This window comes from Microcosmobacter mediterraneus (assembly GCF_031846265.1).
Taxonomy (GTDB): Bacteria; Bacteroidota; Bacteroidia; order Flavobacteriales; family Flavobacteriaceae; genus Microcosmobacter; species Microcosmobacter mediterraneus.
In genome coordinates this window covers 230,685-288,355 of record NZ_JAVRIA010000004.1, presented here as the reverse complement: position 1 = coordinate 288,355, position 57,671 = coordinate 230,685, and the positions used below count along the sequence as shown (strand labels likewise).

Genomic DNA, 57,671 nt, shown 5'->3' with positions numbered 1-57,671 from the left:
GCATATTAATTTGACCAGATAAATTGATGTTTACTTCGTTAGGATCTAAACCTAACTGTTCCATGGTAAAAAGCACAAAATAAATGAAATCTTGAGGAGTATAAAATTCAAAAGAATTGTAGAGTAATAACTCTTTTTTTGAAATGGCTACAAAATCAAATGTTGTTCTATTAACATTTAAAAACACTAATGGATCTGTATCTATGCTAGATTGTAAAATGCTGTTTACTAGAGCTGTAGAAGCGTGTTTGTATGTAAACTCTCCAAAAGTCTCAAAAATATAGTTATTAATATTTATGTAAGGTACATAAACGTTTACAGAGTTGTTTACTACTATTTCATCATGAGTTATATAATCTGTTTTTAAAATTTTTGAATTAAACTTTAAATAGTCTGCACTATGCTTTTCATCAAATAATTCTTTAGGAACAAACGTAGAAAGATCATTATGATGAATGATTATAAGCTCAGAAAATTGTTTTGAAATTAAATTGTGAGTATTTAAAAACTCTTTTAAAATTTCTAAAATTTTAAAAGGAGTTACTTTAGAGTCTAATGGCAATTCTTCCAGTAGCTCAACTAAGTTATCCGTTCTATTTAAAATACAAAAAGAAAGTCCATTCAAATTAACTTGAATGGACAATTCTTTAATACTTTTAGTAGTCAAATCTTTATTCTTTATTAGTATAATTTTTTGGCCAGTTACCGTTGGTGTTAACTTCGTCTAACGAACCAACTTTTACAACAGGTCCATTAACACCATCAACAGATTGGACTTGTTCCTCGTTTCTTACTAGATTATTAGGTTGATCACTTAAAATAACCTTCTTATCAACTTTTGCTTCAAATACAGGAATACCTTCAATATCGCCAGTTTTCATTTGAAATTTGGCACCTACTTCACCTACAGGAACATTCATCATAGTTTTGTAGCGTGCATCAGAACCAAATAAAGAATCTTTAACAGAAGAAGTACCTAAAGTGTCAATAAGTATTAAAGTTTTCATAGTTTCAACACCACCATAACGTTTAGTTGCTTCAACATCTAAAACCGTTGTATCTCTACGTTGAGTAATAGTAAATTCTGCAGTGTCTATGAATCTAACTAAGTTTTCAAAATTATTAGCATATTTACCAGTAACCGTTTTGTGAGCAAGCTGCGCATCTCTAATGTCAACAAGTTTATCGATGACTACTTTATAACGGTCTTCTTTAATTTTATTAAATTCAATTTCTTCATAAACTGACATAAACGTTAAATAACCAAGAAGGATGATACCAATCCAAAGTAATATATTGATTACAGGTTTTAGTTTTCTTGGCACATATTTATCAATTAGCCAAACAATTGCAATGGTAAGCAGAATAACAACTACAATACCAATAATAATTTTTAACATAGTTAGTTTGTTTTATTAAGGTCTTTCGCAAATCTACAATTTTTTTTTGTTGGTAAAAATACCTAGCTGCAAAAATCATTTCTATATTTGAACAAATTATAAACATTTTTGTCATTTTATGACGGCTTCGGACTATTATTCACTTTTAAAACAACAATTTCCGTTTCAGCCTACCTCTAAACAAGATCGTGTTTTAATGCAATTATCAGAGTTTATTTTTAGTAATAACTCTAATTTACTTTATGTATTAAAAGGTTATGCTGGTACAGGTAAAACCACCATTATTGGTGCTTTAGTTACTAATCTTTGGAAAACCAAAAAAAAGGCTGTTTTATTGGCACCAACTGGTAGAGCTGCAAAAGTTATTTCTAATTATTCAGGGAAAGAAGCCTTTACAATTCATAAAAAAATATATACAGCACGTACAGATAAATCTGGTAAAATATCTTTTATCATTGCACCTAATAGACATAGAGATACTATTTTTATAGTAGATGAATCTTCTATGATCTCAGATGTACCAAGCCAAGCCAAGTTATTTGGAAGTGGATCTCTATTAGATGACCTTATGCAATTTGTATATGCTGGTCATAAATGCAAACTTATATTAGTTGGTGATACTGCGCAGTTGCCACCTGTTAAAATGGATATGTCGCCAGCTCTAGAAGCAGAAAAATTAGCTCTTAATTACAATAAAGACGTTAATAATATTGAACTCGATGAAGTTGTTAGACAAGAGGAAGATTCTGGCATACTATTTAACGCTACTTTGTTAAGAGAAACTTTGTCTAGTAAATTTTATGAAGGGTTTCAATTTCAATTAGCAGGTTTCAAAGACATTATTAGACTTATAGATGGTCATGACATTATGGATGCTATAAATGATTCTTATAGCGATTTAGGCCATGAGGAAACCTGTATTATTGTTAGAAGTAACAAACGCGCTAATCTCTATAATCAGCAAATTAGAAACCGAATAATGTTTAGGGAGAGTGAATTGAGCGCAGGTGATTTTTTAATGGTCGTTCGGAATAATTACCATTGGCTAAAACCAACTTCAGAAGCAAGTTTTATAGCCAATGGTGATATTATAGAGGTTTTAGAAATTTTTAAGTTAGAATCACTCTATGGTTTTAGATTTGCGCAAGTAAAAATTAGGATGGTAGATTATCCTAAAATGCGTCCTTTTGAAACCGTTCTTATACTAGACACACTTAGCTCTGAAACTCCAGCAATGACCTATGAAGATTCTAATAAACTCTATCAAGAGATACTTCAGGATCATAGTGACGAAACTTCTAATTACAAAAAGTTTTTAAAGGTTAAGAAAAGTAAGCATCTTAATGCTTTACAGGTTAAATTTTCTTATGCTATTACCTGTCATAAATCTCAAGGTGGTCAGTGGAATACTGTCTTTATTGAACAGCCTTATTTACCAAATGGTATAGATAAAGACTATGTTCGTTGGTTGTATACAGCTGTGACTAGGGCAAAAAGTAAATTATACCTCATAGGATTTAAAGATGATTTTTTCCTAGAATAGATCACGCTATACTGAATTAAAAAAGCCGTATTTTTGAAATCATAAAATGAGTAGATGAAAATAATTTCTATGATTCCGGCTCGCTATGCAGCATCTAGATTCCCTGGTAAACTCATGCAACATCTTGCTGGTAAAACTGTAATTCAAAGAACTTACGAAGCTACAGTAGCTACAAATTTATTTAGTGAGGTTTATGTTGTAACAGATAGCGATATTATTTATAACGAAATTGTAAATAATGGAGGCAAGGCCATAATGAGTATTAAAGAGCATGAGTCTGGAAGTGATAGGATAGCTGAGGCTGTTGCTACTATTGATTGCGATATTGTTGTCAATGTTCAAGGTGACGAACCATTTACAGAACGAGAAAGTTTAGAGAAAGTCTTAAAAGTATTTGAGAATGACCATGATAAGACTATAGATTTAGCGTCTCTGATGGTTGAGATAACAGATTGGGAAGAAATCTCAAACCCAAATACTGTAAAAGTTATAACGGACCAAAATGACTTTGCATTGTATTTTTCTAGAAGTCCAATTCCATTTCCACGAGATAAGCATGTCAATGCTAAATATTTTAAACATAAAGGTATTTATGCATTTAGAAGAGAAGCCTTGTTAGAGTTTACAGATTTAAAGATGCAATTTTTAGAAGCTTCAGAGAAAATAGAATGCATACGATATTTAGAATACGGAAAGCGTATAAAAATGGTTGAAACTTCCGTTCAAGGTGTAGAAATTGATACACCTGAAGATTTAGAACGTGCTAAAAAACTTTGGGAGTAGATGCGAGATTTTTCAGATATTAAAGTTATAGGCTTTGATGCAGATGATACCCTTTGGGTAAACGAAACTTATTTTAGAAATGCAGAGGTGGAGTTTGCTAAATTACTCACATCATATGAAACTCTAAATAAAATTGACCAAGAGTTATATAAAATGGAACTAAAAAACCTTCCACTTTATGGTTATGGAATTAAAGGTTTTATGTTGTCAATGATAGAAATGGCTATAGAACTCTCTGATGGAGAAGTTAAGAGTACAATTATTTCTGAAATACTAAATATTGGTAAGCGCATGCTTAATAAACCCCTAGAACTTTTAGATGGTATTGAAAATGTACTTAAAACATTATATTCTAAAAACTATAGACTCATATTAGCCACAAAAGGTGACCTTTTAGATCAAGAGCGCAAATTAGACCAATCTGGTTTAGCAAATTATTTTCATCATATTGAAGTTTTGAGTGATAAAAAAGAACAAAATTATAATACCCTTTTAGATCATTTAGACATTGACCCAAATGAATTTTTAATGATTGGCAACTCATTAAAAAGTGATATTTTGCCTTTAATAAACATTGGTGCTAAGGCCATACATGTACCTTTTCATACCACTTGGGCTCATGAAAAAGTTACAATTTCTGAAACTGAAGGAAAAGCGTACAGTACAGTTTCTTCAATTTCTGAAGTATTGAAATATTTTAATTAATTACTAATTGTTATTTAAAAACTTGAAAATAATCTCAATTCATTAGATTAAAAGAACTAAGTTTTTATTTTTGTTAAAGAAATATAATACATGGCATATAAAAATTATCCAATGGTGTCCAGAGTTATTTTTGGACGCGGAAGCTTTAATCAATTAGGCGATATCTTAGAGCCTATGCGTTTAAATGAAAAAGCTCCGTTTATCTTTTTAGTGGATGATGTGTTTAAAGGTAATTCGTGGCTTACATCTAGAATACCTTTAGCCTATAAGGATGAAATTATATATATTTCTGCTGATGAAGAACCTAAGACCTCCCAAGTAGATGAGTTGGTAGAGCAATTAATTCTATCACACAACGATAGACCTTCAGGAATAATAGGTATTGGAGGAGGTACAATCCTAGACTTAGCCAAAGCAGTTGCAATTATGCTAACCAATGAAGGTTTGGCAAAAGATTATCAAGGTTGGGATTTAGTAAAATTTCCTGCAATATATCATGTAGGCATTCCTACTATTTCTGGAACTGGCTCTGAGGTTTCTAGAACTACAGTATTAACAGGACCAGAAAAAAAATTAGGTATAAACTCAGATTTCACACCTTTTGATCAGGTTATTTTAGATCCAGAACTTACAAAAGATGTACCTACCAATCAATGGTTTTATACAGGCATGGATTGCTTTATACATTGTGTAGAATCTTTAAACGGAACATACCTTAATGCATTTAGTAAAACATATGGTGAAAAAGCCTATGAACTCTGTAAAGAAATATTCTTAGAGAATAATCTTTCTGAAAAAGAATCGCAAGACAAGTTAATGATGGCCTCTTGGCATGGTGGTATGAGTATTGCTTACTCTCAAGTTGGTGTGGCTCATGCCATGAGCTATGGTTTATCATACTTATTAGGAACCAAACATGGTATAGGAAATTGTATTGTTTTTGATCATCTTTCAGAATTTTATCCAGAAGATGTAAAGCTCTTCAAAGACATGAAAGCTAAGCATAAGATTGATCTTCCACAAAATATTTGTAGAGATCTAGACGATAATGAATTCAATATAATGATTGATATTGCTTTAAGTTTAGAACCATTGTGGGAAAATGCTCTAGGTAAGCAATGGAAACAAAAAATAAGCAGAGAAAAACTAATATCTTTATATAAAAAGATGTAAATGCGCTGGTTAGCCAAATTCATTTATTTTAAAATTCTAGGTTGGACTGTTACAGGTAACACTAATTTCTCAAAAGACACTATTAAAAAATGCGTTATTATTGCAGTGCCTCATACAAGCTGGCACGATTTTTTTATTGGTATATATCTCAGAAAAGTTACTGGAGTAAAAACAAATTTTATTGGTAAAAAAGAGCTGTTTACTTGGCCAATTGGTTGGTATTTTAAGGCTATAGGTGGAGCACCAATTGATAGAACATCTAGGCAAAATAAAGTTGAAGCTATTGCTAAGTTGTTTAATGATAAAGATGAGTTTAGATTAGCATTAGCTCCAGAAGGTACAAGAAAAAAAGTAGAGGAGTGGAGAACAGGATTTTACTACATTGCTAAAGCTGCAAAAGTGCCTATCATTATGTTTACTTTAGATTTTGAAAATAAACAAAATAAGGTTTCAGAACCTTTTTATCCAACAGATAATGTAGAAGCAGATTTTAAATTTATGAAAGCTTTCTATAAAGGTGTAAAAGGGAAAATTCCTGAGTATTCTTAGAAGAGATATTACTTCCTATCTTTAAGTCTATACATAAATTTTAAGCCACTCCAATGCTCATCTATTGCCGCTACTTTAACATCAACTACCAATACTTAAGAGGAAATCTCTTACTGGCTCTCGTTTTAAATCGGTTACTATCTTAGAACTTGCTTTTGGCCAACTCACCCAAAATGCACCACTATACTTTAAGGCTGTTTTGTAGAAGTTAGCTTTAGCTTCTAAGTCTTTAAAGTTTTTACAAAAAATATGTATAAAGTCTGCAGACTTATCGTTAATGTCTTCTAATTGTTCTATTCCATTAGGTATTTCATTAAATAAGCTGAAATAATATTTAGGCTGGTTATAGAGTAAGATTTTAAAATTGTCTTTTAAACCAAGTTTCTTTTCTAAGGGTGTTTTAGAGTATCCTGAAGCCATCTTTTAAGTTTTCGAAAATGTAGTTATTTATTCGCTATATAGACCATAGCGATTCTAATATGGCATGCATTTTGATTTACATTAAGTATCTATGATGAATGAAACATAAAGTAAACCATCAGGTCCCTAAAAAGAAACATTCAACATTTGCTATTAATCTAAAGCTACTTTTATTCTTATAGAAGTAGCTTTCGTTATAAGATAAAAAACGCCACAGTATTATAAACAATGGCGTTTTTAATATATCAATTATAGTAAATAATTATTTAATTTCTTTTAAAGCATTATCTATTCGAGTTCTCAAATGTTGTTTGTGTGCTTTAGAAGCAATATTCCCACTTGGTGCTGCCATTGCTCTAATAGTCTTTAAATTGTATAACATCATGGATTTAGCAGCATGAGTGTAACGTGAGCTTTGTCTTCCTGTAAGACCAGCGATTAATCCATTTACATACTCTAATTGTAAGTTCTGTCTAAACGAATTTACATTGCCATATATATCAGCTTTAAAAATGGCATTATTAAGGTCTGTCAGAAACATAGATATTGAGTACTTATTACCATACAATTCTGAGTCAGATATACGTTGTAATGTGTTTGGGTGTAAAATATGAGCTAGCACATTGCGTTGATACGATAATACTTGTGCGTGAATTTTTGGATCTTCTGGTCCACCAAAAAAGTTGTAACCACGTCTTTGTAATGCTAAATAATTGTATAAGTCATTTGGCGCATTATATGCATCTGGAGCAAATGTATATTTTGCTAATGCATTCATAGCACGTTTCTGATCTTCTAAACTTACAGGAGTGTAAGGTTGTGTAGCGCCTTGTTGTCCTGCCATAGCTCTATCTACATATACACCACCAATAAAACGAGAAATCACACCAGTAGCAATATTTCTTTGACCACTTAAAATATAATAAGCTCGTCTTAACTCTTGGTAAGATTGACCATCTTTAACAAATTTAGACTTTACATTTTGCATCAAATCATTAACCAATTCTATACGATCAATAGAATAACCAATCTGATCGTTAGAAAGATCACCAATCATTACTCTTGGATCTATTGCTTTACCTGGGGCACGCATATCGTCTGCATCATTTCCAAAGATAAGTTCAGGTTTTGTAGATTGATTTAATAACGTGTTACGCTCTGCATCATTTTTAAATGGTGTATATCCAAACTGAATTGCCCAAACATCGTAAGGTCCAACTGAGGTATCATAAAACTGACCTTGTTTAGATTTGTCTTTAGTAAGATTAATACCTGCATAATCCATTACTGAACCAGTAAGGCATTTTCCTTTAATAAATTCAGGATTTGATAGTTCTTCAGGGCTTAAAGTATGACTAGCTTTCATGTTGTGGTTTAAACCTAAAGTGTGCCCAACTTCATGCATAATTAAAGCAATCATTGCTTCTTTTTTCATGCGTTCCATTTCTAGATCATCTGCATTTGCTGCTGCAAGCACAGCTTGTCCAAACATGGTATTCTCATGCATTACATGTCCTAGAGAACAAAAGAGCTTATCATCTTTCATATAGTCATTAGGATCAAAGGCCTTAGTTTCAGTAGTAAGATCAAATAACTTATCGTACATAACTCTATTAGTAAAGTGTACGTACTCTAACATGATATCTGCTCCTAATATTTGTCCAGTTCTTGGATTCACAAAGCTTGGTCCATAACCACCAAAAGGAGGGTTAGGAGAGGAGGTCCATCGTAATACATTATATCTAATATCGCCTGCATCCCAATCGGCATCGTCTGGTTGCATTTTAACAACCATAGCATTTTTAAATCCTGCTTTTTCAAAGGCTTTATTCCATTCTAAAACACCTTTAGTAATGGTTTCTCTCCACTCAACAGGAGTAGAGTTTTCCATCCACCAAACTATAGGTTCAACTGGTTCAGAAATTGCCGCATTAGGATCTTTCTTTTTTAGATGCCATCTGTGCACTAAATCTCTGTAAGGTATGGAACCTGTATCTGTTTGATCTGTTACTTGAGTTAAAAAATAGCCAACTCTAGGATCATCTAATCTAGTTTGATAATCATTGTTTGGCATAGCAATAAGGCTATGATGAACAGTAACACTTACATTACGTCCATCAGTAACAGCTGCAGAACCTCCATTTAAAACAGATGATTTAGAATACACATAATCTACAGCCATATCTGTATTCTCTGGATAATTCTTAATAGCATTCACCTTGGTTTTCATCTTATCAAGATTACCTAGTGAAAATGCAAAAGGCGATTGACCTGGAAAACGAGGTGGCTTTATTTGAGATAAGGTTTCCTTTAAAAATATACCATCAGCTTTTATAAGATACAAACCTGTTTCTTTGTCATGTGCTTCTATTTTAGCAGTAGCCATGATACCTTCTGAAATATTAGCGTCTTTAGACCTTGAAATAGCATTTGAGGGATCAAAATAATAAGAGGTATTCTGAGTTGCAAACTCTAATTTGTCAAAATACTTTTTGATTTTAAAAACTTTAGAACCTCTGTATGATCCTCTAAATGCGCCAGCATCTGTTACACCATTGGCTATTTGGCTAAAATGTATAAACTCTTTACCAAGTTGATCTTCAGAAACTACCATTTGTAAACTACCAGTAACAGTGTCTTGGTAAATTGTAAATAGACCTTCTATTTTTTTACTCTTCTTTACTAAATCTGAAATAGATTTTACTTTAGGCTTCTTAGGAACTGGAGCAGCAGCTTCAGTCTTATCATCCTTTTTACGTTTTTTCTTTTTTCTTTGCGCTTCTGCTTGTTGTGGCATTAAAAATAAGCACAATAGTAATAGCATAGCTACTCGCTTTACTAACTTAAATTGTTTGGTCATACTAGTGATAATTTATATTGATATTAGTTGTTCATTTAACTCTGAAAAGGTAAAAAATCTATAGAATTGATAGTCATTAAAAAATGTTAAATAATTACCTCTTCATATAACATTCGTTTTTAATAAATAGTATTTAACGCTGATTTTTTTCAAAGGTTTTTAATAGCGTGTTAGTTTGCTTCTGAAGTTTATCTTTAAAAAAAGAAGTTCCGCCTAGAAGCCAACCTTTAAAACCTAATGCCTGCTTAGCCCATTTGTGTAGGTTAAAATCATCAATATGGCTAATGATAGTATTGTCTTTAAAAATAAAATGCCCATTAATTTTATTATGCACTTTACGCCCAGTTTTACTAAAAATATAGAAGGCTTCCCATTGTGCTGTAGCCTCATTCTTAGCATACTTAATATTAGAAACTGTTACTTTAAAGTCGTTGTTTTTTTGTGATTGACATAGCATCAACCACATGTTTTTTGCTTGCTCACCTTTTAATGTTCCAAATGCTGGATCCTTAAAAACAATATCATCGTTATAAAATGAAATCATGGTTTTAGCATCTTTATTATTAAATGCTTCGTAAAATTTTTCAATGACATTTTTCATAATGTCAATAAAGATAAACAATAGCTCAGAATAATTGGATTTAATATTTTTGCAATATGGATGTAACTATTGAAAAAAGTTGGAAAGCACTGCTGAAACATGAATTTGAAAAACCTTACTTTAAAAATCTTGCAGATTTTGTAAAAGAAGAGTATAAGACTAACCGTTGTTTTCCTCCTGGCAACCTCATTTTTAATGCATTTAATAGTTGTCCTTTCAGTGCTCTTAAAGTTATTATTATTGGTCAAGATCCTTATCATGGCATTGGTCAGGCTAATGGTTTATGCTTTTCGGTAAATGATGGTAATTCATTTCCACCTTCATTAATTAATATTTTTAAAGAGCTAAATACAGATTTGAATATTCCTTATCCTAGTTCTGGCAATTTAGAATCTTGGGCTAAACACGGAGTATTACTCTTAAATGCTACGTTAACAGTAAGAGCACATAAAGCAGGAAGTCATCAAAACAAAGGCTGGGAGAAATTTACAGATGCTGTTATTAGAGCAATTTCTGAGAATTCAGAACATAAAATATTTTTATTATGGGGAGGTTTTGCCAAAAAGAAAGCAAAACTTATTGATACTAATAAGCATTATATTTTAACGAGTGGTCATCCTTCGCCTTTGAGTGCAAATAGAGGGTATTGGTTTGGTAATAAACACTTTAGTAAAACTAACTCCCTGTTGGAGCAAGCTGATTTTCAGCCAATTGATTGGTCTCTACTTTAGGTTTTGGTTGAATGGTTTTAGAGACAGTAGGTTTCTTAGGTGTTTTGTTACAGCTTAAAAATAGTAGTAGAAAGTTTAGTACAACTAAAGACAATAAGATTAGAGTAATTTTCAATATCATACTAGCACATTTATTTGAGACAAAAGTTAAATTGTGTTAAACAAATTTAACTAATTTTTTATCATACAGAAATTTTAGTGATAAATAATTGAATAATAGCCCTTTAAATCGATGAACTTAAATTTTTTCGGTTAAAAGAGTATAACTCACTTTTTTAGGAATAATATCTAAGCTTAATAAGGTATTTTGAACAAGCTCTATGGTTTGTTTATCTATTAAAGATTGTGACCATTCTGTAATTGATAACCATTCTCTAACATCTTCTAATTGTTGGTCGTATCTATTGGCTATCGTTCTATCTATACTAGGAATAACTTTAAACTCTGAAGTTGTACTATTAATAATATCTAGAATAGTTTTTAAATCGTCTTTATGATTTTTAATAAAAGATTCGGTTACTGCAATTACAAAACATGGCCATGGTGTAGGACATTCGTCTATTCTTCTAAATACACCATCATCCACAATAGGTTTAGTGGTAAATTTTTCCCACATAAAGTAATCTGCATCACCTTTAGCTAGACCTTCAACAGCGCCATCCAAATTTTTAATAACTTCAAACTTTAGATCCTTTTCTAAATCCCAATCATTGCGTTCTGCATTTACATATGCCATAAGGTGAGATCCAGAACCAAACCTACTTATAGCAGCTCTTGTTCCCTTTATATCTTGTACTGTTTTAAACTTAGAATGATCAGCTACATGAACTCCCCAAATTAAAGGCGATTGCACAAAAGTCTGAACAATTTTAGAAGGATTTCCTGCTATAATATCTTTAATAATGCCTTCGGTTAAAATAACTGCAATATCAATTTCATTGTCTCTAAGTGCTTTGCACATAGCGCCTGTACCTCCATAATAATCTTTCCATCTCAAATTAATGCCTTCATTTTTATATTCGCCATTTTTAAGCGTAAGATACCACGCTAAATTAAAATGCTCAGGAACACCACCAATTCTAACATTCTTCATATTTATTCAACAAGTTTATCTAAAGTGTATTTAATTAAATTATCAACAACAGACTTAGCGTTTTCACTAAACTGACCTAAAGGTCTATTAGCGATTATGGCATTCATAGATATAGCATTGTGTCCTAAAAGCTTAGCTAACCCATAGATTGCAGCTGTTTCCATTTCCATATTGGTAATGGTTTTTCCGTTATAATTAAAACTTGATAGTTTTTGATTTAATTCATTGTTTTGAAGTGGCAAACGCAACACTCTACCTTGTGGCCCATAAAAACCAACGTTAGTTGCAGTACAACCCAAAACCGTTTTTTGTGAAGACAGTTTACTAATTAATATCTCACTACCATTGACGACATAGGGATTTGACTTAGATTTGTCCCAATTAGTATGTACAACAAGAGCTTTAGTAAAATTAAGATCTTGAATGTTTTTAGCTCGATAAAAGTGTAACAAGCTATCAAATCCAATTGCTTTTTCACTTATCAAATAAGAATCTACAGGAATATCCTTTTGTATAGAGCCAGAGGTACCTATTCTTATAATATCTAACGATATAAGATTTTTATTAATTTCTCTATTAGACAAATCTATATTAACTAATGCATCTAATTCATTTAATACAATATCTATATTATCTGTACCAATACCTGTGGATATTACTGTAAGACGTTTCCCTTTATAAAAACCAGTTTGTGTATGGAATTCTCGTTTTTGGACCTTAAACTCAATAGAATCAAAATAGCGAGTTACAGCCTCTACACGATCCTGATCACCAACAGTAATAATAGTATTTGAAATTTGCTCTGGTCTTAAACTTAAATGATAAACACTACCATCGTCATTTAATATGAGTTCTGAATCTTTAATAGGCATTCAATACCGTTTTTATAAGTTTATTTTCTTGCTTATTAAACTGAAAATCTAATCTATCAATCTTACCAAAGGTCATATTATCATTTACATCCAAAGCATAATTTCGATGATAGAGTAACACTTCATGTCCTTTTCTGTTGAGAATTAAACGCGCATTGTCTTCTGTTATAAATATGGAAAGATTATCTATCATTCTCGATAATTGCATATCTCCAAACCCATAGTAGCCTTGATAGTTTAAAGCATATCCTAAAAGATGATGCCTAGACTTTATCTCATACGTATTTAATAAAGACAATATATTGAACTCTAGTGTGCTTAAACCGCTTTTAGAATCTGGAAATCGTTTAAGATGAGCTTTAAGGCAACAACCTAAATATTGGAATGAAGATTTTTTTGTTATAAAAGGTTTTAATAAGTTATGATCCTGACCACAATAAACATTCCAAACATCTTTAGCAATTTCAATGTCTTCTGCAGTTAAGAGAATTCTCTCTTTAAAATGCTGGTCAATTTGCTCAGCACTTAATTCTCCTAGGCCTTTGAGGTTATCCTCACCAGCAATTCTTCCGCTACATACCAAAGAAATTGGAACAGCATTCTTTTTTTGAATCAGTAGACTAATAACAGCGACTAGATTTATATGACAAAACAAATCATACTCAAACCAAAGAATAATCTCAGAATATTGGTCAGTATTATCTAGCTTATGTAATTCATTTTTAAATTCGTATTCATCAATTTCTATATCGTAGTACTCATTTAGAAACTGTTTTCTCTTAGAGAGGTAACTGTCAGTATTAATCTTTACCTCTGTTGGTCCTTCACAAAGCATTTCGTGCCAAGTGAGAAAATGGCCTTTAAAGTCGAGCTCATTTAAATAACTGGTAAGACTGCTACCATTTGTAATATGAAGTGGTTTTTTTTTCATTAGCCTCCAACGCGTTTTACTTTAAAGCCTTTGTCTTTTAAAAAAGCCATGATTTTATCTCTGTAGTCTCCTTGTATAATAATTTTGTCGTCTTTAAACGAACCTCCAACACTTAGCATAGTTTTTATGTCTTTAGCTAAGATTTTAAAATCTGAAGTTGCACCATTATAGCCTTCAAGTATAGTCACAGGTTTACCTTTACGTTTTTCGTACTTGCAAATAATCGGTTCATCTTGTAACCAAACGTTAGACGTATCTTTAGTATTATCTTGTTCTTCGATTTTATGGTCAGGAAACAGGTTTTTTAATTGATCTTGTAAATCCATTGTTTTTTAGTTTTCAAGTGAAGTACGCAGTCGTAATTTGTCATAAAAAGACTAATCACCGTGACTATCTACTTTTTTATAAGACCAAGTTCTACAAGACGTTCATTTAAAAATTCACCTGCAGTTATATCAGTAAACTGCTTTGGATTATTCTCATCGATACAACTCTCTAACACATCTAATTTCATTTCACTTATTGGATGCATAAAAAACGGAATAGAATAACGAGAGGTTCCCCAAAGTTCTCTTGGTGGATTTATAACACGATGTATTGTTGATTTTAATTTATTATTAGTATGTCTAGACAACATATCACCAACATTAATCATCAATTCGTCTGGTTCAGCGATAGCATCAATCCAATCACCTTGATGATTTTGGACCTGTAAGCCTCGTCCTTGAGCTCCCATTAATAGTGTAATAAGATTAATATCACCATGAGCTGCAGCTCTAACTGCATTTTTTGGTTCCTCAATAATTGGAGGATAGTGAATTGGCCTTAATATAGAATTACCGTTATGAATAAAATTATCAAAATAAGTCTCTTCTAAACCAACATACAATGCTAATGCTCTAAGCACATATTTAGCTGTTTTTTCTAACATTCTGTAAGTTTCCTTACCAACTTTATTAAACTCTGGTAACTCTTTAACATCAACGTTTTCAGGATATTCTTTCCTACGCTCTTCATCATCCTCAACATACTGACCAAAATGCCAAAACTCCTTAAGATCACCTTCTTTTTTACCTTTAGCACTTTCTTTCCCGAAAGATACATAGCCTCGTTGACCACCAATCCCAGGGATTTCGTAACTACGCTTTACGTCTACAGGAAGTTTAAAGAAATTACGAACTTCACCATAAAGTCTATCTACAAGTTCATCATCTAAAAAATGTCCTTTTAGAGCCACAAACCCAATATCTTCATAGGCTTTACCGATTTCATTTATAAACTTTTGTTTTCTGTCGTTATCTCCGGAAAGAAAATCTTTGAGATCGACACTTGGAATTCTGTCCATGTAAGTAAAATATTTAATTGTAAGAATATTACAAATGTAACGAAAACATTGAAACGTAAATGATGTAAATAAACTAGATTGCTAATTGCAAAATTTAATTACATTTGAATATTGAACTTGCTATACTAAAAACTTATGCATACCTCTGCTAAGCGTTCTATTTCTTACAATAAAAGAAACCTCAGTAATAAAACGCTTTTAAAACTGTATCGTAGCATGCTTAAACCTCGATTGATCGAGGAAAAAATGCTTGTATTATTACGTCAAGGAAAAATCTCCAAGTGGTTTTCTGGTATTGGACAAGAAGCAATATCTGTAGGTGTTACAATGGCTTTAGATAAAGAGGAATATATTCTGCCAATGCATAGAAACCTTGGCGTATTTACTACTAGAGAGATCCCTTTACATCGACTATTTTGCCAATGGCAAGGTAAAATGAGTGGTTTTACTAAGGGTAGAGATCGATCATTTCATTTTGGGACTCAAGACTATAATATTGTAGGTATGATATCGCATTTGGGACCTCAATTGGGAGTTGCAGATGGTATAGCTTTAGCAAACTTATTAAAGAAAAATAAAAAAGCAACTGTAGTTTTTACTGGTGAAGGAGGTACAAGTGAAGGTGATTTTCATGAGGCATTAAACGTGGCGTCTGTATGGCAATTACCTGTTATTTTTTGTATTGAAAATAATGGCTATGGTTTATCTACACCTACTTCAGAACAATATCATTGCAAAAATCTAGCTGATAGAGGTAAAGGTTATGGTATAGAGTCTTTTATTTTAGATGGTAATAATGTCGTTGAAGTATTCTCTAAAGTTACCAAACTGGCACAAAGCATACGTAAACGTCCTAGACCAATTCTCATAGAATTTAAAACGTTTAGACGTCGCGGACACGAGGAGGCTAGTGGTACAAAGTACGTTCCTAAAGCGTTGATGCAAGAATGGGAAGCAAAAGATCCAATTGAAAATTTTAAACAATATCTGTTAGAACAAAAGATACTTTCTGAAAAATTACACCTAGAATACACAGAAGATATTAAGAATGAAATCGACGATAATTTAAAATCTGCCTTTGCAGAAGACGATATTATTCCTAATTTAACTACTGAGTTAGGTGATGTATATAAACCCTTTGATTATAAGGAACATAAGCCAAAGTTAAAAGCAAAAGAAATTCGTTTTATTGACGCCATTTCAGATGCGCTTAGGCTTTCTATGAAACGACATAAAGATTTGGTAATTATGGGACAAGACATTGCTGAATATGGTGGTGTTTTTAAAATTACTGATGGCTTTGTAAAGCAATTTGGAAAAGAACGTGTTCGTAATACACCAATCTGTGAATCTGCTATTGTTGAAGTCGGAATGGGATTATCTATCTCAGGAATAAAATCTATTGTAGAAATGCAATTTGCAGATTTTGTAAGTTCTGGATTTAATCCTATCGTAAATTATTTAGCAAAATCGCATTACAGATGGAATCAAAATGCTGATGTTGTGGTACGTATGCCATGTGGAGCAGGCGTAGCTGCTGGTCCATTCCATTCACAAACCAATGAAGCATGGTTTACAAAAACACCTGGATTAAAAGTAGTATATCCTGCTTTTCCATATGATGCCAAAGGCCTTTTAAACACTGCAATTAATGATCCTAATCCTGTATTGTTTTTTGAGCATAAAGCATTATACAGAACTATTAGACAAGATGTACCTAGTGATTATTATACATTGCCTTTAGGTAAAGCCTCAATTATAAAAGAAGGTGATGACGTTAGTATTATTACTTATGGCGCTCCAGTACATTGGGCTTTAGAAACCTTAAAAGCTAATACAAATATTTCTGCTGATCTTATTGATTTAAGATCGTTACAACCTTTAGATTATGACTCAATTGTTGCTTCAGTAAAAAAGACTGGAAAAGTTATTATTCTACAAGAAGACTCGCTTTTTGGTGGTATTGCTTCTGATATTTCAGCATATATTATGGAACATTGTTTTGAATATTTAGATGCACCTGTAATACGTGTAGCTAGTATTGAGACACCTATCCCTTTTATAGGTCAGTTAGAAAATCAATACTTAGCAAAAAATAGATTTGAAACAGAACTCAAAACCTTAATTACCTATTAAATAAAAAAACCAACACGGATTAGGTGTTGGCTTTTTAAGATAATTCTAACTCAATTTTTACAATCATAACTTCATAGTGTCTAAATCGTCTTCAAATCCGTTTGAAGCATCGATTATTTTTGATAATACCTTCATAATTGTTCTGTTTTTTTGATTGATGATTAAAAGATCGTTATCTAAAACGTCTTTTGCTGTTCCAAGAATACATTCTACTGTCTTGGTTTTTACTTGTAATTTGATTGCTGTCTAAAGTTCTCATAATGTTTGATTTTTAATTGATGTATACTATATAGACGACATGATCTTAAAAATGTTACAGTACTATGCATAACAAAGTAATGATTTAACATATTTTAACTATTTAATGTAACTTAGAAGCATGAGACAACTTATACTATTACTAGCATTAATAAGTATACTTATGTTTAGTTGCAAAAGAGTAGAGGATTGCTCAACTAAAACTATTGAGGTTACAGCAACTGCCTACAACTCTTTAGCCTATCAAACTAGTAGCAATCCTCATATCACTGCATTTGGTGATAGTTTAAAACCTGGTTTAAAATACATAGCTGTATCAAGAGACTTACTAGATTCTGGTCTCGTTCATAATACCAAAGTTAAAATTCAAGGTTTTGATAGTCTTTACATTGTAAAAGATAAAATGAATAAACGCTGGAGACAACGTATAGATATTTATATGGGAACAGATGTAAAAGCCGCTAAAAATTGGGGCAAAAAAAAGGTGAATATTCAATATTGTATTCCCAATATTAAAACAGAAACTATTGAGTGAGCCTTCTGGTTTTTGCTTCAGAAAGAATAAAAGGATATGCTTCTTTTACTTGCTTAAGTTCATCCTTTGATAGTGCATCAACAGTTTTATTAAAGTATTGTGTAGCATAATCTTCTCTAAGCTGATAATAGGCTTTAGTTATTTCATCTTGTACCTCTATAAATGTACCATAAGTAGTTTGCTCTGCATGCTGAAGAGACACAACAGCTTTCTTTGGATTATCTGATGAATCAGATTTAGAAAGCCCTTGACAGTAATTACATGTACCATCACCATTATTATCTATAAAAGATGCAATAACAGCTTGCAAATCTGTTATAGAAATTAATTCGTCTTCTACCATTAATTCGTCATTTTTATTTATAAAGATGTTTAAGACATTTCGTTCGTGTATTTCAGCATTACAAATAGTATTAGGTGGACAATCTGGTGGTAGTTGTCTCAGAATTCCTTTGTCAGCTGAAATCGTCGTAGTTACCAAAAAAAAGATAAGCAATAAGAAGGCAATGTCTGCCATTGAACCAGCATTGACAGCACTGTCAATTCGTCTAGAAGTTTTCATAATTAAAGTATTTATAATGTTAATAGAATTAATAGTTCACAAAAACGATACCAGTAATTACTTTGTATAGTTGTTAATTGTTGTTAACAATTGTCGGAAAAAGTGAGTTTATAGCTTAATTTTGCAAAGTTTTTCAATTGAATAAATGAGCAATCAGACCACTATAATTTCACAAGACAGTAGAAAACGATTATACGACTACCAGTTAGCAGATCTTAAACGCATTTTTGATGTGTTAGAAAATGCACCTCATAACTATAATCTATTATATCAGTTACCAACAGGAGGAGGCAAAACTGTTGTGTTTTCTGAAATCGTTAGACGTTATATTAAAGATTACCAAAAAAAGGTTGTTATTCTGACTCATCGTATAGAACTATGTAAACAAACCTCTAAAATGCTTGAGGGCTTCGATGTGCATAATAAGGTTATTAATAGTAAGGTAAAAGAACTACCAGATCAAGACCAATATCAGTGTTTTGTTGCTATGGTAGAAACCCTTAACAATAGACTTAATGACGACCAATTAGAATTAAAAGATATTGGATTAGTGATTATTGACGAAGCGCATTATAATTCGTTTAGAAAGCTTTTTAAATTTTTTGATCATTGCTTTATTCTTGGTGTAACAGCAACACCATTGAGCTCTAATATAAAATTGCCAATGCACGATCATTATGATAAATTGATTGTTGGTGATGATATTTCTACGCTAATTAAAAATGGATTTTTAGCTGAAGCTGAAACTTACAGTTATGATGTAGAGCTTAATACTTTAAAAATTGGAATCAATGGTGATTATACAGTAAAATCTTCAGAAGCACTATATACCAATTCACTTATGCTCAGCAAACTTATGTATGCATATGAAGAGGTTAGTAAAGGTAAAAAAACACTGATTTTTAATAATGGAATCCATACCTCTAAAGAAGTTTTTTATTCTTTTGATAAAGCTGGTTACAACATTAGGCATTTGGATAACACAGCCTCTAAACAAGAGCGAAAAGATATTTTAAATTGGTTTAAAAACACACCTGATGGTATTTTAACCTCAGTAAGCATACTTACCACTGGTTTTGATGAACCTACTGTAGAAACTATTATCCTCAATAGAGCAACAAGATCTCTGACATTATATTTTCAGATGATTGGTCGTGGTTCTAGGATTTTGGATAATAAATCAAAATTCAAAGTTTTAGATCTAGGTAACAATTTTGCGCGCTTCGGACCTTGGAATCAGCATGTTGATTGGCAACATATCTTTAAATATCCAGATATGTATTTAGAGAATCTTAGAGATGACGAATCCATAGAACGTGATTTTGTTTATGTAATGCCACCAGCTTTAAAAGAGAAATTTAAAAAATCAGAATCTTTAGAGTTTGATGTAAGAGAAAATTATAAGGAAGTTATAAAATCTGGTCAAAAATCAATGAAAACCATTGAGCGTTCTATAGCTCAACATTCTATTATCTGTATTGAAAATAGTGAAGATGTCTATGAAGCAAGAGCTTTAGCAAAATTGTTAAGAGACGAAATCTACTATCGTGTAAAGCAATACTCATATTGCATAATGAACAGCACGCAAAACTACAGAGATTGGTTATTTGAAGAATACAACAGAAAACTGCGTGTTAGTTTTAATGGTAAGTTTTAACGTTTTGTTTAAACCAATGCAATAAAAAATACGTTTTCTTTGATTTAGGTATGGTTTTTGAATTCATTACGACAAAAATTGTATCTTTAATATGATTATAAGTCATTGATTGCTATGAGATTTACAATCACTCTATGTTTTCTTTTCTTAAGTCTTGGACTTTTTGCACAAATAGATAGCAAAAAGAAGAAGTCTATTCGTATACCTGCAAGAGAAGTTAAAGAAAAGAAAGACTCTACAAAATCAGACCTAAAAAAAGAAGTTAAAGACAAAACAGGAGGGAAGGTTGGTGTTAACAAAATAGATAATATCAATTTTAAGAAAACTACAATAGACTTTAATAAGAATAAGAAAGAGTTTTCAATGTTTGATAGTAACAGACTAAAGCATTCTGGGGAGTTATTTCAGAAAAATTTAGATAAGCAAACCGCTGATGTTGAGGCTATTGTTCACACCTTATCTGACCAATTTTTGGGTGAATATGATGTTAAGGTAGAGTTTGTAAATATTATTTGCAGAGATTATGGTGCTGAGGATGGCGACTACATCAAAATATTATTAAATGAAAATACCGTTATACCTAGAATACGATTATCTAACAATTTTAGAAGAGTAAAAATCGACTTAGTTGATGGTGAAAATGTTTTAGATTTTAAAGCTTTAAACCAAGGATCGCAAGGTGCTAATACAGCGTATTTTGAAGTATATGACGATAACGGAAAACTCATTTCCTCTAAAGAATGGGCTTTAATGACTGGCCAAAAAGCAACAGTTATTTTTAGAAATCAGAAGCCAACTTCCGATTAATACAATACTACTAATACAAAAAAAGCAATTAGATATTAACTAATTGCCTTGATTTTAATTCAGATGTTTTAGTGTAAAACTCTTCTAATGGGTTTTCATCTTATCTTTTCTACGTTCTAATTGTCGTTTAAGCTCTTTTATGGATTGTTGTATAGCGTCTTCAAATGTAGATTTAGACGATTCTGTAAAAATAAGAGGACCAGGCACACTAAGCTGTATGCCACAGATCATTCCTGAATCTCTAGATTCAGTATTTTCAGATTTAAAATATACAGTAGCCTTTATTATAAAAGGATTATGATCAAAAAGCTTTGCTAGTTTTTTCTTTGTGAAATCTTCCAATCGATCACTAGAAGCAATTTTATGATACTCAAAATTTACAGTCATAATTGTTATATTTAGTTATATAAATATACTACAGAATTGAAGCTTTATTAAATGATTAATATCATATTAACACATTCTCATCATTTTATGGTGCTTTACCAATAAAATCATAACTTTAATACAACAAAATTTCTCAAGCTAATTATATTATTATGCGTACAAAATTAATAAGTATAATTGTTTTTTTTCTTATCCAAAATATAACGCTTTCTCAAGAGCAAATCTCTTCAGAACAATGGCAAAACGATTTAAAATACTTGCAGCATACAGTTAACGACAATTATCCTTTCCTATTCAAAAAAGTAACTTCTGCTAAGTTTAATGATGAAATAGAAGCGTTGTACAAGGCAATTCCAAATTTGCAACCAGAAGAAATACCAGTTGCGTTCTCAAGAATCGTGTCTTTATTTGAATATGGTCATACGCAATTGCCATTTGGAGCATTAGCAGATGATGGAATACTGCCCATTAATATTTATGAGTTTTCCGATGGTATTTATATTGAAGGCGCTCATAAAGACTATCAATCTATCATAGGAGGGAAGCTTATTAGCATTGAAAATATGGCTATAGCAGAAGTTTTAGACCTCATAAGACCTGTTGTACCTGCAGAGAATGATAGTTTCTTTAAAGCTTATGGATTGCGATATGCTTTACTACCAAATGTTCTTTTTGCGCAAGGCGTAATAAAGGTTTACAAAACTAATATTACTATTACTGTAGAAAAAAACGGCAAGCTAATTACTGAAACTTTGTTACCTATATCGTATGATAATTATTCCGTGGAGTACAGCTTTACTAAAGCTGATGAGAACTGGAAAAGCATAAGACAAGAAGGTGAGAAACCCTTGTATTTAGAACAATTAGACAAAGTGTATTATTTTACTCATTTACAAGCTACTAAAACACTCTATGTTAGGCATAGTCGGATTGCTAATGATAAAACTATAGATACTAAATCCTTTTATAAATCGGTTTTTGACTTTGCAGACCTTAATGATGTAGAAAAATTGGTACTAGATGTAAGGCTCAATGGTGGTGGTAACAATTACCTAAACAAACCCATAATTACTGGTCTTATAGGATCAAAATTTAATAAAAAGGGAAAGCTCTTTGTGATAATTGGCCGACGAACATTTTCGGCATGCCAAAATCTAATTAATGAATTTAGTAATTATACCAATGTTATTTTTGTTGGTGAACCTTCTGCAGAAAACCTTAATTTTTATGGCGATACGCGCAAGGTAGTACTACCAAGCTCTAAATTAGCAGTGTATTTATCTTTTGCATGGTGGCAAGATAAACCGCAATGGGAAAATAAGGAATGGACAATTCCGCATATAGCAGTAGAACTAGATTTTAAATCGTACCAAAACAATAACGATCCCATTTTAGAAGCAGTTTTAAATTATAAAGATTCTGATTTTATTTTAGATCCTATGGCACATTTAACGCAGTTATTTACCGAAGGTAAATTTGAAGAGGTAAAGCGAGATGCTAAAAAGATTGTTAATAATCCACAGTATAAATACTCAAATTTTGAAGAAGAGTTCTTACAAGCTGGAAATCGTTTAATGGGAAGTGGAGATTTACAAGCAAGGAAATCTGCATTATTTATTTTTGAAATGGTTACAGAAACTTATCCAAAATCTATAAGTGCATATTATAGCTTAGCTAATGCACAGGAATCGTTAGAGTTAATAAAGGAAGCTATACAATCCTATAAAACTATTATAGAGCTTGATCCAGATAATGTCTTAGCAACAATAGCTGCCAATAAAATAAAAGAGTTATCTAATAAAAGGTAGAGTATATAAATACCTTAATGACCCTAACAGTGTAATAAACTATGAAGTAACAAATATTATCTATTTTACATAATATAAATTATAGTACATTTTATAACAATTAGCGAAATAGCGCTTTTAGGCGATATTTGACATAATTGCAGATATAATGTCTTCAGACTAATATCGATAGTAATTATGTACAAGCTAATTGTGGCTTCGTAGTTGCATTTATCATTGTGTAGCTATAATATACTATGTAAAATAGAACGTCTTGTTAAATTTGAATATTCTGTACAATTATCAAGATTTTATTTTTTAAGAGATTCTCAGCGATTAGCATTTAGGAAATTAAAATGTAACTATATATATTTTTGAATGTATTAATTCTTGTTTTAACAATAATTCTTCTTGGCTAAATTCATAGTCTGGTAATGATTGATTTTCTTTTGGCATAAGGTTATTATTATTATAAAACCTAATGAAATAGACTAGATTTATTCAGATAATAAATCTTTATTAATATTTAGCAAATTGACTTTTGCATTAAAACCACTTCTTAGTCTCACATTTTTAATGAGATAATTCTCATGATTAGATATATCATCGCTCAAATCCAAAACAGGATCTAGAATAGTAATTTTAAGTTCATTAATTTCGTTAAGCTGATTTTGGATTTTAATCATAGTTTCTGCTGAGCCATTTGCAATTTTTGAAGAAAGGTCAACAACTGATGACTCTTCTATCTTTGATTCAAAAAACTCTTTCATTATACCCAGCATAATTTCATAAGAAGAATTTTCCAAAGTAGCGTTCAAAGTAACATCAGTTAAAGAAAGAACATGTTTTTTTGAAATAGCTGGTTTTGAAGTAAGATATATTTGTCCTTTTGGTCCAGGAAAAAAATTCGTATCTATTTCAAAATCAATTCCTATTACTATTTGGTCATTACTTGGGTAGATTTCAAAATTATTTAATTCAATTTTCTCAACAATATCAGAATTATCTAATGCTAAATTTAACTCAGTTTCTAATTCAGTGCGTTTTGAGTTAATAGCTTTTTCAAGTTCCTCATATTCAACAAAGATTGGTAGGTTAACATCTATAATATTTTCGATTTTTGGCGATTTTGTTAATTCTGGAAGTGACCAGTCTTCCTGTTCATGATCACTTTTTCCAATCTCCATAGCTAATTTAGAACCCACCAATAAATTCATATCTCGATTTTGATAACTGATAATTGGCTCGTAAATCTCAATTGGCTTGATATTTAACGAAAGTCCTCCATGTTCTTCAGTTACAGGAATTGATGAAGGAATCAGTATTTTTGAAAGTTGATTTTTGATTGACTCACAATCTATAACATCATTTAAAGCCTTCTCTACTTCTGGTTCTATTCCAATAGTAGCTATTTTGGCAACTAAATTAAAGTCCAACCAAGTATCACCAATTATCTCAATCCGCGGACCTTTTAACCAATTTATATCCGAAACCACTTTAACATCTGGACACCAATCACTATTAAAAGAAACATCAATTACAAAAGAAAATGTTACATCAGCATCAAAATTTTTCTTTTCAAGCAAACCAATTTTTGCTAATTCTCCTTTAAATCCGGCACTCCCATCAATAGATAAAGGAACGTCTATTTTTAATTTATTCTCATCTAAATTTTCAAAAGTTACTCGATCACTCAAGACAATTTTATATTTTCCTTTATATCCAATATTTACACTAGCACTAGTATAAATCCATTGGTTAGGATGATATGAAGGATTTTTTGTTTTTATCCATTTATTAGGATGATATGTTGGGTTTTTTGTTTTAACACAATGCTTTTTTCCAAAAATAGTTACACATTTCTCAATCCATTTGCTTGGTTGATAAAGAGGGTCTTTAGTTTTACTCCATTTGTTTGGTTGATAAAAAGGATCTCCAGTTTTAAGCGTATAAGTTTCACTAAATTCACCATTAAAATCTTCCGTTATTGGCTCTGAAAAATACTCGTTAATTACTTTTTCAACTTCATCCAAACTTAGATTAAAACTTGCTCCAATAATGCTTTCTGGAGCTTCATAATCAAATAATTGTCCTTCTCTAATAGGTTTTTTATTTAATTCACTAATATTTTCACACCCTACAATTATTAGTAAGAATGAAACAAGAAACAATTTTGAAATGAAATTTTTCATATTTAAATTTATTAAGTTAGTAATACTTGGAGTTTTATAGCAATCAATACAATATGGCTTATGACAAAATTAAGCCAAACAATATGGATGACTAATAAATATGCTATTATTGCTAATAATTAGGAGAAATTAAATATACACTAAATTTAACAAGAAACAAACTACAACAAAAAATCATGCTATTATACCAGAGTATTTCATTCCACACACATTCCACTACTCTCCTATCGTCATTTATTCATTCGTTTCTATTTTTATAAATAAGTATTCATGAATCTTCGTTCCTCGATTTCGTAAAAAGAGTATTTACTCGCCCACTCTATTTTAATAAATAGTAGCTCGTGATTGCTTCGCAGTTCATTAACATCGTAGAGAAACATTTTGAGAAGAAAAAATTTATAGATGGTTTTTGTATTCTATAATTATTTTTCTGATGTGTGGAAATGGTCTACTTCTATGGATTCTTAAAGTTCTAACCCCTTCAAGATATCTGGCTGTACCAACAGTTTCCCATTTTTGATATTTTGTACTATAACCACCAGTGGACGTTGCTAGTGCATTAGCATTTATTACATTAAAGCCATTATAATCTGAACTGATGTTTACAGGTCTTGGTCCATGAGGAGGTCCATCACATGCATATTGTATGCGAATCCAATATTCACCATCTTTCGGAATCCTGAATGCGTAAATGGCCCAATTTGCGTGTAGATATTCATCTCTATTATGTATAACATGTGAACCATAATGACCAGTAACTACTCTTTTTGCTCTTCTGAATGTTTGATCAGCCCATAATTCTATTGTGGTTGAATTTGGCGGAAAACTATAAATCTTACTCATAATTAGTTTATTTTATTATACTAATGTTATTAGAATAAATTTATGAAGATTTTGAAAGCAAAAAAATACCCAAAACTGAGTATTTTCTCTTGTTATTTAGCGATATTTTAGATTAAACCTTCTCGAACAAAGAAAGTTATAGCTTGTGGAATTGTACTAAAGTTGGTTTTTTGTAAGATATTACGTCTATGTGTTGTAACTGTATTAATGGAAATGTTTAAATAATGAGCAATCTCTTTTGACTTAAATCCTTCTGCGATAAGATTCAAAACTTCAAGTTCTTTAACACTTATTATTTTTTTATTTTCGGGATAATTATTTAAATCTTCTATATTACTAATTCCATAGTAAGATTTGCCATCGGAAATATTTATAAATGACACTCTATTATTGTTGACATTAGTAATATGACTAATATTTGAATGATTTGCTATTGAAGAAGTCATTTTAAAATCATCATCCCATGAGGATGCAATTGCTTGGTGTAAAAACAATTTGTATGTACCATCAAAATCTTTATACCTATACTGATAGGAAACTTTATAATTTGGTAGTTCATTTTTATTTATGAAGGTAAATAAAAAATAGAATCCAAGTTCCTGACAATGCAAAAAGTGGTCTATATCATTAGGATGTATTCGAGACATAAAAGCTTCAGCCGTAAATTTGTTTGGATTTTCACCCAAAACTCCTTTTATACTCTTACTGGTAAAAATTATTTCTCTTATTGAAAAATCAAAAATATATTGGAAGGAAGGTCCTGGAGAGTACAAATTTGATAATAGATCGCTAAACTTAGTCTGATCTACATTACTTCCTTTTCTGGATAAAGCATGCGATGCCCCATCAAATATTTTAAATATATCTCTTGTTTTTTCACTCATACAGGAAGCATAATCCTTTCTTTCACTAAAATATACTAAATTATTTAAATTAACAATTTGATTTATAAGTCATTCCACACACATTTTCCTCCACTCCTCTACCCTTTCGCAAATAGAGTGTTTACTCGCACACTCTATTTTAATAAATAGGTGCTCGTGAACCCTTCGGGTTTCATTAACATTGTAGAAGAAACTTTTTAGAATAAATTTTTTCAAGAAACTGTAGTAACAACTTTCGCTTTTAACCAAAGCTCAAGTTACATAACGCAGAACATTATAGTACATTTTCTAACAATTAGCGAAATAGCGCTTTTAGGCGATATTTGACATAATTGCAGATATAGTGTCTTCAGACTTATATCGATAGTAATTATGTACAAGCTAATTGTGGCTTCGTAGTTGCATTTATCATTGTGTAGCTATAATATACTATGTAAAATAGAACGTCTTGTTAAATTTGAATATTCTGTACAATTATCAAGATTTTAATTTTTTAAGAGATTCTCAACGAATAACATTAGGGCAATTAAAATGTATCTATAATTTGCCGTTATGTAAAATATCCGCTGCCAACGTTGATTGCTTTTATAATATCAAATTGCTTATTGCTATTTATTTTATACTCAAATGCGAAGCATTCATGAGCTCTTTATTAAAACAATAAAAATCCGCGAATAATTTCCAATTAGTAATCATTAAAATTTTGAGGTATTTGGATATTTTACTACATATTATTTTCTACGCGATTCTCGTGGCATACCATAAGAGCTAAAACTTTGAGAAATCGAGTTTTTACGAGATTCACGAGCTCTTATAAAGTTTTTTTCAAATAATTAAATGCGTGAGTAAAATAAAATTCTTAGCACTTATTATATTCCTACGTCCTATTAAGCTTTTTAATTAGTACTACCAATATTATGTAAAATAGAATTGATTAAGTAGCTATATTACTAAACCGCTAAAATATGGTCGTTGCACTAACCTATTGTTTTAACCAAAATTTTATGAGGCTCAAAAAAAGCCTTTTTCAGTCTATAATCTTAATGTATTGTTATTGGCAAACTAATAATTTTTCCCTCTTGTTTATTCTTTAAGCTACCGATTGCATGATCAAATAATCCATTAAGATTGTTGCCTGATGGATCTGATAATCTTGAGTTGATTTTTAATGTATAATTACCTTTTACCCATTTTTCTTCTTGGATGAATTTTATTGATTTTTCTTCCTGTCCGATGTGAATTGAAACTTTAATAATTTCATTATCTGAATTATAAATACGTATTCTATGCAATAGTGACATCATATCAATACTGTTTCCAAAATCAACCTGTAGAGCTATTTTATTATTAGGACTTGGTAGTAAAATATTCCATAAATCTGTATCTGGAGAAACGATATCTTCTTTAATAACGCTAAATGTTTTTGTGTAAGGTTCCTTTAAGCTGTTGCCATAAACATCTTGTAAATTATTTATAACCAAATGATAGGTTTGATTTGGTTTTAAAACTCTTCCTAATTGTTCATTGGCTATTAATCCAGTTTTAACTCGTGCTGGATCAAAAATGATGGTTAATTGGGTTTGCGCATCATTCCAAAGTTCATAGACATTATTGAATATTACTCCTTTTACTTCTTCTCCTGCAGCATCAAAAAGTTTTATGTGTTTTAGGTTATTTATTGTTTTCATGGGTTTTGAAAACTGTATGTACATACGTAATAAATTTACTGGTAGTTTATTTGATGTTGGATAAACTTGAGTTACTATGGGCTTATTTTTGTTTTCAGTTGGAATAGAAAATTCTACAGCTCCTTTTGAGTATTTAAGCACATATATTACATTTTGTAAAAAAGGAAATTCTGGAACAAAAGTTACGTTTTGAACATTCTTTTTAAATACGCCACGAACCACATTATTTTCATCTAGTTTGTTATTTTTTAGTAAATAATAAACAGTAGCTGTTTCAATAGTAATTGAAGCATCATAAAAAGTAACTTTCTGCTCGTTTACTACTATTTGAAAATCATTAGCAAATAATTGTAAGCTTACAAATAGTAATAGTATAGTTAAATGAACTCTCATAATTGTATTGAAATAAAGAGTAGATGATACTACTCACCTACTCTTTTTAGTATTAATTTTCTTTTACTAACTCTGGAAAGCCTTCAATTGGTTTTACCATATTGTGAAAATCTTTCCAAATTTTTCCACCTTCGGTATACTTGTAATCTGGAAATTCATATTCACTATCAAAATTGCTTAATCTAAAATAAGCGCCTTTTAATTCCGATAATAAATTAACACTTCCTGAATCTATATCGCGTTGTAATACAGCCAGCATCATTTGGTTTTGCTCTGAAACTTGCATCGTTCCTGACATTGGCACAGGAAATATTTTAACTCCTTCAGGTCCCATTGAAAACCCTTTTAAACCTTCACCTTTATTAGCTTCAGCAAAATCTTTTAAGGATATTAAGCTGGCACTACGTTCTTTATGAATAATTAAAAGCTTTTTATCGAAGCTGCCATCCATTTCTTGAGCAGTAAATGTTATCATATCTATTGGTGTGTTTCCAAATCCAAGCTCTGCGACAGTTTTAGCTTTAATGTGATTTCCTTCTTTAATTTCTGAAGTTGGAATGCTAACTAATGGTGTACAGGTGTAAGCTGCTAATAATGTAGATTCGCCATTGATTTCTTCAAAAGCCATAGTTCTAATTGGTGCTCTTGTTTCATTTTGAGTATGAACAGCATGATACATTTCTAATCCTGAAACTGCTTCTTGCACATTAGAAAAAGGATATGCAATCTTACGTAAAGTAGATGCAAATTCTCCATTAGTTAAACCAGCTACATACACATAACCATCATTATAATCTATATCAGTAATGTTTAATCGATTTGATGGTCTTCCATATAAGTCAAAATCTTCAGTTCTAATGTTCTTAACTTTTATTGCTGTTTTTTTGCTGATATCGACTAAACGAACATTTCCATCTACTGGATTTACGGCAACTATAACTGATAAAGCATCTGGTGCAAAACCTCTTTTAACAGCGATATATGCTTCTTGACTTACAGGATGAACTTGCATATCGTTAAAAATTAACTCTGATGATGGCGCACCTAAAGCTTTCGCGATTTGTTTATCGACGCCTTTTAAATTAAAAGGTATTGGGTCTTTCACTTCCGTTGCTGAAGTTTCTATTGCATATAGCATTCCTGCTTTACTATCTCCAACAAATAAAACATTATTGGGACCGAAAGCCATTACTGATGCTCCTGGTAAGCTGTTAATACTCGATGAATTTGTATCTACAATTTCATTTGGATTTGGTCCTGCTGTTTGTTGAGCTTTACAACTTGTAAAACATAATAAAGCAACTAACATAATTGATAATCTACTTATTGTTTTCATTTTTATTTAATTATTAATGGTTATTAAAATTTGTAACTTATTGTTGGTGCGAAATGGAATATATCGTCTCCGCTTCCACTTGTCTTTTGAAAATCTCCTGCGATGAAATAACTCATATCTAAATCAAGTGATAGATGACGATTAAATTCGTAAGAGGCTTTGAACCCTAATTGACTCCCTAAATTTCTATCCTCGATTCCATTAGCTGGTCTATTTACAAATCTTGGTGGTCTGTATAATCCATCATTTTTTGAAGCTCTCCAAAAAATTCCCCATTCTCCATATAACTTTAATTTTTCAGTAGGTGTAGCACTTACTGAAGGATGGATTGATATTAAGTTTATTGGTGTAATTGTAGCTGCTAAACTGTAATACGCTGGATTAACAAACATGGGATTAAAGGTATTTAGTTTGTTATCATTTAAGTTTTTATCACCACTTGTATATTCTAATTTCAATCCTGGATTCCATAACCAAGCTGTATTGATAAGTTTATAATGCCAATCTCCTTCAAGATTAAAAGCGCTAATAGTCGTATTATTAATCTCACCAAATTGATATATGATTTCTGTATTGTAGGTGAAACGCTTACCTATTTGCCCAAATCGTCTCAAACCAATAGAATGTCTGTTTTCTTTTCCTGAAACATCACTGAACGCTGAAAATGGATTTTCAAAGCCCAAATAATAGAGCTCATTCATTCCGTTAAAGCCTTTTATTTTGAATTGACTATATACTCCCCAAAATTTTGGATTGTTAGCATCTCCATCAAATAATGTGAACCTATTGTCAAAAGCGAATATGGTTGGACTTACTTCTCTAGTGTAAAATGCTTGAATATTAGTTTTACCTGATTTAAAAACTGCTCTTGTAGCATCAAAAGTTCGTCTAATATTTGGGCCTTCTCTAAAACCAACTAATCTTGCTGAACCATACGCCAACTCTTGTCTTCCAAGAATGAATGATAGACTTGATTCTGATTGAAACGGAATGTCAATTTGCAGGAATGCTTGGTGTATATCTATTTCGTCATTTTCTACAAATTCACGTTCGTGACTTGTATAGCCATGATATAACTCGGTATAAACTCTAAAGTTTTTTCCTAAATGTAAATCTGTATGAAAAGCCAATCGCTGTGAATAAAAATCCTGGTCTACTGTTTCTTCCCAAAATCGATTAGAATAATGTTCGAATCTTGGTCTAATTTGGCCTCCAAAAGAAAGGTAGATATCTTCCTTTTCATTCAATGGAATGAACTTAATAGGATCAAAGACATCACTTTCAAAAGCATTATTATCACCTTTTAGGTATTCATAATTTTCTGTAGCCCTAAATAAACTGTATATAGGTAGTTCTTTCTTTTTAAGCTCAATTTCCTGTGCATTTAGCATAGGTGTAATTAGAAAAATTGAAACTATTATAATTATATGTCTCATATTACGCTTCATTTATATGTTGCTCTATGCGCTTATCTGGTACAATCCATAAAATTGCTACTATGATATAACAAGCAATCGCTGCCCATGAATTAATAAAGCTTACTGCTAATCCTATGATATATAAAGCTGTAGATAGCTTACCCTTGAAATCTTTACCAATGGCTTTGCGCAAAATAAAGTCTTCTTTATGGTGTTTTATAATTACGGTTTGAAGAATGAAATAAGCTATAGAAGCCATAAGTAATATAAAACCGTAAAAAGCTACTGGTCCTGATTCTAAATGATTCTCTCCTACCCAAGATGTGGCAAACGGAATTAGTGACAGCCAGAATAATAAATTAAGATTTGCCCAAAGCACCTTACCGTTTACTTTTTCTGTAATTTGAAAGAGATGATGATGGTTATTCCAATAAATTCCGAGGTAAATAAAGCTTATAAAATAACTTACGAATACAGGTAATAAAGGAACTAAAGCTTCAATTGTTACCTCTTCAGGTGTTTTTAGTTCTAATACCATTATGGTAATTATTATGGCTAATACACCATCACTAAATGCTTCGAGTCTATTTGTTTTCATTACTGTTTTAAACTATTGTTGTTGTTAACAACTATTTATATAAAAAAATTTAAATTTCTACTTTGTTAAGTATTCTAAAGAATTCTTTGGCATCTTCTTTAGAAATATTAGTTTCAAAATAATCATTAACTGAAGACTTAGCAGCAGTATGTATTTCAAAAAATGCCTTAATGCCATTATCAGTAACATTAATATCTAATTTCCTTCTATTATCAGGGCAAGTAATTCTAGAAACAAATCCTTTTTTTACTAATCTATCTAGTAAGCGTGTTAAATCTGGACTAGGAACAATTAATTTATCTTTTAATGTTTTTGCATCCATTGATGTAGGATGATTTCTAACTAATTGATTTAAAACATTTAATTGTGCATGTGTAATTCCATAAGAGTTTAAAGTCTTCTTCAATTTAACATCCACTTGGCCACTCAATTTCAAGAACTTAAAATAAGCTCTCGCATGCCAATTTTTGGATTCATTAGAAAAATATTCATCGGTATTCATTAAACAATAGTTGTTTACAACAACAAAAGTAGCTAGTTTTTTTGTAACAAAAAAATATTTTTAAATTTTTTCCATTTCACACACTTTGTGCTTCCCTCCAATGTCGTCGCATAATAAGTGTTTACTCGCCCACTCTATTTTAATAAATAGGTGCTCGTGAATCTCGTAAACTCGATTTCATTAACATCGCAAAAGAAACTTTTGAGAATAAATTTTTTCAAGAAACTGTGGTATTGCCAAAGCGCCAGCTGGCACATTCGCTAAAATAGTCCACTGGACTATTTCTTAACGCTCTGCCCTGCTTTTTACCAAATCGAAGATTCATGAACACCTTAGCTTAAAATAGAAATTAGGCGAATAAAGCTCAAGTTACATAACGCAGAACATTATAGTACATTTAATAATATTAGCGGATTTTTGAATATTAAACAATAAGAAGTTCTAATAATAATAACTATAATTTGTAAAGGATCGTTTTTGAACAAACTCATGCTTAGTATTAGAATTTTAAAAAATAAAAGTGATAAAAAAAGCCTCATCAATTGATGAGGCTTAATCTTATAAAATTGGAGTTTTATTTTACTATTAATTTTTTGGATAATCCTTTGGAGTTAGTAATCACATACATTCCTGCCGTTAAACTTTCAACATTTATAAATATTGAATCCTTAACCTGCTTTACCAGACGTCCTGATAAATCATAAAGCTCATAATCATCTGCTTTACTAAAATTCACTATGGTATTTGCTGGATTAGGAAACATACTAAAGTTGTTGTTATAATTGAATTCTTCTAAACCTAAAGTCACATTATCTAAAGAATAGATTGACAGAGTGGCACTCACTTCATTAGACACAACTATAAGTGCTGTTCCTATTGGACTGTCATTCTCATTAACGAATACAATGCCTTCTGGACCTAAATCTCCATCCTCTTCAGCTCCTGCAATAGCATTTCTACTATTAAGATACTGAATAAATACTGGTGCATTAGGCTGGGTAACATCATAAATCATCACACCTCCTATTCGTTCTAATAATACAAATGCATAATACGCACCATTTATCTCTTCAACAATAACAGCTTCAGGTTCTGGGCCTTTATTATCACTTCTGTTTTTAAAACTGTTATTACTATTACTGGCATTGAAAATTGCTCCATAAACTGGGTGCGCAGCTGTAATCACTTCAAAATCATTACCACTATCTGAAACGATATCACCTGTGTTTGCATTAAAAATGCTAAACGATCGACTTCCATAAACATGGATTTCCTCAAACTCAGCATCTCCATCTAAATTTCCTGATGCATTACTTATATTGATATCTCCAAGATTAGTCTCAAGAGCTAAGACATCTGCATTACTAAAAACACTTGGATCTAATACGTAGTCGCTATCGTCCAATTTGCGTTCTTCTTCAAAACCATTGTATTCTCTGGCATCTCCTTCATTAGCAGTAATCACGTAACCTGTTCCTCCAATATTGAAATAGTCAATCCCATCTGGCATGTACATTCCATAGATAGGCCAAGAGGCATTAAACACAAAATCTGTTTCATCGCTTGTGTCCAATGAATTGTTTACCATACTGTGATCCTTCAAACCAAAAGAAGACACACTTACAATAGTGTTTGTAGTGAGATCTACTGTAGCCATAGCATTATTTTCCTGAAGTGCTACATAAGCCATTTGGTTGTCATCTGAAACTGCAATATATTCTGGTTCCAAATCTTGAGATACAGAAGCTCCAGGTCCAAAAATTCGAACGCCATCTGCTAATAACGTTGCCAACTGAGAATCAAAAGCATTAAAGTTCAAAGTAGTAACATCACTCTGATCAATATCTGCTAAACCTCCAGTTACATCTATGATAGAAACACTTCCTTCTGGATCGATAGAATAATCACTATTTGGCTCGCCTTCATTAGCCGATAATAATTTCGTACCATCTGGTGTAAACGTAATCATATCAGGTAATGCACCAACTTTAACAATAACTTGATTGTTACCATCGGTATCAGCAAACATAACAAAACCTGGATCTGTTGATGGGTCTGCAGAAATCGCTGCAGCTAAAATGCCATTGCTCACCGCAACACTTTGTACGCCATCTGTATTGGCTGGTAGGCTAATCGATGTAATCGATGTGATATTACTTGGATCTGAAAAATCCAATACTTCAATGCTAGAACTGTTGGTTACGAACAAACGTTGTGAACTAGGATCATAAGCCGTAATTTCTGCTGTTCCACTAGCATCGACTAAATAACTTGTCAAGTAATTTGCATCTAATACAGATGCATTTTCTAAAGGAACAACTGTATCATCATCTAAAATATATACCGAAAACACATCTTCACTTCCTATGTTAGCACCAACAGCATTTTGAAGGTTTACCATAAAATACAAATCGCTTCCATCATCCATATTATCTAAAATAGGTATTGTAATCGTTTGATTATCTGTACTTCCTGAAGGAAACGTTACCGTTTGAGCTGAAGATAATGTGAAGTCAACCCCTTCTGCTGCAGTTCCACCTGAAAATATATCCACGTCTACCGTAACATTCGCTGTTGGCGCTTCAGAAACCGAAACAGTTAACGTAATGCTACCTTCATTTTCCATGACAGAATCGTAAACCTCAGTAAATTCTACTTCGACTGAAGTTCCAGTTCCAGTCGCATTTCCTGGCGAACCAATATTAGGAACATCCATCATATCTCCACCAAGTACATTGGTTGCAACCGCATTATTGGAGTTACCAACTGTACTAAATGCACTAAGCTCAACATCATAGGTTTGTCCATCATTTGCAGCTGTATCAGGATAAGAAGCAGTATCTATTGGCATTGATAACGTAGGATCTCCTAACCAGATATTTACAGCATCTCCTCCTCCGCCTAGTCCAGCACCATCAGAATATCCGACTTCAACTCCAGTTAAGTCAAGGACTTCACTCCATACTGTAATAAAGTTACTTACTTCACCAGCAGTATTTTCTGTAATCAATACAATAGCATATCCACCAGGAGGTATCACTGATATCCCTTGAATAAGATCTGCAGTACTTGCATCTGCTGATTCATCATCATAATACAAATCGTCATTTATACCAGAAGTCCAAGCAACCGTTCCAGAATTATAAATTTCAAACCAATCTTCTGTTACATCATCGCCGTCCTGACCTGAAAATATTTCAGTGATTACTAAATTTGGTGCGGCTGGTGGTACATTTCCTGGTGAACCTATATTCGGAACATCACTAGTACTTCCTCCGAGCGCTAAAGTTTCAACAGCAAAACTTGAATTGCCAACTGTGCTAAATTCTGCTAGTTCCAAATCATACGATTGTCCGTCGTTAGCTCCAGTATCTGGATAAGAACCAGTTGCAATAGGTGCTGTTGTCATTGGGTCTCCTTCCCATAAAGTCACAGCATCTCCACCTCCACCAAGACCTGAACCATCAGTGAAACCAATCTCAATTCCAGCTAAATCAACTACTTCACTCCACACCAAATTGAATGCATCTATTGCTACTGCGTTATTATCTGTAATCAACACAATGACGCGTTCTCCTGGTTGTATATCTGTAATTCCTTGAATGAGGTCTGCTGTTGTTGCATCAGCTGATTCATCATCATAATATAAGTCGCCATCCACACCTGATACCCAAGCGACATCACCTGTATTAAGAATCTCAAACCAATCTTCGGTTAAATCTGTTCCTGATTGACCAGGAAATATTTCTGTAATTTGAAGGTTTGGTTGAGCAATACTAATTCTAGTATCTTGATCAGCATCCGTTTCCGCAATACTATAAGCAGAAGGGTTATCTGGATGAAAAGTAGACATAAACTCTGCCATAGCATCTTGCTCTCCTCCTGTATAACTAAAAGTACCATTATTTCCTGGGTCGTTGACAAGATCTCCGTCAGGGAAATCTACTGACTCACCGAAGCCAGTACCACTATAATAATTTATTCGGTTTGGTGCACTTAACTGATCAAACGGATAACTATCGCCACCATTTGCCAAAAAGTTTAGGGTTACCATATTAAAGGTTATTCCGTTTGGCGCAACATTTACACCATTATCCACAATTACAACATCATTGTTCAAGTCAGTATCACCTCTATCTACAATCAAATCAACAAGTCTGCTACCTGCTGGCTGGTTAGGATCATATACAAAACTCATACCGCCTACTTGTGGAAAACGTCCAGGCTCATTACCTGGTGACACGTCAGCAAGACCATGCTCTATAATACTAATCAGTTCTTCAGCAGTCATCGTTAGCCTAACAAGACCATTATCAAAGCGAAGTGTTGCTCTAAGGTGGCCTTCAGAAACTCCATTATTAGCTGGTGGAGAGAATACAATATCATTTGGGTCGTTTGAACCGCCAGGAAGCACTGCCGAACCGATTTCAGTTCTTAGTCCGCCCCCATTTTTAAGCGAAATATCCACGCCTGCATCCGCAGCAGGATTAAGAAGATTAGCATACCAAAGGTTGGCGTCTGCAGTCAGATTTCCAAGATTGGTTTCTTGCGTTCTTACCTGTGATCTTCTCCCATCAAGATAAACGCTCGAAAATCCAACGATATTATTATACTGAGCACTAATAACGCCTTGTACAGCATCCCTAAGCGCAACAACTGTTGGATTTGGGATAGCACTAAGTGAAGTCACTAGCGACTCATTTGCTGGATAAGCACCACTAAGCGTATCGTCTAACTCATTTAGGTCTATTACACCATTATTATCAAATTCAACAACAAGTCGTCCAAGATATTTGTAATCGCCATCAACATTAACTACTAGTACTGGATCACCAGAAGCATCTGCAGCCTGAAATGGATAAGGCTCGTCAAAAGAAGTATCTGTAACCAATGAGTTACTAAAAAGCGTATCGTTGCTGTCTCCCATTCTCGTATTAGATCCTCCAGCCACAATGATGTCTACACCGTCTAAAAGCGTTGCAAGCTGTTTCTCAATGCTAATAGACTGCATATGAGCTAATAGAATAATTTTGTTTACTCCAGCGTTTGTAAGTGCATCTACGCTGGGCTGAATCTCAGCAGCTAATTGTGCAACACTTGAACCTGGAGCAGGTGTTATTGTTAAATCACCTAAACTCGTAATGTCAGGGAAACTTGGTGCAACTGCACCAACAAGTCCAATAGTCTCACCATCTATAGTTACTATAGCATACTTAGCAACCTGACTGTTTAGATTGGTAACATTGTCGCCATCAGTACCAACAACTCCAGAAAAATCTCCATCTGCTGTGAAATCTATGTTTGTAGATAACCACGGAAAATTAGATCCAGGAAAGGTCACACCATTGGACGATTCACTGCTAAAAGCCGCGTCGAACAGTTCACCAGGTCCTTGATCAAACTCATGGTTACCAAAACCAGAAGCATCAACACCAAAAGCATTGGCAAAGGCAATATCCAAATGACCAGGCTCATTACTACCTGATAAAGAACGTACTGCTGTGTTCTCCGCAGCATAAAATCGAGGACCAGGAATAATAAGGTCTCCAGAGGTCACTGTAAGTGTATTGCTAGCGTAAGTTGGGTCGTTTTGGAAATAATCTACTAAAGCAGAGAACTCGTCTACTGCATCAAGAGCACTCTCCTCGTTGCCATCAACATCAGCATAATGTAATATTTGTAATTCGAAATTCTGAGCAATACTAATTCTAGTATCTTGATCAGCATCCGTTTCCGCAATACTATAAGCAGAAGGGTTATCTGGATGAAAAGTAGACATAAACTCTGCCATAGCATCTTGCTCTCCTCCTGTATAACTAAAAGTACCATTATTTCCTGGGTCGTTGACAAGGTCTCCGTCAGGGAAATCTACTGACTCACCGAAGCCAGTACCACTATAATAATTTATTCGGTTTGGTGCACTTAACTGATCAAACGGATAACTATCGCCACCATTTGCCAAAAAGTTTAGGGTTACCATATTAAAGGTTATTCCGTTTGGCGCAACATTTACACCATTATCCACAATTACAACATCATTGTTCAAGTCAGTATCACCTCTATCTACAATCAAATCAACAAGTCTGCTACCTGCTGGCTGGTTAGGATCATATACAAAACTCATACCGCCTACTTGTGGAAAACGTCCAGGCTCATTACCTGGTGACACGTCAGCAAGACCATGCTCTATAATACTAATCAGTTCTTCAGCAGTCATCGTTAGCCTAACAAGACCATTATCAAAGCGAAGTGTTGCTCTAAGGTGGCCTTCAGAAACTCCATTATTAGCTGGTGGAGAGAATACAATATCATTTGGGTCGTTTGAACCGCCAGGAAGCACTGCCGAACCGATTTCAGTTCTTAGTCCGCCCCCATTTTTAAGCGAAATATCCACGCCTGCATCCGCAGCAGGATTAAGAAGATTAGCATACCAAAGGTTGGCGTCTGCAGTCAGATTTCCAAGATTGGTTTCTTGCGTTCTTACCTGTGATCTTCTCCCATCAAGATAAACGCTCGAAAATCCAACGATATTATTATACTGAGCACTAATAACGCCTTGTACAGCATCCCTAAGCGCAACAACTGTTGGATTTGGGATAGCACTAAGTGAAGTCACTAGCGACTCATTTGCTGGATAAGCACCACTAAGCGTATCGTCTAACTCATTTAGGTCTATTACACCATTATTATCAAATTCAACAACAAGTCGTCCAAGATATTTGTAATCGCCATCAACATTAACTACTAGTACTGGATCACCAGAAGCATCTGCAGCCTGAAATGGATAAGGCTCGTCAAAAGAAGTATCTGTAACCAATGAGTTACTAAAAAGCGTATCGTTGCTGTCTCCCATTCTCGTATTAGATCCTCCAGCCACAATGATGTCTACACCGTCTAAAAGCGTTGCAAGCTGTTTCTCAATGCTAATAGACTGCATATGAGCTAATAGAATAATTTTGTTTACTCCAGCGTTTGTAAGTGCATCTACGCTGGGCTGAATCTCAGCAGCTAATTGTGCAACACTTGAACCTGGAGCAGGTGTTATTGTTAAATCACCTAAACTCGTAATGTCAGGGAAACTTGGTGCAACTGCACCAACAAGTCCAATAGTCTCACCATCTATAGTTACTATAGCATACTTAGCAACCTGACTGTTTAGATTGGTAACATTGTCGCCATCAGTACCAACAACTCCAGAAAAATCTCCATCTGCTGTGAAATCTATGTTTGTAGATAACCACGGAAAATTAGATCCAGGAAAGGTCACACCATTGGACGATTCACTGCTAAAAGCCGCGTCGAACAGTTCACCAGGTCCTTGATCAAACTCATGGTTACCAAAACCAGAAGCATCAACACCAAAAGCATTGGCAAAGGCAATATCCAAATGACCAGGCTCATTACTACCTGATAAAGAACGTACTGCTGTGTTCTCCGCAGCATAAAATCGAGGACCAGGAATAATAAGGTCTCCAGAGGTCACTGTAAGTGTATTGCTAGCGTAAGTTGGGTCGTTTTGGAAATAATCTACTAAAGCAGAGAACTCGTCTACTGCATCAAGAGCACTCTCCTCGTTACCGTCAACATCGGCATAATGTAATAATTGTAATTCAAAGTTTTGGGCAATTAGAGTTGCACCAAAAAACATAAAAAAAATCATAGATAAAGCCTTGGCTTTCCTAAAGTAATAGTTTTTCATTGGATTAATTTTTTGTTGGATTAATTTTTTATCCCATAAAATTAGTGCCCAAATGAAACCACTTCGTTAGCATCAAGTTATCATATTGTAAAACAAAAGCACCTTATTAAGGTGCTTTTATGGATAATGTTAACTAAGTATTAGCTTTTCTTTATTTCTTCAATTATTAAGTATTATTTTAAATTTCAGACATAATATCATTCAATTTAATTTGAGAACTTTTAATCAATAACAAAACGAATGGCTGTTTTTGAAGTCTTTAAAATATAAACACCAGCTTCGTAGTTACTTATATCTAAACGAGCTTTGTTCAAATTAATATTTTGAGTATAAAGTAATTTACCTTGAACATCGTATAGTTTAATTTCACCTATACTACCATGTTCTTTTAAAATGGTTAAGCTGCCTTTACTAGGAATTGGGAATAATTTAATCTGGTTGTTATCTATACTAAAATCACTAACTGATAAAGGATTAAAAGCACCAAATCCTAAAGAATTTCCGACATCAGCAAATTCATAAGGCCCAACTGAACCTCCAGCTCCAAATTCTTCCGCTCCTGCATCAAAATCAACTTCTCTATCTCCATATAAAATATCTTGTGTTATAAAAGGATAGTTTCCGACACCTGCGTCAATAGCAGCACTGCCAGTTACTACTCTGTAAAAATCGCTGCCAATAGTTAATAAGCCCGACATCACAGTTTGGTTAGAATTTACACCATTGGCTAGATCCCAACTTCCGTTTTGAGTAATATTTCCTTCATTTATAGAATTGCCTGAAGGCATAGTTAGTATTTGAAAAGCGTTATCATCAGAATCTAAGATAATATTGTTAGCTATAGTGAGGTTTTCAGGTTCTAAAGTTGCACCACTTAGACTGGTTCCAACTCTAATGCCTAAATCACAATCTACTAGAGTATTATTAACCACTTGTACGTTTTTAACCTGATAATAACCATTTAAAGCAGAATTTACTTGACCATTCATTACGTTTAAAGCTCCAGTGGTGCTGGATCCTGATCCATTTGGTTTTCTATATCTAAGACCTTCAAAATAATTATTGTAAACTTTATGATCTTCTCCAATAATTCTTACACCTCCTGAAAAAGCATTATTATTTCCAAAAAAATAGTTTCCATACACTTCGGCATTATTTCCATGTCTAAGTGTTAACGTGCCTTGATAATCTCTAAAAGTGTTATTGTAATATTTATTGCTTCCGCATTTGTTTGAAATAATTTCAACCTCTCCAGACCAATTGTTGAAGAAATTATCATAAACCTCTGTAAATGAATCTGACAAGGACGTTGTGCTAACTCCTATTCTAATAGCATCTTGATCGTTTAGTCCATTAACGTCATTATCTACTGGATCTCTATCGGCAAAATAATTGTGATGTATTTTAGAATAATCTGGTGTTGAATTATTGTGATTATCATTGATAATGCTTCCTACTCCATTTTTACCAATAAAAGAAGAGTAACTCACTTCATTATAAGCACCATAAATGATGACCCATTTAAAAACATCTTCTTCCTGGCTAGATGTTCCGTTATAGGCATCTATCTTAATATTTCTAACAATGCAATTAAAGCAATCGTTATTACTTGTATCTCTAAACTCAATGACTGGTTCTATTCTGCCATCATCCGTGATGAGACCACTTGCGTTTTGAAAAATAACACCCTCGAAAATAATATAACTTCCTCCTATACTAATATTAGAACGTCCTTCGAAAAAGACTTGCCCAGGGTTTTGAGCTTTTATTACACATGGTTGTAACTCAGTAGCAGAAACGTTAATTGAAAGTTGCACATTTGTCCAAGTACCATTTGCAAGTTCTATAATAGTTCCTGCCTGCGCATTTGAAATGGCATTCTCCAATTCTGTGTTATTACTAACTATTTGTGCTTTTACATTAACAACCAACAGCAGCATTAATACTGGTAAATAATTCTTCATAGTGTACATATTAAAAAATTGGAAAACCAAACTGGTTAACCAATTTCAAATGTAATGATAATTTTTTTACATCTGTTCAAATTTCTTGTTTTGAACATGTAAAAAGCTTTTAAATCATTATGAAATTGCAACTAACAGTCTTATGTTACTATATAACACGTTACTATTACTCTTTTAATTTCCGTAATATTTTAACAACACGAGTATGTGTAATCTCTAACAAATTCCATTGGTAGCCTTCAAAATCGGTAGTGTTCATAAATTGAACAACCACAGCATCAATATCTTTATGGTATTCTGCTATACATTGGTAACCTGGAGCTAATCCACCATGATTAAACTCATAAATTGACCTATAGATTTCCATTTCTTTGTCATTAAGTAATGTTCCATCATTTAAAGCTCTTAAAAAGAGACCTACATCTTCCGCTGTAGCTAACATCATTCCGTTATTCTCGCTTTTAAAGTCCTTTTCAATCCCTACATAATAACCACTCATAACATCATCTAGATTTACATCATCAATGGATCCAAATGTATTCTTTAAGCCAAGTGGAATTAAAATTTCGGTCTCAAAATAGTCTTGACGAGAATCTCCTGTAACCTGTTCAATGATTCTAGAAAGCAATAAATAATTAGTATTTGAATAGCCATAATCTTTGTTAGGTTCAAAGTTAGCTGGTAAATCGAGTGCGTATTGAAGCACATCAATATTGGTATTTGGTTGATTTTTCCAATACTCTGGTTGGTCTGTGAAATTAGGAATACCACTTCGGTGTTGCACCATCATTCTCAAGGTGATTTTATCTGCATTTTCAATTCTTCCTTCGAGTTGGGGAAAATAATCAACAAGTGATTTATCCAAAGAAATAAGCTGATTATTAGCTAATTTGGTGATAGCTACTGCGACATATAGCTTACTTATACTTGCTATTTTAAATAAAGCATTTGGTTTGGCTGGTATGAGCTCTTCTTTATTATGATAACCAGCTGTGTAGAAAGCTGGTGGTTTTCCTGCTTCATCTACATAGACGATAACCCCATCAAAACCATAACTTAAGGTTTGGTCTACTTGTTCTTGAACGGAATCTGGCAGTGGTAATATCCAAGCCTTTACTAAAATCCATGGTACAAACCATAAAGAAATAAACGTACCTACTAATAATACAATTCTAAAAATTTGTTTGCCTTTGCCAGGCTTTTGTCTGGTACTTTTCATTAATCTATTTAGTTGGTTTTATATATAATACAAATATATTTTAGATAACAACATGTATAATTTATTAATTACCGAATTGTAATATTAAATAGATGAATAGATTTTATTAAGTTTAATTGGATCAAAACATTACATCGAGTTTATACCAAAAAAAAAGCCTATCATTTAATGACAGGCTTTTTTTGCAAGACTAATATTTATCTAAACAACTTTGACGTTGATTGCGTTTAATCCTTTTTTTTCTTCTGTAAGATCAAATTCTACTGAATCACCTTCACGAATCTCATCGATTAATCCAGAAATGTGAACAAAATGTTCTTTGTTTGAACTTTCTTCAGTGATAAATCCAAATCCTTTAGTGTCATTGAAGAATTTTACTGTTCCTTTACTCATTGTAATATAATTTAATTATTAATTACTAGATAGCTTTCAAAGATGATGCCACAAAGTTATGGAAAATAGATTATGCCTTTTTAACACGAACAGCATTCATTCCTCGTTGTCCTTTTTCTAATTCAAAAGAGACCTTGTCGTTTTCATCTATTTCGTCAATGAGACCACTAACATGAGTGAAGTATTTTTCGTTATTTTCAGAATCTATAATAAAACCAAAACCTTTGGAATGATCAAAAAATGACACAGAACCTTTTCTAATAGGATCAAAAGCTTCTTTATCGCTTTCTAATGTTTTAGGAATACTAACCTCTATGTTTTTAGCTTTTACTTTTACTTTTAAAGAAGGGTCTGGTGGTGCATCAACCAAATGTCCATTATGATCTACATAGGCAAACTCAATACCTTTGGAGCCATTCTCTTCTTTTTCTAATTTGCGCGCTTCCATCTTCTTTCTCTTATCCTCGCGCTTTTTTAAACGTTTTTTTTCTTTTTCGCTTTTACTGTAAGTCTGTTGCGATTTTCCCATAAATTATTTAAGAGGTTTTTTTATAATACATTCAATAATGACAATTTACGTTTTACTTTAGACAAATGAAACTAAATAGTATTATATATGTAATAATTAAGCAATATTTTGTCATATCACATAAAAAGCCATAACGAAATCGTTATGACTTTTTAGTATATAGCGGTTTTTATAGATTATAAATCATCACAATTTGTGATATCATAACCATCTCTGTAGTAGTAACCAGCATCGTCTCCATTTTCATCAACCCATTTTACAACATAATTATTGCAGGTGAATTCTGGAGTTAAACGCAAGAAATTTCCAAAGTTTAAATCTACGACTAAAACTTCACCTTCATAATACCAATCTAAACCTGTAAGTTGAGGGTTTTGCTCGTTAAACTCTTCTAATGTTGGAAAAACACCATCTAATCCGTAGATGTCAAATCGTTTGGTTTCAGTAAACTCAAGACGAAAATTACTTTCAAATCCTGGTAAAATCCAGCGACCAACAATAGTAGCTTCAGGATCGTTTTCATAAACAGGATTAGAATCGTCAGTGGAACAATTAAATAGTGATAGTGTTAATAAAATAATAAGTAACTTTTTCATAGCAATTAATTTTTTTTCTTTTCTACTTATATAACAATGTTAATGTAATATCTCCTGAAAACGTTTCAACTTTTAATAGATAGTTTTTAGTAAAACGTTGTTTTTACCAGAAATTAAAAGAGTTTGATCGCTTTGATTAAGTTGTGAATATAAAACATTATGAAATAAATAATGTCACTATCTAGATATTAGAAGAGTTTTCTAGTAGCTTTATTTTTCCTGTATATCTAATAGGTAATCGTTTTGATCCGTTTAGGAGCATTGCTATTCTAAGGTTTGGGTAGATTTGAATAGTAACCTTAAAACCTTCGTTAGTACTTTTTGCATTGAAATTTATAATATAACTCCCTCCCTTTCCTTCTTTAACATCATAATTTTCAACAGATCCTTGCAGTACAATACCATTATTAGTATTAACTCTTGAAGGTACTTGTACTTCTCCAAAATAAGGTAACTGTGAGCTTACCTCCTTGCCTGTTATAGTTAATTGGTTTGGATTACCAATTAAACTAATACGACTCATATTTCTGTTTGAAGGATTTAATATACCAGAATTTTGTAACTGCATCATAGCGTTTGTATTCTGCGGAAAAGCAAAATCAGATTCTATGATATAGGGTTCACCATCTATGATAGATTGAAATATACGTAATTGTTCTGCTGTGGCTGATGTTTTAGTAGAAGCGCAGGAAAACAGACATAAGCTTAGCACCAATAGAAAGACTATCTTAATTTTCATAAGATCAATTTTACGAAAAGATAGTGATTATTTAGCTCAGGCCATTGTCTTTTAACACTATATAAAGAAAATGATATTATCTAGCTTCTTGCGAGTTGTTAGATAAAACAATGTCTTTTTCTACAACCAATAAATCGTCTTGCTTGGTTAGTTTTAGAATTCTTGAAGGATCACCTTTCTTTGTAATTCGTTTACGACATAGTTTAGTAAGTAACGGATCGTCATCAAATAGAAAAGTTGACAACTCATACTCTTTCTTTGAAGGCTCTTTTATTATTGGGAATAATTGCTGTAATAGTTTATAACGTCTATCTCCACCTGGAACATAGGTAAAAAACGTATAACGACCATTAGCATCAGTTTTAATCCAACCTCTATTATGAACGTAACGATTATCATTATCTGTTCTTAAATCAAAATCACCATGTTCATCAGCCTGCTCTATATATAGTATAACATCTTTTGCAGGTGTTACACCATCATGCAAAAAGATAGTACCAGAAATTTTAAGTTTGTTCTCTTTATCAGAGAAGCCAGGAATAGTATCTGTATTAGTTAATTGTAACTTGGTATAGTCATTAAAACTAGTGAAACTGTCTTGTGAAAAAATAGACAGATTTACAGATAAAGTAATGATAAGACAAAAAAGTGAAATTTGATTTTTCATCAGGAATAAGATTTAGGGTTATTCCAAATGTCTGATAATTAGTGCTCTCTCTTAAAAAAATCTCATGAACGCATTTATTTTTACGATAAACTGAAAATTCATGTAAAAAATGACGATTAAAAGCTTAAAAAAACACCTTATTAGTAGCTTAAATTATTAGGGTTCATAAATTATTTCTTAAAATAAACTTCACTTTGATTATACTTTTACTACATAATTTAGGCTAGTATTTCAAAAAAAAGGCATAAAAATAGAGCAAAAAGAAGAGAAGTATTTCGTCGTTTAAATATGCTTTTTATCTAGTAAAAATGCAGTTTATCTGTAATATTTTACATTTAATCGTGAAAATAATTTGTAAAAAAACACTAAAAAATGTTGTTTTAATTAAATAATTATATAGATTTGTTCACCCAACATCTACTAAAAACTTTAATAATGAAGACAAAACTTACTTTATTTACTCTCATTTTAACATTAACATGTAGCACTGTTTTTTCACAAAAGAAAAAAGATCCTATCAACATGATTAGTGGTAAAGTAAATATTTCAAAATACCACAACCACGACGAATTAAATAAAAAGACTAAAGGAGAATTACTTCAACTATATAGTGAACGAATAGAAGTTATTGTAAATATCCTTCCAAATATTGCTTTTGCAACCAAACCTGGTATAACTATGGAATCTTTAGGTATACCTGTTACAAAAGACAATAAAAAAGCATTACAAGAAAACCGAAAAGCTTCAGTTGAATATTTTGATAGCACCATAGCTTTTCAAGAGAAAATATTACCTTATTCTGATACTGGCGATTTAATTGCTGCCATATTATTTTATGAGGAAACCTTAAAATCATTGCATACTTACAATGATTACAAAACAGATTAGTTAGTTGTTAGTCTTATTAGTTAGTTGTAAAACCTCGATATGTCTTATATCGAGGTTTTTTTTATGCTGTTTATCTATTAGTGTTTTTTATAGTATACAATAATCTCTTAATTTCCACTTAGTCATTGGCTCATTTTTGTAAGAATTTTCTATTTTTGATATTAATATAGTGTATTTCATCGATATTATTTGCATTTCATAAGGTAAGTACTTATGTTTGATATAAATAAATAAGTGCCCACTTATCTAAACTATAATAACTTAACTACGATGAAAAAATTTACGCTTCTAACGTTAGTATTCACCCTTGTTTGTAGTTATTCTTTCTCACAGCAAGAAAAAGGAATAATTGGTTACAACAATTGGTTAAATCCATGGACAGAGTTTAAACCAAACAAAGTTGAGTACGGGAAACCTACTCAGATTTTGAGTGGTGATATCACAAAAGACACTAAGCTTTACAAAAGAGACATCTACCTCCTTCTAGGTGATGTTTTTGTTACAGATAGCACAACTTTAACTATTGAGCCTGGAACTGTAATTATCGGAGACTTTAAAACTAAAGGATCTTTGACGATAAGTAAAGATTCTAAAATCATAGCAGATGGTACACACACTGATCCAATCATTTTTACTTCTAGTAGAAGTGTAAAGAAGCCAGGAGATTGGGGCGGAATATTTATTCTTGGTGATGCTCCTACAAGCAAATTTGGAAACGAAGCATCTTTAAACTATGGTTTACGTCCTTCAGATTTTGAAAGCATCAGTTATGGTGGTGAAAATATTGAAAGTGATTCTGGTATTTTTAGATATGTTAGGATAGAATATGCTGGAAAACGAACTAAATCTTATGGCTACTTTAACGCTCTAACATTAGCAGGAGTTGGTCAGCAAACCATTGTAGAAAATATAATGGTTAGTTACTGCGAAGGCAACTCGTTTAACGTCTTAGGTGGAAATGTTATTTTAGAACGATTAATATCGTATAAATCTAATAACAATGATTATGAATTTAACTATGGTACACAATGCAATTTAATTAATTCTTTGGCAATAAGATCACCTTATGTATCTGGCTCTGATGTTTCTAGATGCATTATGGTAAACGCCTATGAAGATATTGAAGATGCAGACCTTACTAAAAAGCAGACCAATGTCGAAGCTGAAAACTTAACTTTAATCAATCTTAGTTCAGATTTAGAAAACGATATTAAAATTGGCTTAGTAAATGAAGCAATTTATGTTGGAAATGACACGTCTTTCTCTATTGATAAAAGTGTGATTTCTGGATTTAATCCTGCTGTTATTTTTGATTCTAAAATTAAAATAAACAACGAAAATCTTAATAAGATAAGTTTTACACGTACATATTTTAACAATTGCAAAGGCAATATATTTAGAAAAGGATTTAGCAATAATGATGACCTAGAAAGCTGGTATGGTAGTAGAGCCTTTGATAATGTTTACTCAAAAGGGCCAGACTCTGAAACATTTATAGATTCTCACAATTCTAAACGCCCAGATTTTAGACTTCGTATTAACAGAATTATTGCATCTAACGATCTTATTGACGATGATGACGACTAATTATCATTAATCATTACACCCTAAATCTTTATATAAAAAGCTTATAGAAAAAAATACTTAACCTAAATGTTTCATTCAAAACTTGCTAATACCATAATTATAAGCATTTACTTTTTGCTCTATTTGAGTATACATAAAGTAAATGCTCAAATCGTTATTGGAACACCAAATTTAGGTTTTAGTCAAGCTTGTGCTAGTGAGTCTTTTAATACTTACAGCACAACTTTTGTGTTTTCACCAGATACAGTTGTAGAAGCATCAAATCAATTTATCATAGAAATGTCTGATGCTGATGGTGATTTTTCAAATAGTACTGTGGTTTATACTTCAGCAGCTGGAGTGATTACCTCTTCTCCTGCTACTTTAAATTTTTCAATACCAGAAACAACAGCTGGTGAAAATTACAGAATACGAATTAAAAGTACTGCACCTGTTGCAACCAGTGCTGGTTCATCAGCCTTTGCTGCATATTATAAATTACAAGATTCTCCATTTACCATCAATAATTTAGTATCTACTGGAGCATATTGTACTGGAGGAAGTTATCTATTAACTATAGATAATCCAGGCAACGGAACTAATGATTCTCCATTAAACTATCCATCGTTAACCTATAATTGGTATAAAGAAACAGGTCCAACAACTTCAGTTTTTGTTGCTGAAGGATCAAGTCTTTTGGTTAGTGATGAAGGCACTTATTTTGTAGAAACTAATTATGGTACTTGTACGTCTAATTCATTTTCTAATCGAGTTACTATTAGTGAGGCTGTTGCTGGTGAAGCCAATGCAACTATTGTTTCTAGCTTAGGAAATCCATATTGCCCAGAACAAGGACTTACAACATTGAGTACTATTGGTGGTAATAGCTACCAATGGTATAAGGATGGTGAACTCATTGAAGGTGCAACAAATCAAATGTATCAGACTAATGAATCTGGTGTATTTGATGTGATTGTAGATTTAGTTGATTGTACAGCTTCAGGTTCAATAGATCTTATGAGTGAGTTATTTAATAGTGATATTAATGTAGATGATATTACAACTATTGAGGATGGTGAGTCTGTAGACATTATTATAACAACAGATGCCATTAGCCCTGAGTTTGAATGGTTCTTAAATGGACAGTTAATTTCTGGAGCTAATCAAGACACTTATGAAGCATCTGAATTTGGCGACTATAAAGTTGTTATTACAGAAACTGTTGGTTGCACAGGCTCTAGAGAATTATTATTCACCATAGAAGAAGCAATGGATCCTTTTCCAGATGTGGCTAAAATACCAAATGTAATAAGTCCAAATGGTGATGGCATAAACGATACTTGGGTTATTCCGATACAATATATAAGCGGAACTAACACTGAAGTTATGATCATGACTAATCGTGGAAAAGTAATAATGCAAACCAACGATTACTTAAATAACTGGCCTGAAGAAGATTTGAATTTGTCAAATATTAACCAAGTCTATTACTATATAATAACAACACAAGAAGGTGATACTAAAAAAGGCTCAATCACAGTAGTTAAATAATATGAAAACTATACTACTCATATTATTATTATCTATCTGTTCAATACAGTTTATCTATTCTCAAGAAGAGGATGCTGTGGTTTCGCTTAACCTTCCTGTAAGAAACTCGTTAACTTTTAATCGTTATGTCATTAACCCAACCTTTAGTTTTGTAAGAGAACAAACTAAATTTATTAGTGTTTATAATAAGCGAGAATGGGTTCAGTTTAATGACGCTCCAAATACATATTTGGCAAGTTTTTCAGGTCGCTTTGCTGAAAACATAGGTGCTGGAGTTGGATTTTTTCAACAAAATTATGGTGTATTAACCACTTTTGGTGGTGTTCTTAACTTTGCTTATAACGCAAGACTAGCAACAGATAACAACCTTACTTTTGGTGTTAATATTGGTGCTTATAAAAGTGGTATTAATACCTCAAACGTAATCACAAATTTTGATGATCCATCATTTCAAAATGTGCCTGAAAACTTCTTACTTACATTAAATCCTGGAATTAATTTTGGAACAGAATTTTTTGATTTTGGTGTATCAGTAAACAATCTCGTCGTATACAATATTCAAAACTCAACCATGATTGAAGACAATCCTCAACAAGGTATCCAAGGTCATATCATGTATACAGGTTACATGGATAGTGCAGGTTTTTTTGATGAGAGCAAATTCTCTGGTTTATTACGATCAGAATTTAGAAAAGATGAAACTATAATTTCAGCATTAGCAATGGTTACTGTACCAAAAGGTATTTGGGCTCAAGTTGGTTATAATAATGTATTTGGTATTTCAGGAGGTCTTGGACTTAATATTACAGAGCAGTTTGCTATAGAATATAATTTTGAAAAAGGTCTTGGTGATTTAACCAATTTTGGACCATCTCATGATATTACTTTGGCTTATCGCTTTAAAACAAATAAACGTTATGATTACAGCAGTGAAGATGAAGTAGCAGGATTATTATCAGGTAATAATAGAAAACCTAAACTATCTAAAGAACAAATAGAGGCTAATAAAAAATTAGCAGAAGTGCGAAAAGCACAAATTGAAGAAAATAGATTACTAGCTGCTCAACAAAAAGCAGAACGAGATGCTAAACTAAAAGCCAAAAAAGAGGCTGAGGCTAGTATAGCAAAAGAACAAAAAGCAAATGCAGAAAAAACTGAAGCAAAAGAGGAAGCTGAAGCGCAAGCAAAACTATTAGCTGAGCAAAAAGCAAAAGAGGAAGCCGAAGCACAAGCTAAACAATTGGCTGAACAAAAAGCAAAAGAGGAAGCTGAAGCACAAGCTAAATTACTAGCTGAGCAAGAAGCTAAAGAGGAAGCCGAAGCACAAGCTAAATTACTAGCAGAACAAAAAGCAAAAGAGGAAGCTGAAGCGCAAGCAAAACTATTAGCTGAGCAAAAAGCAAAAGAGGAAGCTGAAGCACAAGCTAAGCTATTGGCTGAACAAGAAGCAAAAGAGGAAGCTGAAGCACAAGCTAAATTACTAGCAGAACAAAAAGCAAAAGAGGAAGCTGAAGCACAAGCTAAGTTATTGGCTGAGCAAGAAGCAAAAAAAGAATTAATATCTAATCCTAAAGATGAAGATGGAAAAGCATTATTGGCATTAGCTAAAGATGCAGAAAATTCAAAACAAGCTCAGAATAACTTATTAAAAGAGTTTAATGATATCGTTAAAATCAAAAACCAAGATTTAAAAGACTTAAAAGAAGAGAACGATCTAAGTGAGCAAGGTATTGCTGTAGAGCCAAAACCATTTAAAAGTATCACTGCTGAGAATAATAAATTAAACGCTATTAAAGCAGATTTAGATATTGTAATTAAAGATCGAAATACCAAATTAGAAGAATTAATGGCTTTATATGATCGTTTGTTTGAAGCAGACACTATTACAAACAGTGAAGTCTATTTATTCTATAAGAAGAAAATAAAAGAGATAAATGCTGAGCAAGCTAAAGCCCTATTAACACGCACTAATTTAGATAAGAGATTAGAAGAAATTAGAGTTGCTACAGAATTTGAGAAACGACGTAGAATTAAACGTGCTGCTTTTGATAATGAAGAAGAGCGTTATGCACAAGATAGAGCAGCTTTACAAAACATAAAACAAACAACATCTATAGATGGGAATCCTTTAAAAACTTCTGATTTAGATTTTGGAGAAACACAAAGTAATAACATATCTATTTTAAAGAATATTAACAATATAGATAATGGCTACTATCTAGTACTTGCTGTTCATACAGATAAATCTAAAAGAGATGAATTTGTAAAACAGGTATATGCTTCAGGTGTAACAAACATAGATTTCTTTTATGATGTTAACACCAGTAAATACTATATCTATTATGTAAAATTCAACGATATCAATTCAGCTAATGACGCATTAAAATCAAAAGGAAATAATCCATACAATACTAACATGTCACTAATAAAAATTGAAAACTAACAACTAAGGCTAATTCTATTTTTAGTTATCGCCCAAAACTAAATGTAGAATTAATAAAAACTAATTATCATGAAAAGACCTACATTTTCTAAAATTGCCATAATCTTCTTGCTATTATGTTTTGGCCTACAAATTAACGCACAAAATTATGAGCCTTTTACACCAAGGTTTGATCGAGATTTAAAAGGTGATATTGTACTTATTGGTAATAATATTCTTGGGCCAGACAACAATGCTTTTAACGATAACTCTGTATACAATCATAATGTAGATATGCAGTATATAGATATTGATTCAGATGCTACTACGTTTAGTTCTTCTAGTGCAGATTTAGTAATTCCAAACCCTAACTGTTACAGAATTATTTATGCTGGTTTATATTGGGGCGCAGTCAATCCAGGAACTGCTCCTATAGAAGAGATAAAGTTGCGAGGTCCAGTAGGAGGATATAATGATATTACAGGTACTGTAATTTATGATGCAAATGGAACAACGGTAGATGGTGGAGATAGTTTTTCTTATGCTTGCTTTGCCGATATAACAGACATTGTTACAAGTCTAGGTACCGATTTAGGTACTTACACAGTAGCTAATGTTTCATCTGCTACAGGTGAAACAGCAACGTTCAACCCTTATAATGGAACAGGTCAATCTGCAGGTTGGTCTTTGTTTATAGTATATGAAGATCCCACGCTTCCTGGAAAATCTATTACAAGTTTTGATGGTTTTAGTGCCATCAGTGTACCTGGAGGAAATACATCTTTAGATATACCTGTAGATGGTTTTAGAACTATCCCTGCTCCTGCTCCAGTTAGAGCCAATTTTGCATTTGCAACATTAGAAGGTGATAGTCCTATTGTAGGTGATCAATTGTTATTAAATGGTGTAAATTTATCTACTGTAGATAGACCAGTTGATAACTTCTTTAATAGCTCAGTAACGCAATTAAGTGCTACTCCTGTAAACAATAGAGCACCAAATAGTACTAATACTCTAGGTTTTGATACAGGTGTTATGGCTATTCCTAACCCAGGAAATTCTGTTATAGCAAATGATGCTACCTCTGGAGTGATTACTTTAGAGACTAGTGGAGATACTTACTTTCCTTATTTCTTTGCTTTTGCAGTTGAAATTATTGAACCCAATATTGTACTTACAAAAATTGTAGAAGATGACGCAGGAAATGATATTGGAGGCCAAACTGTTGGACTTGGTTCAACTCTAAATTATGTTATTGGATTTCAAAATACAGGAAACGATAATGCTACTAATTTTCAAATAAGAGATGTACTTCCTGTAAACATTATTTTTGATTACCCAACAGATTTAGTATTACCAGCAGGTGTTACAGTATCGAGTTATGATCCAGTAACTCGCGAGCTTATTTTTGATATTGAAGACTATTTAGTTGAAGAAAATGATCCTATGTATGAAATTAGGATTGAAGCACAAGTCGTCGATACTTGTAATGACCTGGCAGATGCTTGTTCTAATATAATTAATAACCAAGCCTTTGCAACCTATAATGGATTTTATAATCCAACCTTTCAAATCACTGACGATCCAAGTATAAATAGTAATACAGGTTGTTTATTATCACCACAGGCCACAAACTTTTTAGCAGATCTTGATTGTACTTTTGAAGAAGAAATTGTCTTATGTGGTGATAGTGTAGAATTGACTGCAGCAAATGGTTACGATTCGTATTCATGGTCTACAAGCCCTTCTGGTTTTCCAGTAATTGGAAATACACAAACGATTACTGTTACAGCAACAGGAACATACTATTCTTTCAACACAGCTATTGCACCTTGCCAGTCTATTGAACAAGTTTATAATGTTGAATTATTTGGAGGCACAATCACAAACCCAGTAATTCCATTTGCAGATGAGGTAGTAACTTGTCCTAATGATGGAAAATTATTGCCAAATATTTTCCTTTGTGGTGCAGACGATTTTAGAGATATTGAAACTAATATTTCTAGTGCAACATCTATAATTTGGGAACAATTAGATGAGTCTAGTTGTACAGCTGTAACTAATCCAGATTGTGCCAATGAAGATACCTCTTGCACATGGAATGAAATAGCTACAGGACCTGATTACACAGCCAATACATCTGGACAATTTAGATTAACTGTAAATTTCTCTGGTGGATGTTTTGTACAGTTTTATTTCAATGTTTATCAGAATGTATTAGATCCTTCTGTAATTGCTACAGATATAGTTTGTACAACACTTGGATCAATTACTGTTTTAGATGTTCCTTCTGGTTACGAGTATAGTTTAGATAATATCAATTTTCAGACAAGTAATGTATTTTCAGTAAGTTCTGCTGGTTTATATACAGTATATATTAGACAAATTGGTATACCTACAAATCCTTGTGTATTTAGGGTACCAGATGTGTTGATTAGAGAACGAGATTTTACAGTATCTACTACCATATTACAGCCACTTTGTTTTGGAGATAAAGGAAGTATACAATTAGCAGCTAATGATGTAGATCCTCAATATTGGTTTACAATTTCTCAAGGTGGAACTATAGTGAATAGTGTTGGACCAATTACTGAGAATACATATATATTTGAAAACTTAAATCCTGGAGCCTATACTGCTACTGTACAAACTGAAGATGGATGTTTATATTCAGAGAATATTGATATCGCAGAACCTCCACAATTAACAGTAACAGCTGCAGTAACAATACCATTAACTTGTGCTGAAGGTGAAATTACAGTGTATCCTCAAGGTGGAACACCACCATACTTCTATTTTGTAAATGGTTCTACAGATTTTCAAACTGTACCAGAAATTGTAGTAACAATGCCTGGAACTTATGACATTACTGTATTAGATGCTAATAATTGTAGTGCTAATACAACGATCACAGTTGACGATATTTCTACTCCAGAATATACTGTAGATGTTACAGATATACCTTGTTCAGGAGATACAGGTCTTATAACCATAAATGTTACTGCTACAAATGGATTTACTTTAGAGTATAGTATTGATGGTGGAACAACGTTTACAAATTCAAATGTGTTTTCTGGTCTTACAGAAGCAGATTATGATGTTGTAGTGCAATACAGTCTTGGAGGAGCAATTTGCGATTCTACTCCAGAAACAGTAACTATTTCAACAGCAACTGTTATATCTGGTACTGCTGAATTAACTTCAAACTTTACTTGTAACGGAAACGGAACAATAACGGTTACAGGTGTAACTGGTGGAGACGCGCCTTATACCTATAGTATTGATGGTGTTAACTTTCAAGTTAGTAATATATTCAATGGTCTAACTAATGGTACCTATACAATAACTATTAGAGATGCTAATGACTGTACTGCAATAACAAACGATATTACAATAGATCCGTTAAATCCTCCTACAGATTTAGAATTTAATAATCCACCTGTAACGTGCCCAACAAATACTACGACTGCAACGATTACTAATACTGTTGGTGGTTTTGGGATTTTAGAATACCAAATTATTGCACCAACTGCATTTGCAACAGCTTATCAGACATCAACTATATTTTCAGGATTAGAACCAGGTACTTATACATTTCAAGTTAGAGATGAAAACGATTGTACGTATACTGAGTCTTACACTATTGATCCTATTACAGCACCAACAGTGAATGCTGTATTAACTCAAGATTTAAACTGTACTTCATCACCAGATGCTATACTTACTGGAACAATTACTGGAACTGCACCTTTTACTTATGCAGTATCAATAGATGGTGCATCTTATACTGATTTAGGCGCAACAGCAACACCATTTACCTATACAACTGCTACAGATGGAACCTATCAATTTCAAATTACAGATGCTAATGGTTGTGTGGCAGAGTCTAGTATAATAACAGTAAACCCATTATCATTGCCAGATATTAGCGCAGTAGTACAATCGCAATCTATACTATGTAATGGTGATAGTAATGGAGCAATTGATATTACTATAGATACAAGTGTTGGTACACCTCCTTTTGTCATTAATGTAAATAACAATACAACAGGAACGGATTATGGTACACAAACCTCTAGTTTAAGTGCTGGTAATTATACAATTACAATAACAGACGCAAATGCATGTACTACCACAGAAACAATAAATATTAACGAACCAGATCCTATAGTTGTAGATTACAATACAGTAGATATTACTTGTGGTCCAGGTGGTATTTCACAAGGATCAATCATTATAAATTCAGTAATTGGTGGAACTGCGCCATATAATTATTTTGTAACAGGAACTAATAACTACTCAAATTCAGAATTAAATGCTACAGGATCAACTTCTGTAAGTTTTAATGTAGTTGATTTTGGGCTTTACCAAATTAATGTAGTAGATGCTAATGGCTGTTCTGTCTTAGAGCAAGATGTATTAGTGGCTTCTCCTCCAACAGATTTGGAT

The 57,671-nt window shown here is 32.4% G+C and carries 44 protein-coding genes (2 of these 44 cut by a window edge); 16 read left to right on the top strand and 28 right to left on the bottom strand.

The features are described 5' to 3' along the window. Both RM697_RS09500 and RM697_RS09495 read right to left on the bottom strand, forming a co-directional pair. A protein-coding gene (locus tag RM697_RS09500; RefSeq protein ID WP_311427649.1) for a DUF3822 family protein crosses the window boundary here: on the bottom strand, nt 1-667 show its 5' portion. 137 nt of this gene lie to the left of the window's left edge; the window shows 667 of its 804 coding nt (coding positions 1-667); its start codon is at nt 665-667; its stop codon lies beyond the left edge, outside the window. 4 nt (nt 668-671) lie between these two features. Beyond that, nucleotides 672-1,400, bottom strand: coding sequence for a hypothetical protein (locus RM697_RS09495; protein ID WP_311427648.1), 729 nt, complete (start codon nt 1,398-1,400; stop codon nt 672-674). Between the two features lie 118 nt (nt 1,401-1,518). Here RM697_RS09495 and RM697_RS09490 point away from each other — a divergent pair, with 118 nt between their 5' ends. The 5 genes from RM697_RS09490 (at nt 1,519) to RM697_RS09470 (ending at nt 6,153) form a co-directional block, all read left to right on the top strand. Next, nucleotides 1,519-2,943 (top strand): ATP-dependent DNA helicase, encoded by a 1,425-nt coding sequence (locus tag RM697_RS09490; RefSeq protein ID WP_311427647.1) that lies wholly within the window; start codon nt 1,519-1,521, stop codon nt 2,941-2,943. A gap of 54 nt (nt 2,944-2,997) precedes the next feature. Continuing rightward, the gene (gene kdsB, locus RM697_RS09485; RefSeq protein WP_311427646.1) at nt 2,998-3,726 is read left to right on the top strand and encodes a 3-deoxy-manno-octulosonate cytidylyltransferase; all 729 of its coding nucleotides are present in this window, start codon (nt 2,998-3,000) and stop codon (nt 3,724-3,726) included. Beyond that, entirely contained in the window at nt 3,727-4,431 is a 705-nt protein-coding gene (locus RM697_RS09480) for an HAD family hydrolase (protein ID WP_311427645.1), read from the top strand. It begins immediately after the preceding gene. A 90-nt stretch (nt 4,432-4,521) separates the two neighbouring features. Then, the gene (locus RM697_RS09475; protein WP_311427644.1) at nt 4,522-5,604 is read left to right on the top strand and encodes an iron-containing alcohol dehydrogenase family protein; all 1,083 of its coding nucleotides are present in this window, start codon (nt 4,522-4,524) and stop codon (nt 5,602-5,604) included. Beyond that, nucleotides 5,605-6,153, top strand: coding sequence for a 1-acyl-sn-glycerol-3-phosphate acyltransferase (locus RM697_RS09470; RefSeq protein ID WP_311427643.1), 549 nt, complete (start codon nt 5,605-5,607; stop codon nt 6,151-6,153). Nucleotides 6,154-6,234: 81 nt separating this feature from the next. Here the strand turns inward: RM697_RS09470 and RM697_RS09465 are convergent, their stop codons facing one another. The 3 genes from RM697_RS09465 to RM697_RS09455 all read right to left on the bottom strand — a co-directional run bounded on the left by RM697_RS09465 (nt 6,235) and on the right by RM697_RS09455 (nt 10,034). Then, on the bottom strand, nt 6,235-6,573 hold the full coding sequence (locus RM697_RS09465; RefSeq protein WP_311427642.1) for a DUF3052 domain-containing protein: 339 nt from the start codon (nt 6,571-6,573) through the stop codon (nt 6,235-6,237). A gap of 262 nt (nt 6,574-6,835) precedes the next feature. Then, nucleotides 6,836-9,433, bottom strand: a complete 2,598-nt coding sequence (locus RM697_RS09460; RefSeq protein ID WP_311427641.1) for a zinc-dependent metalloprotease — start codon at nt 9,431-9,433, stop codon at nt 6,836-6,838. A gap of 133 nt (nt 9,434-9,566) precedes the next feature. Beyond that, nucleotides 9,567-10,034, bottom strand: coding sequence for a nuclear transport factor 2 family protein (locus RM697_RS09455; protein ID WP_311427640.1), 468 nt, complete (start codon nt 10,032-10,034; stop codon nt 9,567-9,569). A 56-nt stretch (nt 10,035-10,090) separates the two neighbouring features. Between RM697_RS09455 and RM697_RS09450 the strand changes: the two genes are divergently transcribed. Continuing rightward, nucleotides 10,091-10,765, top strand: coding sequence for a uracil-DNA glycosylase (locus RM697_RS09450; protein WP_311427639.1), 675 nt, complete (start codon nt 10,091-10,093; stop codon nt 10,763-10,765). 238 nt (nt 10,766-11,003) lie between these two features. Here RM697_RS09450 and RM697_RS09445 read toward each other — a convergent pair whose 3' ends face one another. The 5 genes from RM697_RS09445 to RM697_RS09425 all read right to left on the bottom strand — a co-directional run bounded on the left by RM697_RS09445 (nt 11,004) and on the right by RM697_RS09425 (nt 15,006). Beyond that, entirely contained in the window at nt 11,004-11,858 is an 855-nt protein-coding gene (locus tag RM697_RS09445; protein ID WP_311427638.1) for a substrate-binding domain-containing protein, read from the bottom strand. Nucleotides 11,859-11,860: 2 nt separating this feature from the next. Continuing rightward, nucleotides 11,861-12,730 carry a nucleoside phosphorylase gene (locus tag RM697_RS09440; protein ID WP_311427637.1) on the bottom strand — a complete coding sequence of 290 codons (870 nt, stop codon included), beginning with the start codon at nt 12,728-12,730 and terminating at the stop codon, nt 11,861-11,863. Further along, the gene (locus RM697_RS09435; RefSeq protein ID WP_311427636.1) at nt 12,720-13,661 is read right to left on the bottom strand and encodes a DUF1835 domain-containing protein; all 942 of its coding nucleotides are present in this window, start codon (nt 13,659-13,661) and stop codon (nt 12,720-12,722) included. The genes RM697_RS09440 and RM697_RS09435 overlap by 11 nt, the downstream gene beginning before the upstream one ends. Next, on the bottom strand, nt 13,661-13,987 hold the full coding sequence (locus RM697_RS09430; protein ID WP_311427635.1) for a translation initiation factor: 327 nt from the start codon (nt 13,985-13,987) through the stop codon (nt 13,661-13,663). The genes RM697_RS09435 and RM697_RS09430 overlap by 1 nt, the downstream gene beginning before the upstream one ends. Before the next feature lie 68 nt (nt 13,988-14,055). Beyond that, on the bottom strand, nt 14,056-15,006 hold the full coding sequence (locus RM697_RS09425; RefSeq protein ID WP_311427634.1) for an isopenicillin N synthase family dioxygenase: 951 nt from the start codon (nt 15,004-15,006) through the stop codon (nt 14,056-14,058). Between the two features lie 135 nt (nt 15,007-15,141). On the opposite strand from RM697_RS09425, the gene RM697_RS09420 reads away from it, so the two are divergent. Together RM697_RS09420 and RM697_RS09415 are read left to right on the top strand one after the other, a co-directional pair. Further along, entirely contained in the window at nt 15,142-17,142 is a 2,001-nt protein-coding gene (locus RM697_RS09420) for an alpha-ketoacid dehydrogenase subunit alpha/beta (protein WP_311427633.1), read from the top strand. A gap of 379 nt (nt 17,143-17,521) precedes the next feature. Then, nucleotides 17,522-17,935 (top strand): 3D domain-containing protein, encoded by a 414-nt coding sequence (locus tag RM697_RS09415; protein WP_311427632.1) that lies wholly within the window; start codon nt 17,522-17,524, stop codon nt 17,933-17,935. Here RM697_RS09415 and RM697_RS09410 read toward each other — a convergent pair. Continuing rightward, nucleotides 17,925-18,497, bottom strand: coding sequence for an ExbD/TolR family protein (locus RM697_RS09410; RefSeq protein WP_311427631.1), 573 nt, complete (start codon nt 18,495-18,497; stop codon nt 17,925-17,927). The genes RM697_RS09415 and RM697_RS09410 overlap by 11 nt on opposite strands. A gap of 145 nt (nt 18,498-18,642) precedes the next feature. Between RM697_RS09410 and RM697_RS09405 the strand changes: the two genes are divergently transcribed. Beyond that, nucleotides 18,643-20,154, top strand: coding sequence for a DEAD/DEAH box helicase (locus RM697_RS09405; RefSeq protein ID WP_311427630.1), 1,512 nt, complete (start codon nt 18,643-18,645; stop codon nt 20,152-20,154). 114 nt (nt 20,155-20,268) lie between these two features. After that, complete coding sequence (locus RM697_RS09400; protein ID WP_311427629.1) at nt 20,269-20,961, top strand: hypothetical protein; 693 nt, start codon at nt 20,269-20,271, stop codon at nt 20,959-20,961. A gap of 84 nt (nt 20,962-21,045) precedes the next feature. Here the strand turns inward: RM697_RS09400 and hpf are convergent, their stop codons facing one another. Next, nucleotides 21,046-21,348 carry a ribosome hibernation-promoting factor, HPF/YfiA family gene (hpf, locus tag RM697_RS09395; protein WP_311427628.1) on the bottom strand — a complete coding sequence of 101 codons (303 nt, stop codon included), beginning with the start codon at nt 21,346-21,348 and terminating at the stop codon, nt 21,046-21,048. 152 nt (nt 21,349-21,500) lie between these two features. On the opposite strand from hpf, the gene RM697_RS09390 reads away from it, so the two are divergent. Further along, on the top strand, nt 21,501-23,156 hold the full coding sequence (locus RM697_RS09390) for a S41 family peptidase (RefSeq protein ID WP_311427627.1): 1,656 nt from the start codon (nt 21,501-21,503) through the stop codon (nt 23,154-23,156). 476 nt (nt 23,157-23,632) lie between these two features. On the opposite strand, the gene RM697_RS09385 is transcribed toward RM697_RS09390, so the two are convergent. From RM697_RS09385 to RM697_RS09310, 16 genes are all read right to left on the bottom strand, one after another. Beyond that, on the bottom strand, nt 23,633-25,327 hold the full coding sequence (locus tag RM697_RS09385; protein ID WP_311427626.1) for a DUF4403 family protein: 1,695 nt from the start codon (nt 25,325-25,327) through the stop codon (nt 23,633-23,635). A 396-nt stretch (nt 25,328-25,723) separates the two neighbouring features. Continuing rightward, a complete protein-coding gene (locus RM697_RS09380) occupies nt 25,724-26,170 on the bottom strand; it encodes a hypothetical protein (protein WP_311427625.1) in 447 nt (148 codons plus the stop codon). 107 nt (nt 26,171-26,277) lie between these two features. Then, nucleotides 26,278-27,054, bottom strand: coding sequence for a response regulator transcription factor (locus tag RM697_RS09375; RefSeq protein WP_311427624.1), 777 nt, complete (start codon nt 27,052-27,054; stop codon nt 26,278-26,280). Between the two features lie 1,040 nt (nt 27,055-28,094). Then, the gene (locus RM697_RS09370) at nt 28,095-29,135 is read right to left on the bottom strand and encodes an Ig-like domain-containing domain (RefSeq protein ID WP_311427623.1); all 1,041 of its coding nucleotides are present in this window, start codon (nt 29,133-29,135) and stop codon (nt 28,095-28,097) included. A 52-nt stretch (nt 29,136-29,187) separates the two neighbouring features. Beyond that, nucleotides 29,188-30,471: a hypothetical protein gene (locus RM697_RS09365; RefSeq protein ID WP_311427622.1), complete on the bottom strand. Its 1,284-nt coding sequence runs from the start codon at nt 30,469-30,471 to the stop codon at nt 29,188-29,190. A 23-nt stretch (nt 30,472-30,494) separates the two neighbouring features. Next, nucleotides 30,495-31,907, bottom strand: coding sequence for an alginate export family protein (locus RM697_RS09360; protein ID WP_311427621.1), 1,413 nt, complete (start codon nt 31,905-31,907; stop codon nt 30,495-30,497). Between the two features lies 1 nt (nt 31,908). After that, nucleotides 31,909-32,487 (bottom strand): TMEM175 family protein, encoded by a 579-nt coding sequence (locus tag RM697_RS09355; protein ID WP_311427620.1) that lies wholly within the window; start codon nt 32,485-32,487, stop codon nt 31,909-31,911. Between the two features lie 49 nt (nt 32,488-32,536). Beyond that, a complete protein-coding gene (locus RM697_RS09350; protein WP_311427619.1) occupies nt 32,537-32,989 on the bottom strand; it encodes a MarR family winged helix-turn-helix transcriptional regulator in 453 nt (150 codons plus the stop codon). Nucleotides 32,990-33,563: 574 nt separating this feature from the next. Further along, on the bottom strand, nt 33,564-40,688 hold the full coding sequence (locus tag RM697_RS09345) for a choice-of-anchor I family protein (protein WP_311427618.1): 7,125 nt from the start codon (nt 40,686-40,688) through the stop codon (nt 33,564-33,566). Nucleotides 40,689-40,909: 221 nt separating this feature from the next. Continuing rightward, on the bottom strand, nt 40,910-42,652 hold the full coding sequence (locus RM697_RS09340; RefSeq protein ID WP_311427617.1) for a chondroitinase-B domain-containing protein: 1,743 nt from the start codon (nt 42,650-42,652) through the stop codon (nt 40,910-40,912). A gap of 166 nt (nt 42,653-42,818) precedes the next feature. Beyond that, nucleotides 42,819-43,871 (bottom strand): serine hydrolase domain-containing protein, encoded by a 1,053-nt coding sequence (locus RM697_RS09335; RefSeq protein ID WP_311427616.1) that lies wholly within the window; start codon nt 43,869-43,871, stop codon nt 42,819-42,821. A gap of 201 nt (nt 43,872-44,072) precedes the next feature. Next, nucleotides 44,073-44,264, bottom strand: a complete 192-nt coding sequence (locus RM697_RS09330; RefSeq protein WP_311427615.1) for a cold-shock protein — start codon at nt 44,262-44,264, stop codon at nt 44,073-44,075. A gap of 70 nt (nt 44,265-44,334) precedes the next feature. Next, nucleotides 44,335-44,793 (bottom strand): cold-shock protein, encoded by a 459-nt coding sequence (locus tag RM697_RS09325; protein WP_311427614.1) that lies wholly within the window; start codon nt 44,791-44,793, stop codon nt 44,335-44,337. A 176-nt stretch (nt 44,794-44,969) separates the two neighbouring features. After that, complete coding sequence (locus tag RM697_RS09320) at nt 44,970-45,389, bottom strand: hypothetical protein (protein WP_311427613.1); 420 nt, start codon at nt 45,387-45,389, stop codon at nt 44,970-44,972. Between the two features lie 181 nt (nt 45,390-45,570). After that, a complete protein-coding gene (locus RM697_RS09315; RefSeq protein ID WP_311427612.1) occupies nt 45,571-46,128 on the bottom strand; it encodes a DUF4251 domain-containing protein in 558 nt (185 codons plus the stop codon). 76 nt (nt 46,129-46,204) lie between these two features. Next, nucleotides 46,205-46,795, bottom strand: coding sequence for a hypothetical protein (locus tag RM697_RS09310; protein ID WP_311427611.1), 591 nt, complete (start codon nt 46,793-46,795; stop codon nt 46,205-46,207). 435 nt (nt 46,796-47,230) lie between these two features. Between RM697_RS09310 and RM697_RS09305 the strand changes: the two genes are divergently transcribed. From RM697_RS09305 to RM697_RS09285, 5 genes are all read left to right on the top strand, one after another. After that, nucleotides 47,231-47,683, top strand: coding sequence for a hypothetical protein (locus RM697_RS09305; RefSeq protein ID WP_311427610.1), 453 nt, complete (start codon nt 47,231-47,233; stop codon nt 47,681-47,683). A gap of 270 nt (nt 47,684-47,953) precedes the next feature. Further along, nucleotides 47,954-49,270, top strand: a complete 1,317-nt coding sequence (locus RM697_RS09300; protein WP_311427609.1) for a hypothetical protein — start codon at nt 47,954-47,956, stop codon at nt 49,268-49,270. Between the two features lie 123 nt (nt 49,271-49,393). After that, nucleotides 49,394-50,800: a T9SS type B sorting domain-containing protein gene (locus RM697_RS09295; protein WP_311427608.1), complete on the top strand. Its 1,407-nt coding sequence runs from the start codon at nt 49,394-49,396 to the stop codon at nt 50,798-50,800. A 1-nt stretch (nt 50,801) separates the two neighbouring features. After that, nucleotides 50,802-53,243, top strand: coding sequence for a PorP/SprF family type IX secretion system membrane protein (locus tag RM697_RS09290; protein WP_311427607.1), 2,442 nt, complete (start codon nt 50,802-50,804; stop codon nt 53,241-53,243). A 69-nt stretch (nt 53,244-53,312) separates the two neighbouring features. After that, a protein-coding gene (locus tag RM697_RS09285; RefSeq protein WP_311427606.1) for a T9SS type B sorting domain-containing protein crosses the window boundary here: on the top strand, nt 53,313-57,671 show its 5' portion. It continues 3,852 nt past the right edge of the window; 4,359 of the gene's 8,211 nt are visible here — the first part of the coding sequence; the start codon lies at nt 53,313-53,315; the stop codon falls past the right edge of the window.

Coding starts and splice junctions, on each gene's coding strand:
- RM697_RS09495 (WP_311427648.1), bottom strand. CDS start 1,400: ATGTTAAAAATTATTATTGGTATTGTAGTTGTTATTCTGCTTACCATT.
- RM697_RS09490 (WP_311427647.1), top strand. CDS start 1,519: ATGACGGCTTCGGACTATTATTCACTTTTAAAACAACAATTTCCGTTT.
- kdsB (WP_311427646.1), top strand. CDS start 2,998: ATGAAAATAATTTCTATGATTCCGGCTCGCTATGCAGCATCTAGATTC.
- RM697_RS09480 (WP_311427645.1), top strand. CDS start 3,727: ATGCGAGATTTTTCAGATATTAAAGTTATAGGCTTTGATGCAGATGAT.
- RM697_RS09475 (WP_311427644.1), top strand. CDS start 4,522: ATGGCATATAAAAATTATCCAATGGTGTCCAGAGTTATTTTTGGACGC.
- RM697_RS09470 (WP_311427643.1), top strand. CDS start 5,605: ATGCGCTGGTTAGCCAAATTCATTTATTTTAAAATTCTAGGTTGGACT.
- RM697_RS09465 (WP_311427642.1), bottom strand. CDS start 6,573: ATGGCTTCAGGATACTCTAAAACACCCTTAGAAAAGAAACTTGGTTTA.
- RM697_RS09460 (WP_311427641.1), bottom strand. CDS start 9,433: ATGACCAAACAATTTAAGTTAGTAAAGCGAGTAGCTATGCTATTACTA.
- RM697_RS09455 (WP_311427640.1), bottom strand. CDS start 10,034: ATGAAAAATGTCATTGAAAAATTTTACGAAGCATTTAATAATAAAGAT.
- RM697_RS09450 (WP_311427639.1), top strand. CDS start 10,091: ATGGATGTAACTATTGAAAAAAGTTGGAAAGCACTGCTGAAACATGAA.
- RM697_RS09445 (WP_311427638.1), bottom strand. CDS start 11,858: ATGAAGAATGTTAGAATTGGTGGTGTTCCTGAGCATTTTAATTTAGCG.
- RM697_RS09440 (WP_311427637.1), bottom strand. CDS start 12,730: ATGCCTATTAAAGATTCAGAACTCATATTAAATGACGATGGTAGTGTT.
- RM697_RS09435 (WP_311427636.1), bottom strand. CDS start 13,661: ATGAAAAAAAAACCACTTCATATTACAAATGGTAGCAGTCTTACCAGT.
- RM697_RS09430 (WP_311427635.1), bottom strand. CDS start 13,987: ATGGATTTACAAGATCAATTAAAAAACCTGTTTCCTGACCATAAAATC.
- RM697_RS09425 (WP_311427634.1), bottom strand. CDS start 15,006: ATGGACAGAATTCCAAGTGTCGATCTCAAAGATTTTCTTTCCGGAGAT.
- RM697_RS09420 (WP_311427633.1), top strand. CDS start 15,142: ATGCATACCTCTGCTAAGCGTTCTATTTCTTACAATAAAAGAAACCTC.
- RM697_RS09415 (WP_311427632.1), top strand. CDS start 17,522: ATGAGACAACTTATACTATTACTAGCATTAATAAGTATACTTATGTTT.
- RM697_RS09410 (WP_311427631.1), bottom strand. CDS start 18,497: ATGAAAACTTCTAGACGAATTGACAGTGCTGTCAATGCTGGTTCAATG.
- RM697_RS09405 (WP_311427630.1), top strand. CDS start 18,643: ATGAGCAATCAGACCACTATAATTTCACAAGACAGTAGAAAACGATTA.
- RM697_RS09400 (WP_311427629.1), top strand. CDS start 20,269: ATGAGATTTACAATCACTCTATGTTTTCTTTTCTTAAGTCTTGGACTT.
- hpf (WP_311427628.1), bottom strand. CDS start 21,348: ATGACTGTAAATTTTGAGTATCATAAAATTGCTTCTAGTGATCGATTG.
- RM697_RS09390 (WP_311427627.1), top strand. CDS start 21,501: ATGCGTACAAAATTAATAAGTATAATTGTTTTTTTTCTTATCCAAAAT.
- RM697_RS09385 (WP_311427626.1), bottom strand. CDS start 25,327: ATGAAAAATTTCATTTCAAAATTGTTTCTTGTTTCATTCTTACTAATA.
- RM697_RS09380 (WP_311427625.1), bottom strand. CDS start 26,170: ATGAGTAAGATTTATAGTTTTCCGCCAAATTCAACCACAATAGAATTA.
- RM697_RS09375 (WP_311427624.1), bottom strand. CDS start 27,054: ATGAGTGAAAAAACAAGAGATATATTTAAAATATTTGATGGGGCATCG.
- RM697_RS09370 (WP_311427623.1), bottom strand. CDS start 29,135: ATGAGAGTTCATTTAACTATACTATTACTATTTGTAAGCTTACAATTA.
- RM697_RS09365 (WP_311427622.1), bottom strand. CDS start 30,471: ATGAAAACAATAAGTAGATTATCAATTATGTTAGTTGCTTTATTATGT.
- RM697_RS09360 (WP_311427621.1), bottom strand. CDS start 31,907: ATGAGACATATAATTATAATAGTTTCAATTTTTCTAATTACACCTATG.
- RM697_RS09355 (WP_311427620.1), bottom strand. CDS start 32,487: ATGAAAACAAATAGACTCGAAGCATTTAGTGATGGTGTATTAGCCATA.
- RM697_RS09350 (WP_311427619.1), bottom strand. CDS start 32,989: ATGAATACCGATGAATATTTTTCTAATGAATCCAAAAATTGGCATGCG.
- RM697_RS09345 (WP_311427618.1), bottom strand. CDS start 40,688: ATGAAAAACTATTACTTTAGGAAAGCCAAGGCTTTATCTATGATTTTT.
- RM697_RS09340 (WP_311427617.1), bottom strand. CDS start 42,652: ATGAAGAATTATTTACCAGTATTAATGCTGCTGTTGGTTGTTAATGTA.
- RM697_RS09335 (WP_311427616.1), bottom strand. CDS start 43,871: ATGAAAAGTACCAGACAAAAGCCTGGCAAAGGCAAACAAATTTTTAGA.
- RM697_RS09330 (WP_311427615.1), bottom strand. CDS start 44,264: ATGAGTAAAGGAACAGTAAAATTCTTCAATGACACTAAAGGATTTGGA.
- RM697_RS09325 (WP_311427614.1), bottom strand. CDS start 44,793: ATGGGAAAATCGCAACAGACTTACAGTAAAAGCGAAAAAGAAAAAAAA.
- RM697_RS09320 (WP_311427613.1), bottom strand. CDS start 45,389: ATGAAAAAGTTACTTATTATTTTATTAACACTATCACTATTTAATTGT.
- RM697_RS09315 (WP_311427612.1), bottom strand. CDS start 46,128: ATGAAAATTAAGATAGTCTTTCTATTGGTGCTAAGCTTATGTCTGTTT.
- RM697_RS09310 (WP_311427611.1), bottom strand. CDS start 46,795: ATGAAAAATCAAATTTCACTTTTTTGTCTTATCATTACTTTATCTGTA.
- RM697_RS09305 (WP_311427610.1), top strand. CDS start 47,231: ATGAAGACAAAACTTACTTTATTTACTCTCATTTTAACATTAACATGT.
- RM697_RS09300 (WP_311427609.1), top strand. CDS start 47,954: ATGAAAAAATTTACGCTTCTAACGTTAGTATTCACCCTTGTTTGTAGT.
- RM697_RS09290 (WP_311427607.1), top strand. CDS start 50,802: ATGAAAACTATACTACTCATATTATTATTATCTATCTGTTCAATACAG.